General features: G+C 68.2%; 46 protein-coding genes and 1 tRNA gene (1 of these 47 running past the window's edge). 29 read left to right on the plus strand and 18 right to left on the minus strand.

The annotated features are described in order from the left end of the window. Nucleotides 1–1,080, minus strand: a 1,080-nt coding sequence (locus tag ACI3KS_RS10500; RefSeq protein WP_404917975.1) for a M24 family metallopeptidase, incomplete at its 3' end; no start/stop codon positions are given. 141 nt (nucleotides 1,081–1,221) lie between these two features. Next, complete coding sequence (locus tag ACI3KS_RS10505; protein WP_404917977.1) at nucleotides 1,222–2,250, minus strand: endonuclease/exonuclease/phosphatase family protein; 1,029 nt, start codon at nucleotides 2,248–2,250, stop codon at nucleotides 1,222–1,224. Between the two features lie 81 nt (nucleotides 2,251–2,331). Between ACI3KS_RS10505 and ACI3KS_RS10510 the strand changes: the two genes are divergently transcribed. Both ACI3KS_RS10510 and ACI3KS_RS10515 read left to right on the plus strand, forming a co-directional pair. Further along, entirely contained in the window at nucleotides 2,332–3,195 is an 864-nt protein-coding gene (locus ACI3KS_RS10510; RefSeq protein ID WP_404917979.1) for a PHP domain-containing protein, read from the plus strand. A gap of 41 nt (nucleotides 3,196–3,236) precedes the next feature. Next, complete coding sequence (locus ACI3KS_RS10515; RefSeq protein WP_404917981.1) at nucleotides 3,237–4,238, plus strand: DUF817 domain-containing protein; 1,002 nt, start codon at nucleotides 3,237–3,239, stop codon at nucleotides 4,236–4,238. On the opposite strand, the gene ACI3KS_RS10520 is transcribed toward ACI3KS_RS10515, so the two are convergent. After that, on the minus strand, nucleotides 4,142–5,662 hold the full coding sequence (locus tag ACI3KS_RS10520) for a DEAD/DEAH box helicase (RefSeq protein ID WP_404917983.1): 1,521 nt from the start codon (nucleotides 5,660–5,662) through the stop codon (nucleotides 4,142–4,144). The two genes, ACI3KS_RS10515 and ACI3KS_RS10520, sit on opposite strands and share 97 nt — an antisense overlap. Before the next feature lie 167 nt (nucleotides 5,663–5,829). Between ACI3KS_RS10520 and ACI3KS_RS10525 the strand changes: the two genes are divergently transcribed. Next, nucleotides 5,830–6,546, plus strand: coding sequence for a ferritin-like fold-containing protein (locus tag ACI3KS_RS10525; protein WP_404917985.1), 717 nt, complete (start codon nucleotides 5,830–5,832; stop codon nucleotides 6,544–6,546). A gap of 234 nt (nucleotides 6,547–6,780) precedes the next feature. On the opposite strand, the gene ACI3KS_RS10530 is transcribed toward ACI3KS_RS10525, so the two are convergent. Then, on the minus strand, nucleotides 6,781–7,068 hold the full coding sequence (locus ACI3KS_RS10530; RefSeq protein ID WP_404917987.1) for a hypothetical protein: 288 nt from the start codon (nucleotides 7,066–7,068) through the stop codon (nucleotides 6,781–6,783). A gap of 7 nt (nucleotides 7,069–7,075) precedes the next feature. Continuing rightward, entirely contained in the window at nucleotides 7,076–7,300 is a 225-nt protein-coding gene (locus ACI3KS_RS10535; RefSeq protein WP_404917989.1) for a DUF3107 domain-containing protein, read from the minus strand. 182 nt (nucleotides 7,301–7,482) lie between these two features. On the opposite strand from ACI3KS_RS10535, the gene ACI3KS_RS10540 reads away from it, so the two are divergent. Both ACI3KS_RS10540 and ACI3KS_RS10545 read left to right on the plus strand, forming a co-directional pair. Then, complete coding sequence (locus ACI3KS_RS10540) at nucleotides 7,483–10,707, plus strand: ATP-dependent helicase (protein WP_404917991.1); 3,225 nt, start codon at nucleotides 7,483–7,485, stop codon at nucleotides 10,705–10,707. After that, complete coding sequence (locus ACI3KS_RS10545) at nucleotides 10,704–14,222, plus strand: UvrD-helicase domain-containing protein (RefSeq protein ID WP_404917993.1); 3,519 nt, start codon at nucleotides 10,704–10,706, stop codon at nucleotides 14,220–14,222. The genes ACI3KS_RS10540 and ACI3KS_RS10545 overlap by 4 nt, the downstream gene beginning before the upstream one ends. Here ACI3KS_RS10545 and ACI3KS_RS10550 read toward each other — a convergent pair. Further along, complete coding sequence (locus ACI3KS_RS10550) at nucleotides 14,168–15,517, minus strand: phosphotransferase (RefSeq protein WP_404917995.1); 1,350 nt, start codon at nucleotides 15,515–15,517, stop codon at nucleotides 14,168–14,170. The two genes, ACI3KS_RS10545 and ACI3KS_RS10550, sit on opposite strands and share 55 nt — an antisense overlap. A gap of 65 nt (nucleotides 15,518–15,582) precedes the next feature. Between ACI3KS_RS10550 and nudC the strand changes: the two genes are divergently transcribed. Both nudC and ACI3KS_RS10560 read left to right on the plus strand, forming a co-directional pair. Next, on the plus strand, nucleotides 15,583–16,464 hold the full coding sequence (nudC, locus tag ACI3KS_RS10555; protein ID WP_404917997.1) for an NAD(+) diphosphatase: 882 nt from the start codon (nucleotides 15,583–15,585) through the stop codon (nucleotides 16,462–16,464). After that, nucleotides 16,461–18,182 carry an ATP-dependent helicase gene (locus ACI3KS_RS10560; protein ID WP_404917999.1) on the plus strand — a complete coding sequence of 574 codons (1,722 nt, stop codon included), beginning with the start codon at nucleotides 16,461–16,463 and terminating at the stop codon, nucleotides 18,180–18,182. Before nudC ends, ACI3KS_RS10560 begins: the two co-directional genes overlap by 4 nt. Before the next feature lie 812 nt (nucleotides 18,183–18,994). Here ACI3KS_RS10560 and ACI3KS_RS10565 read toward each other — a convergent pair. After that, nucleotides 18,995–20,419, minus strand: a complete 1,425-nt coding sequence (locus ACI3KS_RS10565) for a zinc-dependent metalloprotease (protein WP_404918001.1) — start codon at nucleotides 20,417–20,419, stop codon at nucleotides 18,995–18,997. A 109-nt stretch (nucleotides 20,420–20,528) separates the two neighbouring features. Between ACI3KS_RS10565 and ACI3KS_RS10570 the strand changes: the two genes are divergently transcribed. The 5 genes from ACI3KS_RS10570 (at nucleotide 20,529) to ACI3KS_RS10590 (ending at nucleotide 26,587) form a co-directional block, all read left to right on the plus strand. Then, nucleotides 20,529–21,614, plus strand: a complete 1,086-nt coding sequence (locus tag ACI3KS_RS10570) for a PDZ domain-containing protein (RefSeq protein WP_404918003.1) — start codon at nucleotides 20,529–20,531, stop codon at nucleotides 21,612–21,614. A 174-nt stretch (nucleotides 21,615–21,788) separates the two neighbouring features. Then, nucleotides 21,789–22,025, plus strand: a complete 237-nt coding sequence (locus ACI3KS_RS10575; protein WP_404918005.1) for a hypothetical protein — start codon at nucleotides 21,789–21,791, stop codon at nucleotides 22,023–22,025. Between the two features lie 62 nt (nucleotides 22,026–22,087). Beyond that, nucleotides 22,088–24,982 (plus strand): UPF0182 family protein, encoded by a 2,895-nt coding sequence (locus tag ACI3KS_RS10580; protein WP_404918007.1) that lies wholly within the window; start codon nucleotides 22,088–22,090, stop codon nucleotides 24,980–24,982. Nucleotides 24,983–25,143: 161 nt separating this feature from the next. Next, nucleotides 25,144–25,217 (plus strand) — tRNA-Met (locus tag ACI3KS_RS10585). A gap of 326 nt (nucleotides 25,218–25,543) precedes the next feature. Then, nucleotides 25,544–26,587 (plus strand): endonuclease/exonuclease/phosphatase family protein, encoded by a 1,044-nt coding sequence (locus tag ACI3KS_RS10590; protein WP_404918009.1) that lies wholly within the window; start codon nucleotides 25,544–25,546, stop codon nucleotides 26,585–26,587. A gap of 12 nt (nucleotides 26,588–26,599) precedes the next feature. On the opposite strand, the gene ACI3KS_RS10595 is transcribed toward ACI3KS_RS10590, so the two are convergent. Continuing rightward, complete coding sequence (locus ACI3KS_RS10595; RefSeq protein WP_404918011.1) at nucleotides 26,600–27,049, minus strand: MarR family winged helix-turn-helix transcriptional regulator; 450 nt, start codon at nucleotides 27,047–27,049, stop codon at nucleotides 26,600–26,602. 61 nt (nucleotides 27,050–27,110) lie between these two features. On the opposite strand from ACI3KS_RS10595, the gene ACI3KS_RS10600 reads away from it, so the two are divergent. Beyond that, nucleotides 27,111–27,479, plus strand: coding sequence for a VOC family protein (locus tag ACI3KS_RS10600; protein ID WP_404918013.1), 369 nt, complete (start codon nucleotides 27,111–27,113; stop codon nucleotides 27,477–27,479). 43 nt (nucleotides 27,480–27,522) lie between these two features. Next, on the plus strand, nucleotides 27,523–28,332 hold the full coding sequence (locus ACI3KS_RS10605) for a carbon-nitrogen hydrolase family protein (protein ID WP_404918015.1): 810 nt from the start codon (nucleotides 27,523–27,525) through the stop codon (nucleotides 28,330–28,332). Between the two features lie 22 nt (nucleotides 28,333–28,354). On the opposite strand, the gene ACI3KS_RS10610 is transcribed toward ACI3KS_RS10605, so the two are convergent. Continuing rightward, nucleotides 28,355–29,557, minus strand: a complete 1,203-nt coding sequence (locus ACI3KS_RS10610; protein WP_404918017.1) for an aminotransferase class I/II-fold pyridoxal phosphate-dependent enzyme — start codon at nucleotides 29,555–29,557, stop codon at nucleotides 28,355–28,357. A gap of 98 nt (nucleotides 29,558–29,655) precedes the next feature. Between ACI3KS_RS10610 and ACI3KS_RS10615 the strand changes: the two genes are divergently transcribed. The 3 genes from ACI3KS_RS10615 to ACI3KS_RS10625 are packed head-to-tail and all read left to right on the plus strand — an operon-like array spanning nucleotide 29,656 to nucleotide 33,962. Further along, on the plus strand, nucleotides 29,656–31,227 hold the full coding sequence (locus tag ACI3KS_RS10615) for a trypsin-like peptidase domain-containing protein (RefSeq protein WP_404918019.1): 1,572 nt from the start codon (nucleotides 29,656–29,658) through the stop codon (nucleotides 31,225–31,227). A 48-nt stretch (nucleotides 31,228–31,275) separates the two neighbouring features. Next, on the plus strand, nucleotides 31,276–32,529 hold the full coding sequence (locus ACI3KS_RS10620) for a CDP-glycerol glycerophosphotransferase family protein (RefSeq protein ID WP_404918021.1): 1,254 nt from the start codon (nucleotides 31,276–31,278) through the stop codon (nucleotides 32,527–32,529). Then, nucleotides 32,526–33,962: a CDP-glycerol glycerophosphotransferase family protein gene (locus tag ACI3KS_RS10625; protein WP_404918023.1), complete on the plus strand. Its 1,437-nt coding sequence runs from the start codon at nucleotides 32,526–32,528 to the stop codon at nucleotides 33,960–33,962. The genes ACI3KS_RS10620 and ACI3KS_RS10625 overlap by 4 nt, the downstream gene beginning before the upstream one ends. Before the next feature lie 6 nt (nucleotides 33,963–33,968). Here the strand turns inward: ACI3KS_RS10625 and ACI3KS_RS10630 are convergent, their stop codons facing one another. Next, nucleotides 33,969–35,039 (minus strand): glycosyltransferase family 2 protein, encoded by a 1,071-nt coding sequence (locus tag ACI3KS_RS10630; RefSeq protein ID WP_404918025.1) that lies wholly within the window; start codon nucleotides 35,037–35,039, stop codon nucleotides 33,969–33,971. A gap of 147 nt (nucleotides 35,040–35,186) precedes the next feature. Here ACI3KS_RS10630 and ACI3KS_RS10635 point away from each other — a divergent pair, with 147 nt between their 5' ends. The 6 genes from ACI3KS_RS10635 to ACI3KS_RS10660 all read left to right on the plus strand — a co-directional run bounded on the left by ACI3KS_RS10635 (nucleotide 35,187) and on the right by ACI3KS_RS10660 (nucleotide 41,084). Then, nucleotides 35,187–36,467, plus strand: coding sequence for a CDP-glycerol glycerophosphotransferase family protein (locus tag ACI3KS_RS10635; protein WP_404918027.1), 1,281 nt, complete (start codon nucleotides 35,187–35,189; stop codon nucleotides 36,465–36,467). Between the two features lies 1 nt (nucleotide 36,468). Next, nucleotides 36,469–37,224 (plus strand): biotin--[acetyl-CoA-carboxylase] ligase, encoded by a 756-nt coding sequence (locus ACI3KS_RS10640; protein ID WP_404918029.1) that lies wholly within the window; start codon nucleotides 36,469–36,471, stop codon nucleotides 37,222–37,224. Nucleotides 37,225–37,281: 57 nt separating this feature from the next. Then, complete coding sequence (locus tag ACI3KS_RS10645) at nucleotides 37,282–37,836, plus strand: PH domain-containing protein (protein WP_404918031.1); 555 nt, start codon at nucleotides 37,282–37,284, stop codon at nucleotides 37,834–37,836. 72 nt (nucleotides 37,837–37,908) lie between these two features. Next, nucleotides 37,909–39,033, plus strand: a complete 1,125-nt coding sequence (locus ACI3KS_RS10650) for a 5-(carboxyamino)imidazole ribonucleotide synthase (RefSeq protein ID WP_404918033.1) — start codon at nucleotides 37,909–37,911, stop codon at nucleotides 39,031–39,033. Between the two features lie 114 nt (nucleotides 39,034–39,147). Beyond that, complete coding sequence (gene purE / locus ACI3KS_RS10655) at nucleotides 39,148–39,615, plus strand: 5-(carboxyamino)imidazole ribonucleotide mutase (protein WP_404918093.1); 468 nt, start codon at nucleotides 39,148–39,150, stop codon at nucleotides 39,613–39,615. Nucleotides 39,616–39,665: 50 nt separating this feature from the next. Then, complete coding sequence (locus ACI3KS_RS10660) at nucleotides 39,666–41,084, plus strand: LCP family protein (RefSeq protein WP_404918035.1); 1,419 nt, start codon at nucleotides 39,666–39,668, stop codon at nucleotides 41,082–41,084. 163 nt (nucleotides 41,085–41,247) lie between these two features. On the opposite strand, the gene ACI3KS_RS10665 is transcribed toward ACI3KS_RS10660, so the two are convergent. Both ACI3KS_RS10665 and ACI3KS_RS10670 read right to left on the minus strand, forming a co-directional pair. After that, nucleotides 41,248–41,859: a hypothetical protein gene (locus ACI3KS_RS10665; protein ID WP_404918037.1), complete on the minus strand. Its 612-nt coding sequence runs from the start codon at nucleotides 41,857–41,859 to the stop codon at nucleotides 41,248–41,250. Nucleotides 41,860–42,003: 144 nt separating this feature from the next. Next, entirely contained in the window at nucleotides 42,004–43,767 is a 1,764-nt protein-coding gene (locus ACI3KS_RS10670) for a DUF4012 domain-containing protein (RefSeq protein WP_404918039.1), read from the minus strand. Between the two features lie 96 nt (nucleotides 43,768–43,863). On the opposite strand from ACI3KS_RS10670, the gene ACI3KS_RS10675 reads away from it, so the two are divergent. Beyond that, a complete protein-coding gene (locus ACI3KS_RS10675) occupies nucleotides 43,864–44,937 on the plus strand; it encodes a glycosyltransferase (protein WP_404918041.1) in 1,074 nt (357 codons plus the stop codon). Between the two features lie 27 nt (nucleotides 44,938–44,964). Here the strand turns inward: ACI3KS_RS10675 and ACI3KS_RS10680 are convergent, their stop codons facing one another. Both ACI3KS_RS10680 and ACI3KS_RS10685 read right to left on the minus strand, forming a co-directional pair. Then, complete coding sequence (locus ACI3KS_RS10680; RefSeq protein ID WP_404918043.1) at nucleotides 44,965–45,705, minus strand: ABC transporter ATP-binding protein; 741 nt, start codon at nucleotides 45,703–45,705, stop codon at nucleotides 44,965–44,967. Further along, entirely contained in the window at nucleotides 45,689–46,558 is an 870-nt protein-coding gene (locus ACI3KS_RS10685; protein WP_404918045.1) for an ABC transporter permease, read from the minus strand. Before ACI3KS_RS10685 ends, ACI3KS_RS10680 begins: the two co-directional genes overlap by 17 nt. A gap of 181 nt (nucleotides 46,559–46,739) precedes the next feature. Between ACI3KS_RS10685 and ACI3KS_RS10690 the strand changes: the two genes are divergently transcribed. The 4 genes from ACI3KS_RS10690 to ACI3KS_RS10705 all read left to right on the plus strand — a co-directional run bounded on the left by ACI3KS_RS10690 (nucleotide 46,740) and on the right by ACI3KS_RS10705 (nucleotide 52,902). After that, nucleotides 46,740–48,671 carry a DUF6541 family protein gene (locus ACI3KS_RS10690; RefSeq protein ID WP_404918047.1) on the plus strand — a complete coding sequence of 644 codons (1,932 nt, stop codon included), beginning with the start codon at nucleotides 46,740–46,742 and terminating at the stop codon, nucleotides 48,669–48,671. Nucleotides 48,672–48,702: 31 nt separating this feature from the next. Beyond that, nucleotides 48,703–49,593: a glycosyltransferase family 2 protein gene (locus tag ACI3KS_RS10695; RefSeq protein ID WP_404918049.1), complete on the plus strand. Its 891-nt coding sequence runs from the start codon at nucleotides 48,703–48,705 to the stop codon at nucleotides 49,591–49,593. 52 nt (nucleotides 49,594–49,645) lie between these two features. Then, on the plus strand, nucleotides 49,646–50,782 hold the full coding sequence (locus ACI3KS_RS10700) for an NAD-dependent epimerase/dehydratase family protein (RefSeq protein WP_404918051.1): 1,137 nt from the start codon (nucleotides 49,646–49,648) through the stop codon (nucleotides 50,780–50,782). Nucleotides 50,783–50,853: 71 nt separating this feature from the next. Continuing rightward, the gene (locus ACI3KS_RS10705; protein WP_404918053.1) at nucleotides 50,854–52,902 is read left to right on the plus strand and encodes an acyltransferase family protein; all 2,049 of its coding nucleotides are present in this window, start codon (nucleotides 50,854–50,856) and stop codon (nucleotides 52,900–52,902) included. An 89-nt stretch (nucleotides 52,903–52,991) separates the two neighbouring features. Here ACI3KS_RS10705 and ACI3KS_RS10710 read toward each other — a convergent pair whose 3' ends face one another. From ACI3KS_RS10710 to ACI3KS_RS10720, 3 genes are read right to left on the minus strand one after another with little or no spacing between them, the layout of a single operon-like run. Beyond that, a complete protein-coding gene (locus ACI3KS_RS10710; RefSeq protein ID WP_404918055.1) occupies nucleotides 52,992–53,774 on the minus strand; it encodes a glycosyltransferase in 783 nt (260 codons plus the stop codon). Nucleotides 53,775–53,819: 45 nt separating this feature from the next. Continuing rightward, nucleotides 53,820–54,920, minus strand: a complete 1,101-nt coding sequence (locus tag ACI3KS_RS10715) for a glycosyltransferase family 4 protein (protein WP_404918057.1) — start codon at nucleotides 54,918–54,920, stop codon at nucleotides 53,820–53,822. After that, nucleotides 54,917–56,191, minus strand: a complete 1,275-nt coding sequence (locus ACI3KS_RS10720; protein WP_404918059.1) for a lipopolysaccharide biosynthesis protein — start codon at nucleotides 56,189–56,191, stop codon at nucleotides 54,917–54,919. Before ACI3KS_RS10720 ends, ACI3KS_RS10715 begins: the two co-directional genes overlap by 4 nt. A gap of 186 nt (nucleotides 56,192–56,377) precedes the next feature. Here ACI3KS_RS10720 and ACI3KS_RS10725 point away from each other — a divergent pair, with 186 nt between their 5' ends. Next, nucleotides 56,378–57,400 (plus strand): glycosyltransferase, encoded by a 1,023-nt coding sequence (locus ACI3KS_RS10725; RefSeq protein ID WP_404918095.1) that lies wholly within the window; start codon nucleotides 56,378–56,380, stop codon nucleotides 57,398–57,400. On the opposite strand, the gene ACI3KS_RS10730 is transcribed toward ACI3KS_RS10725, so the two are convergent. Then, nucleotides 57,375–57,671, minus strand: partial view of a glycosyltransferase gene (locus ACI3KS_RS10730; RefSeq protein ID WP_404918061.1) — the 3' portion only. 612 nt of this gene lie beyond the right edge of the window; the window shows 297 of its 909 coding nt (coding positions 613–909); the start codon falls outside the window, past its right edge; the stop codon is at nucleotides 57,375–57,377. The two genes, ACI3KS_RS10725 and ACI3KS_RS10730, sit on opposite strands and share 26 nt — an antisense overlap.

A 57,671-nucleotide genomic window follows, 5' to 3' on the forward strand; every position in this document is an offset into this window, starting at 1 on the left:
CACACGCGTGGCGATCACCTGCATCGCGGCGCCGTGCACCTCGCGGAACGGCACGCCGACCTGCGCTGCGGCGAACGCGGCGTCCGCGGCCTCGCGCACGGTCTCGTACACGCGGCGCTGCACCTCGGAGAAGGTGCCGGAGACGGGCAGGGTGCGGGTGATGTCGGCGGTGTAGAGGCTGTCGGCCTCGACGCCCGCATCGACGAGGATCAGGTCGCCGGGGACGACCGTGCCGTCGTTGCGGGTCCAGTGCAGGTAGCAGGCGTGCGGGCCGGACGCCGCGATCGTGTCGTAGCCCTCGCCGTTGCCGTCCTCACGTGCACGCCGGTGGAAGACGCCCTCGACGACGCGCTCGCCGCGGGAGTGCTCGATCGCCTGGGGGAGTGCGCGGATGATGTCGTCGAACCCGTTCGCGGTGATCTCGACGGCGCGGCGCATCTCGGCGATCTCGTACTCGTCCTTGACCAGACGCAGCTCGGAGACGAACCGGGCGAGTTCAGCGTCGTCGAGTGTCAGGTCGGCGTCACCAGTGGCGAAGGCGGCGAGGTGATCGGTGGCGATCCCGAGGTCGGCGGCGACGCCGGCCAGGGCCGGACGCGGCCCGATCCAGAACTCGCCGACCGTGGCATCGGCGTAGAACTCGGTCGTGGTGCGGTCGGCGCGCTCGCGGAAGTAGAGAGTGATGTCGTGGCCGTCGTCGGTGGGGTCGAACACGAGCACCGAGTCGGGTTCGGCATCCGATGCCCAGCCGGTGAGATGCGCGAACGCCGAGTGCGCGCGGAAGACGTAGTCGGTGTCATTGCTGCGCTGCTTGAGAGAACCGGCGGCGATCACGAGGCGGCGGCCGGGGAAAGCCGCAGAGACGGCCGCGCGCCTGGCCGCAGCGTAGGGCGCCTGGTCACGTGGGGCCGGCACCGACTCCGGGCGCTCGGCCCAGCCCGTCGAGATGGTGTCGAGGAAGCCGTTCGGGAAGGGCTGCTTGCGGTTGGTCGTGCTGTTCTCGATGACGGTCTCGGCAGTCGGCTCAGCGGTGCTCTCGGCAGTGGGCTCGGCGATCGTGTCGCGTTCTCCGGTGTTCATAGGACAAGTCTGTCACCGGATCATCGGTTTCGCCGTGTCGGAAACGAGCGCACTGCGTCGGAGCGGCCCGGCGATGCAGGAATGTCTCACTGATCGGGCGGTGCGATGGCCGGGAGCGACGTTTCGTCTCGCTCCCGCTCCTCAACCGGCTGACGACGGCTCGAGCTGCACGACGATGCCACGGTGGTCGCTGCCTCCGGCGTCGTCGATGAGCGCCGAACCCGTGGGCGTCCAGTCGGCCGAGGCCATCACGTGATCGATCGGTGCGCTGAGGAGCGGCGGGAGCGAGCTCGGCCACGTACCGCTGAGTCCGTTCCCGGTGCGGGCGGCCGCGTCGCGGCAGTAGCCCATGTCGCCGCCGTCGACACCGAGGGGTGTCATGTGATCGATCGTGGCGTTGAAGTCGCCGGCGAGGATCACGTTGCCCGCGGGGCACTGGTCGGCGATCCACTGCAGGTCGCTGCTCCACTGCCCCATCTCCTCGACGCGCGGAGCCACGGCATGCACGGCCACGATCGTCGGACCCTCGCCGTCCACGGGCATGAGCACGACGCTCGGCACCGAACCGGTGTTGCTGGTGCCGTCGATCGCCGACTCGATCACCGAGTACTCGCCGAGCTCGGGGGAGACCAGCACCGTCGTCTGCCAGGAGCTGGGACCGTCGACCACGTCGGGGTTGTACTGCACGGTGTGCACCCACATCGGATGCCCCTGCTCGCGCAGCATGATGGCGATCTCCTCGCCCACGTTCTCGGTCGTCTCCGGCAGAGCGACGATGTCCGCGCCCTGTTCGAGGATCTCCCGCGCGATCACATCGGCCGATACCGCCTCGCCGGCGGTGTTCCAGCTGAGGATGCGCAGGCTGGTGTCGGTCGCCGCGGGCAGCGTGCCGCCGCCGAACCCGCGGGTGAGTCCGATCACTCCCGTCGCACCGGCGCCCAGCAGAGCGATGATCAGGACGGACGCGGCGAATCCGCGCAGCGGCTTCGCGAACAGCAGCAGCATCGACAGCACCGCCACGACCAGGAAGGCGGCGAGGACCACGCCGCGGGCCGCGACGATCTGCGTGAACGGGAACGTCTGCTCGAGGCGGAAGAACTGCGGCCACACCACGATCGCCGCGGTGATCGCGATCAGCACGGTCAGGAGGATCCCCAGGAGTCGAAACATCCCTTCCAGCCTAGGAGCGGTGGCTGAGAACTCCCTGCCGTGCGGCACCTCGGGCGTGCCACGGCTCGGTACGCTCGGAGGATGCCTCACCTCTTCGCGGGCCCCGCGGATCTGCACCTGCATTCGAACCACTCCGACGGCACCGAACCGCCGGCCGAAGTCGTGCGGCAGGCGCATGCGCACGGCGTGCGGACTCTCGCGCTCACAGATCACGACCGCACGACGGGCTGGGCCGAGGCCGGCGACGCCGCGGTCGCTCTCGGCATGACGTTCCTCCCCGGCATGGAGCTCTCCGCGAAGCACGAGTGGCGCAGTGTGCACGTGCTGGGCTATCTCTTCGACCCCGACGACGCCGCTCTGCGCGCGGAGACCGACCGGATCCGCAGCGACCGCATCGGGCGAGCGGAGCGGATCGTTCGCAACATCGGTCGCGACTACGACCTGGTCTGGGACGACGTGCTCGAGCAGACCGCCTCCGATGCGACGGTGGGGCGCCCGCACATCGCGGATGCTCTGGTGGCGCGCGGAATCGTCCGCGACCGCTCCGAGGCGTTCGACGGCATCCTTCATCCTCGCGAGGGTTACTACGAGCCGCACTACGCGCCCGATCCGCTCACTGCGGTGCGCCTGATCACGGACGCCGGAGGCGTGGCGATCATCGCGCACCCGGTGACCTCCGGACGCGACCGCATGATGCCGGAACCGTTCATCGAGCGCCTCATCGCCGCGGGGCTCGGCGGATTCGAGATCGACCACCGGGAGAACACTCTCCAGGGAAAGCGGATCCTTCACGGGATCGCCGCCGCGCACGACCTCATCGTGACCGGGTCGAGCGACTATCACGGCTCCGGCAAACCGAACCTTCCGGGGGAGAACACGACCTCCGAGGAGATGGTCGCGCGGCTCATCGGCCGGGCCACGGGTACCACACCGCGCTTTCCCTGAACCTGGATGCGCTGTCGGGCACCCGGCCTACGGTTCGATCCATGCAGCGTGCAACGGTACTCGAGAGACGCATCGACGCGGTCGCGCACCGCCTCCTGCGAACGGCGCCCGCACACGGCATCCGCTCGTTCGGCGTCGAGTTGCTCGTCTTCGTCGTCAAGCAGGCGTGGGCGTGCGTGTTCGGCACCGCGCTGCTGGTCGCGATCGTCGCAGCACGGCTGTGGTACCCCGAAGACGCGGTCCTGGCGCGCAACGACGCCCTGACGATCACCGCCGTGCTCATCCAGATCGCGATGCTCGTGTTCCGGCTCGAGAGCGGACGGGAGCTGTGGGTGATCGTGCTGTTCCATCTCACCGGCACCGTGATGGAGCTGTTCAAGACCGACGTCGGCTCTTGGGCGTATGCCGCCGACGGCGTGCTGCGGCTCGGCGGGGTCCCGTTGTTCAGCGGCTTCATGTACGCCGCGGTCGGGTCGTACATGGTGCGGGTGTACCGGCTCTTCGATCTGGGCTTCACGCGGTATCCGCGGCGCTGGCTCACGACCGTGCTCGCGGCGGCGATCTATGTCAACTTCTTCACGCATCACTGGTGGTGGGATCTGCGCTGGGTGCTCCTCGCCGCCGTCGTGGTGCTCTGGCTGCCGACGATCATGCACGCGCGCGTCTGGCAGCGCACGATCCGGTTGCCGCTCCTGGCGGTGTTCGCCGGCGTCGCCCTGTTCATCTACCTCGCCGAGAACATCGGAACGTGGGCGGGGGCCTGGGTCTACCCGGATCAGGCGGTCGTCTGGCAGCCGGTCTCGCTCAGCAAACTGAGCTCGTGGTTCCTGCTCATGATCATCTCGGTCGTCATGGTCACCTGGGTGTACCCGCCGCGCGCCCCGGTCTCAGGCGTCGGGAACGACGAAGGGACGGATGCCGCAGCATCCGTCCCTTCGGATCGATCTCAGGCGCCGGTGACGGGAGCGGCCCCTGCGCCTGCTCCACCGGAGCCGCCGCGACGGCGACGACGACGGCGAGCCGGAGCCGGCTTGCCGTCGTGATGCTCCTTGCCGGCGCCGTCGTGGGTGCCGGCGCCTTCGGCTCCGCGGTCGGCGGGAGCAGAGGATCCAGCGTCCGATGACGTGTCGGCGGCGCCCTCGACGAACGTCGAGCCCACGGTCTCCGAGCCGCGACGGCGACGACGACGGCGACGGGTGCCGCCCTCCTCGGTGCCCTCGGCAGCGACATCGGCCGCGCGCTCGGTGCGTGGGGCGCGGGCGGGCTTCTCGGCCTTGGGGGCCGACACCAGGCGGCCCTTCGTGCCCTCGGGGATGTTCAGATCGGTGTAGAGATGCGGGCTCGACGAGTACGTCTCGATCGGCTCGGGCTGACCGAACTCGAGAGCGCGGTTGATGAGGGCCCACTTGTGCAGGTCCTCCCAGTCCACGAACGTCACGGCGATACCGGTCTTGCCCGCGCGACCCGTGCGGCCGGCACGGTGCAGGTACGTCTTGTCCTCGTCGGGGATCGTGTGGTTGATCACATGCGTCACGTCGTCGACGTCGATGCCGCGCGCGGCGACGTCGGTCGCGACGAGCACGTCCTTCTTGCCGGCCTTGAACGCCGCCATCGAACGCTCGCGCTGGTCCTGACCCATGTCGCCGTGCACGCCGCCGACGTTGAAGCCGCGGTCGCCGAGCTCATCGACCAGACGCTGCGCCGCACGCTTGGTGCGGGTGAAGATCACGGTCTTGCCGCGGCCCTCGGCCTGCAGGATGCGGGCGATGACCTCGTCCTTGTCGAGCGAGTGTGCGCGGTAGACGAGGTGCTTGATGTTCGCCTGCGTGAGGCCCTCGTCCGGGTCGGTCGCCCGGATGTGGATGGGGTTGACCATGAACCGGCGCGCCAGCGCGACGATCGGTCCGGGCATGGTCGCCGAGAACAGCTGGGTGTGGCGCACCGCCGGCACCTTCGAGAAGATCTTCTCGATGTCGGCGAGGAAGCCGAGGTCGAGCATCTTGTCGGCCTCGTCGAGCACGACCTCGGTCGCGTTCGACAGGTCGAGCAGGCGCTGGTTGGCGAGGTCGATGAGGCGACCGGGCGTGCCGACGACGATCTGCGCGCCGGCCTTGAGCTGGTCGATCTGTCCCTCGTAGGCCTTGCCGCCGTAGATCGCGACGACGCTCGTCGAGCGGTTGCTGGTGAGCAGGTCGATGTCCTCGTAGACCTGCACCGCGAGCTCGCGGGTGGGGACCACGATGAGGGCCTTGACACCGTGCTCCGGGTCCTGGCCGAGGCGCTGGACGACCGGGATGCCGAAGCCGAAGGTCTTACCGGTGCCGGTCTTGGCCTGCCCGATGATGTCCTGGCCGGGAAGGCCCAGGGGAATGGTCTGCTCCTGGATGGGGAATGCGTCGACGATGCCCTTCGCGGCGAGTGCGTCGACGATGTCCTGATCGATACCGAGATCAGTGAATGTTGTCACGTTGTTCTGTTGCCTGTCCGGCGACCTGCGAGATCGCCACGTTCACGGATCCACGCCGTCTCATGTGCCACAGGCGCGGGCCCCGCTCCGACGGCGGGGACGGCACCAGCCTACCCGAGGGGTGATCGAGCCCCTCGGAAGCGCCGCGGCGCGGGTAGGGTGAACCCGTGGTCAACTGGTTCTGGAATCGACGACGAACTCCTCGCCGCACCCTCACGCTGCGCAGCCGCGGGGATCAGAGCGGTGCCACCAGGGTCGACTTCGCGGAGCTCGCGCCCGAGTTGAACCGGTTCCTCGGCCAGGCGGCATATCTGCAGCTGGGCTACTTCGAGACGCTCACCCGGCTCATCCGCGCCACCCCGGAGCTGTCCGAGAAGGAGTCGCTGTCGCGGGCCGCGGGTGCGACGCTCACCAAGCACCGTGAGATCGTCGAACTGATCGCCGCACGCGGCGATGACCCCACCCAGCTCATGCTGCCGTTCCGCGAGAACCTCGACGCGTTCCGGCGCAAGACGATCGGCGCGAGACCGCGCGAGACGATGCTGGCCGTGTACATCACGGCGGGCATGCTGGACGACTTCTACCTGGCGCTGGCGTCGAGTTACGGCGAGGTGGGGGAGCGGGTGCGGACGATCCTCGGCCAGGACGACGCCCGCCACGAGATCGTCGCGATCATCCAGGAGACGATCGAGAGCGACGAGGAGTGGCGTTCTCTGCTGTCGATGTGGGCGCGCAGACTCGTCGGGGACACGATCCTCGTGTGCCGTTCGGCGCTGCGGCCCGAGCGTCTCGAAGCCGCCGACGACGAGCGCATCGAGCCGGTCTACACCGAGCTCATGGGTGCGCACGCGCGGCGCATGGATGCCATGGGGCTCGCCTCGTAGGACGGGCGCGGCTTCTTCCTCTGCAGGCTTCTTTCCACCGCGGGCTTCTTGGCGAGCTCTTTCGGCGGAGTTCGGCGGGCGGAAGTGCGTGCCGCGAGCGGTGCGAAACGTCGGAGTCTCGGGGCGACACGCCGCGGGAAGCGGTCCTAGGGCGGCGTGTCGGACGGTTTCTCCGACTTCTCGCACCCGCCGACGGGCGCTGCCGTCACCGGCGGATGCCGTGGCCCGTGTGGCTCAGATCCCGAGGGCGGCCTTGGCTGCGGCATCCGATCGGCGACGTGCGGCGACGACGAGGACCGTCGCCAGCGACGCCACGACGACCGAACCGACGACGCTGGCCAGCCACAGCCAGGCGTTGTCTTCTCCGACGCCCGCCCACTGCGAGACCGCGTAGACGACCGCGGCGACCGCGGTCGCAAGCGCGGGCGTGAGCGCCGTGCCGCGGAGCTCACGCCCACCGATGAGGAAGTGGGCTCCGATGCCGAGCACGCACGCGCCGATCAGCGCGAGAAGGATGTACACGGTCGGCTCAGGCGACGAAGCCGACGCGTCGGGACTCTTCGGTGCCGAGTTCGATGAAGGCGAGGTTCGCGGTGGGAACCAGGTAGGAGTTGCCCTTGACGTCGGCGAAGTCGAGGTGGCTGGCACCCTGCTCGAGGGCGGCGGTCACCGTCGCGCGCACCTCGTCGGCGCTCGCGGAGGTCTCGAAGTTCAGTTCGCGGCCGGTGTTGACGATGCCGATACGGATTTCCACGAGTACTCCCTGTGTTTGAGACTGCTGAGGGGTCAGACTGCTGACTCCCGCCAACTCTATCGCGGGGGTGTGCGCTCGGATCGGCACGGGGCCCGGTTTCGCCCTGAGCGCACGCAGACCCGAGCGATGCCGCCCTTACGCCCCGGCGGGCGATGTCCGAAGCCGCCGGTAGCGTGGATCCCATGACAGCAGACCCCGCTCAGGACACGGTCGTCGGCGCACCGCCCGCGGCGTCGGGGGTCGTCATCGGCGCACCAGGAACGGGAAAGACCCATGCGCTGATCGAGCGTGTGGTCCGGCTGCTCGACGTCGATGGGCTGCGTCCTGAACAACTGCTCGTGCTCACCCCCAGCCGCCAGGCCGCCACCGCGCTGCGAGACCGCATCGGGGTGCGGATCGGACAGGCCACTCCTGGGCCTCTGGCCCGTTCGCTCGGCTCCTTCGCCTTCCAGGTGGTCCGCGGGGCGACGGTGCGCGCCGGGCTGGAGCCGCCGGCCCTGCTCACGGGAGCCGACCAGGACAGACTGATCAGCGAACTGCTCGCGGGCGACGCGGAGGACGGGCGCATCGACTGGCCGGACTCGCTCAGCCCATCTGTGCGCGCCTCGAAGGGGTTCCGCTCCGAGCTGCGGGCCTTCCTCGCCGACTGCACCGAGATCGGAGTCTCCGCCGGCGATCTCCGCGCATCGGGCGACTCCGCGTGGTCGGCCGTCGCAGACTTCCTCGTCGACTACCGGTCTGTGCTCGACCAGGCGCGATCGGCGCATCGCGACGCCGCCGACCTGCTCGCCGAGGCCCGCTCCGTTCTGCGGACGGCGGATGCTGCGACGCTCGGGCCCCTCGCCGCGCTCCGGGTCGTCCTCATCGACGATGCGCAGGAACTGACCCGCGGCGGCGTCGCCATGATCGAGGCTCTGCACGACCGAGGGGTGGCGGTGCAGGCCTTCGGAGATCCGGACATCTCGTCCGGAGCGTTCCGGGGCGCCAGCCCTGAGCTCTTCGCGCAGCTCGCCACCGCGCTGGGCGACGTGCATGTGCTCGATGCGCCGCACCGGCAGAGTCCTCGGCTCACCTCGCTGACCCGCGTCGTGACCCAGGCGATCGGCGCCTCCGGGCGCGTCGAGCACCGTCGTGCACCCGTGCCGGGCGACCCGGAACGGGTACTCGCCGCGGACACCGCGGTGACGGCCTTCCTCGCCCCTTCTCCCTACGAGGAGCTCGACCGCATCGCCGGGGTCATGCGCGACTGGCATCTGTCATCGGGGATCCCGTGGGACCGGATGGCCGTCATCGCGCATGACACCCGCCAGGTCACCACGCTCGAGTCGGAGCTCGCAGCGCGCGAGATCCCCACCAGGGCCGCAGGCGTGCAGCGGCCGCTCGGCTCCGAGAACGTCGTCCGCGACATCGTGGGCGTCGTGCGACTCGCCCTCACGCCGATCGACGACCGCACGCCGCACGACCTCGAAGAGGCGCTGCGCACCCCGTTCGGCGGGATGGATGCGATCGGCCTGCGCCGCCTCAGAGCGCGGCTGCGGCACATCGAGCTCGAGCACGGCGGGTCGACGCCGGCTCGCGAGCTCCTGCGCCAGGCGTTCCTCGCCCCGGCGCACTTCGACCTGATCGATGCGGCCGAATCCCGCGCCGCCGCGCGGTTCGCGAAGACCCTGGCGGAGGTCACCGCCGCGGCGGGCGATGGCGAGACGATCCACGACCTGCTCTGGCGCGTGTGGGACGCATCCCGAGCCGTCGACGGCAGGCGCCTGCAGGTGGCATGGCGGGAGACGGCGCTCCAGGCCGCCGGAGCCGAGACCGCCCGGGCTCTCGACGCGCTCGTGTCCCTGTTCGATGCGGCGAAGCGGTTCGTGGAGCGCACCCCCAACGAGAAGCCCGAGGTGTTCGTCCGCGACATCCTCGACAGCGAGGTGCCGGAGGATTCGCTCTCGAGCCCCGACCGCCCCGCACGGGTCACCCTGCTGACACCTGCCACGGCTCTCGGCACCGAGTTCGACGCCGTCGTCGTCGCCGGTGTGCAGGACGGGATCTGGCCGAACGTGCGCCTGCGCGGGGGCCTGCTGCGCTCCTGGCGCTTGGCCGACGAGATCGCAGCGATGAGACGGGGAGAGACGGCCGAGCCTGTTGGCGCCCTGGATCGACGCCGCGCCGCCCTGCACGACGAGCTCAGGCTCTTCGTCCGCGCGCTCTCGCGTGCTCGATTCCGACTGCTGATCACGGCGGTCGATGACGACGACTCCACACCGAGTCCGTTCTTCTCCTTCCTCCCGCAGCCCGAACCGCCCGAGATCCACGCGTCCGCCGAGCATCCGCTCACCCTTCGAGGGCTCGTCGCACGACACCGCCGGGCGCTGACGACGTCGACGTCGCCGACTGTGCGCGAGGCGGCCGCGGAACAGCTCGCTGTGCTCGCGCGAGAGGGCGTGCCGGGCGCGGATCCGGCGGAGTGGTACGGCATCACCCCGCCGTCGACCGACGCGCCGCTGCGCGATCTCGCCACCGAGGGTGCACGGGTGTCGCCCTCGCGGATGGAGTCCTTCGAGGAGTGCGGTGTCAACTGGGTCGTCTCGGCGCTGGGCGGCGACACCGTGATGCCGCCCACTGCCGGCATCGGGACCATCGTCCACGAGGCGATGGAGAAGGTGCCCGACGGCGACCTCGAGAGCCTGCGCGCCGTGCTCGCCGAGCACTGGCCGGAACTCGACTTCGAGACCGAGTGGATCGGGCGCAAGGAACGCCGGAGAGCGGATGCCTTCATCGATCGGCTGCACTCCTATCTGGGCGATGTCCGCGCTGCCGGAGGACGAGTGCTCGCCAGCGAGGTCGAGTTCCGATTCGCAGTCGACGTCGCCGAGGGAGCCACGCCCGACGTGCGTGCCGTCACGGACGACCGCGCGAACGCGGCGGTCATCCATGGATTCATCGACCGTGTCGAGGCGTACCCGCGAGGGGCGGGTGACCACTCGCACGCCCGCGCGCGGGGGGCGGAGCCGATCACGGCCGCAGACGAGGGAGACCGTGTGGTCATCGTCGACCTGAAGACGGGCAAGAACGATCCCGAGTCGGACACGGCTGTCATCGATCATGCGCAGCTCGCGGCGTATCAGGTCGCGGTGCAGCAGGGACTCGTCGAGGGTGCGGCACCTGGTGCTCTTGCGGGCGCGCGGCTCGTCATCGTCTCGAAGACCCTCGCCAAGAGCGACTACCGCATCGCGCATCAGCACGCTCTCGACGACGATGCCCGTGATGCGTTCCTGCGGCGGGTCGCCGAGGCCGCGCGCGGCATGTCCGCGTCGAGCTTCACCGCCCAGGTCGAGGCGCACTGCGCCGATACCCAGGGCAATCGGGTGAAGCCCTGCCGCATCCACAGCGTGCCGGCGGTGAGCGCATGAGCGCTCTGGCGACGGCGGTGACGAGCTGGCCCGGCGTGCTCGACCTCTCGGCGACCGACGTGGCGGCGGCGCTCGGTCAGCCGTCGCCCACACCGGCGCAGCAGCGCGTGATCGAGGCGCCGCCGAGTCCGGCGCTCGTGGTGGCGGGAGCGGGCAGCGGCAAGACCGAGACGATGTCGGGACGAGTCGTGTGGCTCGTCGCCAACGGGCACGTCCGGCGCGATGAGATCCTCGGCCTCACGTTCACCCGCAAGGCCGCCGGCGAGCTCGCCGAACGCATCGGTGCCCGGCTCGCGGTCATCGACGAGTACGGCCGCCGCGGCCTGCTCCCGCATCTGGGAGAGATCGTCTCCTCGGGCGCGCTGCGCCGGGTGGAGGATGCGGCGGCGGGACGTCAGCGCGAGCTCGTGCGGCGTCATGTGCTCGACGAGCTGGCCGAACGATATGCGACCGGCTGGGATCCCGCGACACCGCGGGCCGCCGAGGAGCTCATGATCCGCCCGAGGGTCTCGACGTACAACGCCTTCGCCGACGGCATCGTCCGCGAGCACGCGGCGCGCATCGGGCGGGACTCCGATGTCGCGATGCTCAGCCAGGCGGCGTCGTGGATGCTGGCCCGCGAAGTGGTGCTCCGCAGCGATCTGCCCGAGCTCGAGGAGATCGACTACGCGCTGGGGACGGTCATCGACGCGGTGCAGCGACTGGCCGGCGACGCCCTCGACCATCGTGTCGATCTCGATGAGGCGGTGCGCATCGCGACGACCCAGGCCAGGGCGTTCGAGCCGTATCGTCGTAACGCCAACGGGGGCACGACCGACGCCGACAAGGCGGTGCTCAATCTGCTCAGCCTTCCGACGCTCGCTCATCTCGTGCGCGACTACATCGACGAGAAGGCGCGGCGCGGCGTGCTCGACTTCGCCGATCAGGTGAGCGGCGCGTACGACATCATCGAAACCTCGCCGGACGTGCGCGCCGAACTGCGGGAGCAGCATCGTGTCGTGCTGCTGGACGAGTATCAGGACACGTCGGTGATCCAGACGAAGTTCCTCGCCGAACTGTTCCGCGACTCCGCGGTGATGGCGGTCGGCGATCCGCATCAGTCGATCTACGGCTGGCGCGGTGCCAGTGCCGACAACCTCTACGCGTTCTCCGGAGCGTTCGCCGCTGACGGCCGAGCGGGCACGTACAACCTGATGACCAGCTGGCGCAACGACCGGCGCATCCTCGACATCGCGAACGAGGTGCTGGAGCCGCTGCAGCGACCGGGGCTCGACGTGCCTCCGCTCGAGGCCCGTCCAGGCGCCGGTGACGGACGTGCCGAGGTGCGCTTCGCCTTCACCGTCGATGACGAGGCCGACCAGGCCGCGCAGTGGTTCGAGGAGCGCCGCGCCGAGCACGATGCGGTCGCGGCAGGGCGCCCGCATACGGGAGCACTCCTGTTCCGTTCCAAGAAGCACATGCAGACGTTCGCGGCCGCGCTGGCCGCACGAGGTATCCCGCACCGCATCCTCGGTCTCGGCGGTCTGCTGGCGACACCGGAGGTCGTCGACGTCGTCTCCGTGCTGCGTGTCGTCCACGACCCCACTGCCGGCTCGGCGCTCATCCGATTGCTCACGGGGCCGCGATTCGCGGTCGGCGTCGCTGACATGGCGGCGCTCTACGATCTCGGACGACGTCTCGCCGAGACGGACACCGACATGGGCCCGCTGCCGGAAGAGGTGCGCGTTCGACTGCGCTCTTCGCGCGGAGCCGACGAGGCGGTGTCGATCGTCGATGCCGTCGACGTCGTCCGCGCGGTGCGCGACGACTATCGGATGCTGCAGCAGATCACCCCCGAGGGGCGGGCTCGCATCCGAGCGGCAGGGGAGATGCTCGAGCGGCTGCGACGTGCGACTTCGCAGCCGATCCCCGAACTGATCCGGCTCATCGAGCTCGAGCTGAGACTCGACGTCGAGCTGGCGGCGAACGAGACCCGGGGCCCCGCACGGGTCGCCTCGACGCAACTGCGTGCGTTCGCCGACGAGGTGCGTGCGTTCCTCTCCGCCGACGACCGCGGCACGATCGGAAGTCTGCTCGCATGGCTCGCCAAGGCCGAGAGCACCGATGAGCTGATGCCGCGTCCCGAGCCGCCCGAGCCCGGCGTGGTGCAGCTGCTCACGATCCATGGCTCCAAAGGCCTGGAATGGGACGCGGTCGCCGTCGTGCGCATGGTGGCTGACGAGTTGCCGAGCCGACCGACCGACACGTCGGGGTGGTTCGGCTTCGGGGTCGTTCCGTTCGAGCTGCGCGGCGACCGCGATGCGCTTCCGCGTTTCGTCTGGGATCCCGAGGCGGCCGTCGCCGGGGAGGACGATCCGGTCAAGCGGCTCAAGGCGGGAATCGCGTCGCTCACCAGCGCGAGCAAGACGGCACCCGGGGCGTTGACCGTGTTCAAGTCCGCCTATCGGGAGTACCAGCAGCAGGAGGAGCGGCGCCTGGCGTACGTCGCTGTGACGAGAGCACGAACCGACCTGCTGCTCACGGGATCGCACTGGGCTGGTCAGAAGAGGCCTCGGGATCCCAGTCCCTACCTGCTCGAAGCGATGCGAGTGCTCGATCTTCCGGAGATCGGGGACGTCGACCCCGATCACAACCCCTATGAGGGCCCCGGTGCGACCCTGTCCTGGCCTCTCGATCCGCTCGGGGCGCGTCGGAGCGCCGTGGAGTCCGCGGCTCGAGCGGTACGTGACGTCGCCGAGCGCGGGAGCGCCGAAGCGTCGCCCGAACTCGAGCGCCTTCTCGCCGAGCGGGCGGCCCGGCTTCGGGGAACGGATGCCACGCCGCCGACCCGCGTGCCGGCATCGAGGTTCAAGGATTACGTGACCGACTTCGGGGGCACTCTGTCATCGATCGTGCGTCCCATGCCCGAGAGGCCGTACCGGCAGACCCGGCTCGGAACGCTCTTCCACGCGTGGGTCGAGCGCCGCAGCGAACTCGTCGGCGCGGGAACACGGGTCGACGAGGCGCTCTGGGAACTCGACGAGGACGATCCGGCGGCGTCGTCGGCCGACGTCTCCGTTGCCGATGCCGCCGATCTCGACAGCCTGCAGCAGATCTTCGAACGCAGCGAATGGGGCCAGCGCAAGCCCATCGCCGTCGAGATCGAGATCGACTTCGCCCTCGGAGCGGGGCCGAGCGGCTCTGCATCCGACTCCGGGAACGACGCACGTGACGCGGAACCGCACATCGTGATCTGCAAGCTGGACGCGGTCTACCGCCGCGAGGACCGCGACGGGCGCATCGAGATCGTGGATTGGAAGACCGGCAAGGCTCCGCGCACGGCGCAGGAGCGTGAGGAGCGGATGCTGCAGCTCGCGCTGTACCGCCTGGCCTACCACCGTCGGTTCGGAGTTCCGTTGGAGGAGATCGACGTCGCGCTGTACTACGTGGCGGACGACCTGGTGATCCGTGGAGACCGGGTCTATTCGGAGTCCGAGCTCTTCCACCGCTGGAGCGCAGCGCGCGCCGCGCGCTGAGCCTCATCCTCGGGAGAGCCCTCCTCGTCCGATGGCGGGGCCGCCGACGTCGGCTTCGCGCCCCGAGCCGACGACGAAGGCCACGAATCTGCGGCATCCGTCTCCGCATCGCGGTTCGAGGACGCGGATCCGTCGACCCGCGGATCGTCACGCACTCCCGACAGGTCTTCGGTCTCGAGTCCACCCGCCGCGATGCGAGGGGAGACGTCGTCGAGGTCGAGTCCTTCGGTGTCGTCCTGCCACAGGTCGTCAGGGTTGTATGCGTCGGTCTGCATGGACGTGTCGATCGCGGGGGAGGACTGGACCGGAACCCGATCGAGCGCAGCGAGCGCGGAGTCGACGCCGTCGCTGCGTGGAGAGTCTGCAGAGAGCACGTCGTCGTGCAGCCCTGCGGCGAGCGACTCGAGGAGCGCGGCGGCGTCGTCGACGATGTCGCTGCGGCGAAGGGCGTCGCCGTGGACCAGCCATCGGGCGAACTCGAGTTCGGCCAGCAGTCGCGCACGAGCCTCGATCGCGGCATCCGGTGTGCGTTCCGATGCTCGCGCGTACGCCGCCTGCACATCTGCGGCAGCGTCCGGCGCAGCCGAGAGCCAGGCGAGATCGACGGCGGGATCGCCCACCGAGAGCGCGTGCCAGCCCAGGAGCCCCGTGACCTGCGGGCCGAGCTCGCTGTCGTCGTCGAACACGAACGAGGTCGACTGCACGCCCCCGAGCACGACCGTCGACTCGAAGCGCCACAGGTCGTCGTCGGCGACGGCCTCGCGCCACCGCACCGTCAGCCGTGCGGGAACGCGGCCCGTCGCGGCGGCCTCGTCCACGAGCCGGGAGATGTCGTCACGGACCTCGGCGGCTGATCGCGCAGGCAGACCCGCGCCCCGCACGACCGACACGGGCAGGGCGTGCACGGCCGCGATGGCGGCGCCCATCGACTCCGCGGCACCCCGACCGCCGGGGACGAGCGCCGCGTCGATCTGGAAGCCGGGAAGCAATTCCGTGACCAGCGCGCGGGCGTCTCCGACGCGCGTCTCGCCGATGTAGGTCGGGGCATCGAAGGGGAGCATCGATCGCGCTCCCGGAGTGAGCGCTCGCAGCGCGAGCGCTTCCGCCGAGAGCTCCGTGGCGGCCTCGTCATCGTCGGCGACTCGGATCGCCAGCTCCCGACCGTCTCGCAGGGACGCGACGGCGGAGTCGAATCGACCGTCGCCGTCCGCGGTCAGCACACGGGCGCCCGTCACCTCCGCTCCGGGCAGTGCGGCGGTCACGGCCGCGGCTAGAGTGAAAGGAGAGCGTCCCATACCCCCCAGGTTAGGTCGGCTCGGAGGCGGTCCCGCCTTCGCCACGCCCGTGAGAGAGGGAGTCGATGACCATCCAGCGAACGTGGATCGATCGTGCCGGCGAACTCCGGGACGAGCCCGGCCTCATCGATCGACTGCGCAGCGACGACTCGACGAGGGTGATCGCGGTCAGGGACGGGCGCGTGCGCATCGTCGACGACGAACTGCTCCTCGTCGGCGCGGATGACGTCTCCGATGCGACCTTGGCGCTCCTGGGCCGCACGGCCGATGGCACGCATCTGCTGCTCGCCGCTCTCGCTCCCGAGGCCGGTGCGGTCGACACGGCCCCGGATGAGACCTGGTTGGGGCTTCGCGACCTCGGAGGGCGGTTGAGTCCGGTTGACACCGAACTCCTCATCGAGGCGCTCGCGCTGGCCGGCTGGCTGCGCGATGCGCCGTTCTGCCCGACCTGCGGTGGGGGAACCGAGCTCCGTCAGGGCGGGTGGTCGCGTCGCTGCCTCGCGTGCGGACGCGAGCACTTCCCCCGAACCGACCCTGCCGTGATCGTCGCCGTCGAGAGCTCCGACGGCGAGAGGCTGCTGCTCGGGGCGAACGCCAACTGGAACGGACGCATGTACTCCTGTTTCGCGGGTTTCACCGAGGCCGGCGAATCGCTGGAGTCGACCGTGCACCGTGAGCTCGAGGAAGAGGCTGGTGTGACTCTGGCCGAGCTGCGATACATCTCCTCGCAGCCGTGGCCGTTCCCCCGGTCGCTGATGCTCGGGTTCCGCGCGGTCGTCGTCGACGAGGACGCTGCCCGGCCCGATGGCGAGGAGATCATCGACGTGCGGTGGTTCACACGCGACGAGGTCGCCTCGGCGCTCGCCGGAGACGGCCCCGTCGGTCTTCCGGGGCCGGCATCCATCGCCCGGGCACTGATCCTCGACTGGTTCGAGGGTCGCGGGTGAGCGCGCTCGACGCGCTCGACGAACGACAGCGGCAGGCGGCATCCGTCCTGCGCGGACCGGTCGCGGTCCTCGCCGGTGCGGGAACGGGCAAGACGCGAGTCATCACGCACCGGATCGCCCACGGGGTCGACACCGGCGCGTACTCGCCCTCGCGAGTGATGGCGGTGACCTTCACCGCGAAGGCTGCGGGCGAGCTGCGCGGTCGTCTGCGGGCGCTCGGAGTGATCGGCGTCGCCGCTCGTACGTTCCACGCCGCCGCCCTCGCGCAGCTCAACTTCTTCTGGCCCACGCTCGCAGGATCCCCTGCGCCGTCGATCATCGACAACAAGGTGCGGATGCTCGGCCAGGCGGCGGATGCGATGCGGCTCAGGCCGAGCACGGCGACCCTGCGCGACATCGCCTCGGAGATCGAATGGCGCAAGGTGTCGATGCTGTCGATCGACCAGCACGCGGCGCTCGGACGCTCGGTGAGTGGGATCGATCAGAACCAGCTCGCCGAGTTGCAGCGGGCCTACGAGGCGCTCAAGGACGACCGTCATCAGCTCGACTTCGAGGACGTGCTCCTGGCGTGCGCCGGCATGCTCGAGGCGGAGCCGAGGGTGGCCGCGTCGGTGCACGAGCACTACCGCCACTTCACGGTCGACGAGTTCCAAGACGTCTCGCCGCTGCAGAACCGACTGCTCGAACTCTGGCTCGGTGAAAGGCGAGACATCTGTGTCGTCGGCGATGCGAGTCAGACCATCTACTCGTTCGCGGGGGCCGAGCAGCGTTTCCTGCTCGAGTTCGAGCGACGGCATCCGGACGCGACCGTCGTCAAGCTCGAGACCAACTACCGCTCTCAGGCGCCGATCCTCGCGGCCGCGAACGCCCTCATGCACGGACGCCCCGGAGCGCTCGAGCTGGTGCCGGCACGCGAGTCCTTCACCGCCGACGCCCCGACCCTCACGGCGTACGACACGGAGGGTGACGAGGCAGCGGGCATCGCGAGGGCGATCGCTGCGCGCATCGAGGGAGGCGCCTCCCCGGCCGACATCGCGATCCTCTACCGCGCCCACGCGCAGTCCGCTGTCCTGCAGCAGGCGCTCGCCGCCGAGGGGATCGCGACGAGCGTCCTCGGCGGGACCCGGTTCTTCTCGATGCCCGAAGTGCGGCAGGCGATTCTCGCACTCCGGGCAGCCGCCGTCGCACCCAGCGAGCACGACTTCGTGTCGGCGGTGCAGAGGGTGCTGCGCGAACTCGGCCTCAGCGAGGAGCCGCCGCCGGCCGGTGGTGCGCAGCGCGACGGGTGGGAAGCACGCAGGGCGATCCTCCGGCTCGCCGAGGAGGCGGAGCAGGGGACGACGCTGCGCAGCTTCAGCGACGACCTCATGGCGCGCGCGAAGGATCAGCACGAGCCCACGATGCGCACCGTGACGCTGTCGACGCTGCACGCGGCGAAGGGTCTGGAATGGCCGCACGTGCACCTCGCCGGTTGGGCCGAGGGGTCGCTGCCGATCTCCTACGCGACCGGGTTCGAGGCGATCGACGAGGAGCGTCGTCTGGCCTACGTCGGCGTCACGCGGGCCGCGCGTACGCTCGCGGTGTCGTGGGCGCGGACAGCGGGGCGGGGGGAGCGAGCTCCGTCGCGGTTCCTCGCGGAGATCGGGACGACAGGTCGCGGCACCGGCATTCTTCGTGAAACGTCACCGAACGCCACACGCGCCCGCGGCTCTCACTGACCTCGACGAATTCGCCCGGGGCGGCGGCTGAAGAGAGCAGGCGGGCGACCATGGCTGCAGCCTCGGCGACGTGCGCCGTGCTCACGGTGCCCGCGCTGCGCCCGATCAGCTGAGCATGCAGGCGGGGCCAGGCGGCGTCGCGATCCCGCTCGTGCGCATCTCGGCACGCCAGGCACGGTGTAGCCCCGGGGACGATCAACGGCCCCACGGTGAAGCGGCTGCGTTCGAAGGACACAGGGATGTGCACGGTGTCATCGCGGAGGTAGCGCGCGAACTGGAGGGCGGCGGCCGCACCTTCGACGAGGATCACACCCACGTCGTGACGGGACGATCGACTTCCCTGCGCGACGCCCTCGTCGATCAGTGCTTCGCGCATGCGGTACTCGCTGCGCCCGTCGAAGATGTCGATGCTCTCGACCCAGGCGGCTCCGCCGACGTCGACATCTTCGACGAGCAGCGGGCGCAGCCGGCCGAGCAGCGCGCGGGCTTCCTGCCGCGGAGCACCGACGCCGTGCGCGATGACGTCGAACGCCGCGAGGCGGAATCCGCCGGCCATACGGGCGAGGAGCGGCTCGATCCACGGCGCATCGACGGTGAGTCGGACGTCGCCGTCCACGCCGAGCTGAAGAGTGTCCCCATCGCGCCACAGGAGCGGGACCGCCGGGTCGAGGCGGGTGATCGTCGTCGAGCTCAGAGGGGACATGCTCCGATTCTGAGCACTGTCGGCGCCCCGTGGGGCGCCGACAGCGGATCCGTGGAGAACGTCCGGTGCTGCGCTGTGCTGTGGACGACGGGTCGGGGAGGAGCCAGGTTCAGACCGGGCGCTGGTCGCCGTCCGAGTCGTCGCCGTCCGGGCCCTCGCCGTTCGGGCCCTGGCTGTCCGGACCCTCGCCGTCTACCGCGTCACCGCGAAAGTCGTCGCCGTCAAGAAGACGGGCGAGCGCCTCATCGAACTCGTCCGCGACCGGCTCCTCGCCGCGGGCCTGCGCCTGCAGGCGCGAGATCAGCGCCGACGGGTCGTCGATGTCGGATGCCTGCGGCATGAGGTCGGGGTAGTCCCACAGCGAGTCGCGAGCGGCCGTCCCCACGGCATCCGTGATCGCCAACCACATCGCCGAGGCCTCGCGAAGGCGACGCGGCCGGAGCTTGAGGCCGACCAGCGCGCCGAGCGCGTCCTCCGCCGGGCCACCGGCGGCACGGCGCCGACGGGCGGCCTCGGCGATACGTGCGCCGTCGGGCAGGCGTGACGTGGCCTGTGCGGTGACGACGTCGACCCAGCCGTCGATCGTGGCGACGAGGTTCTCGAGCCGCGCGAGCGCCTCGCGCTGCGCCTCGGTCTGCACGGGAAGGAGCGCGCCGCCCTCGATCGCGGCCCGCAACTCCTCGGGGTTCGAGGGGTCGAGACGGCTCGCGACGTCTTCGAGCGCGTCGACGTCGACGGTCACCCCGCGGGCGAAGTCGGTGATCTGCGCCATGACGTGCAGGTGCAGCCACTTCGCGTGGCGGTACAGACGTGCGTAGGCGAGTTCGCGGGTCGCCAGGTAGAGCGCGATCTGGTCTTCCGGGATCTCGAGTCCCTCGCCGAAGGCGGTGAGGTTCTGCGGGATCACGGCCGCGGTACCGGCGGGCAGCACGGGGATGCCGACGTCGCCGCCCGAGACGACCTCGAGCGAGAGGTTGCCGAGCACCTGTCCGAACTGCGCGGCGAAGACCGAGCCACCGAGGCCGCGCATGAGCTTGCCTGCGCCCTGCACGATCTCGCGCATGTCGTCGGGAACCTGCGTGTCGAGAGCGGTGGTGAGCGCATCGGCGATGCTCGTCGACACGGGGCCGGCGATCTCCTTCCACACCGGCAGCGTCGCCTCGACCCATTCGCCGCGCGTCATCGCCTTCGGGCTCTCCGCGAGCTCGGAGATCGTCGTCGCCTCTCCCAGCCACAGGTTCGCGAGGCCGAACGCATCGACGAGCGAGGTGCGCGAGCCGTCGCTGATGCCCTGCCCGTCGCGGTTGGCGATGTGCAGAGCCTGGCGCAGCGCGTTGTCCCAGGGATCGCCGCCGAAGGCGCCCTGCAGCTGCGACATGATCGTCTGCATCATGGCCGGGTCGAGCGAGAAGCCCTCCATGCTCCCCAATGCGTCACGCAGCTCCTGCGGGTCGATGTCGCCGGCACCCTGGCCGGACATCATGCGCCGCAGGAACTCCTGGAAGTCCTCGGGGGTGGGTTCGTTGTCTGCCATGTCGCTCGCCCTCTCAGCACGCCTATAGCCGTGGGATCTACGCTAGTCACAGAGACAGGTGCGCGACCCGCTTCGCTGTACGCCGCTCGCGAACGACGGAGGAACAACTGTGGATCGAACCCGGTCTGGGAGAGTCGGACTGGGCGTCTGGGCGCTGCTCATCGCATTGATCGCGCTCGTGGTGCTGACGTTCCTGCCCACCCCCTACGTCATCCAGCGACCGGGTCCGGTGTACAACACGCTCGGCACTGCGGCGGATGCCGATGGCGAGCAGGTGCCCCTCATCAGCGTCGACGGTGCGGACACCTACGAGACCGGGGGAGCACTCGACCTCACCACGGTGCAGGTCGTCGGCAACCGCGAGCGCACGCCGAGCTGGTTCGAGCTCGCGCTCGCCTGGACGGATTCGTCCCGTGCCGTGGTGCCGCTCGACTCGGTCTTCCCCGAGGGCGTGACCACCGAGCAGCGCGACGAGCAGAACGCGACGCTCATGGTGGACTCGCAGCACGAGGCGACCGCGGCGGCGCTCGGAGAGCTCGGATACGACACGGGCGCCCAGGTCGCGGTCGTCGGCACGATCGAGGGCTCGCCCGCCGACGGAGTGGTGCAGGCGGATGACGTGATCACGGCGATCGACGGGGTGGACGTCACATCGGCGAAGCAGCTGCGCCAGGCGATCCAGGACGCGGAGGGAGCGGACGTCGCCCTCACGATCGAGCGTGCGGGAGCCTCGCAGCAGGTCGTGCTCACCCCCGAGAAGAGCGTCGACAACGGGACGACCACCTGGCTCGTCGGCGTCACCCTGCGCACCGATTACGACTTCCCGATCGACGTGTCGATCCAGCTCGACAACGTCGGCGGGCCGAGCGCCGGCATGATGTTTGCGCTCGGGATCATCGACACGCTCACCCCCGGCGAGCTCAACGGCGGTGAGAACGTCGCCGGCACCGGGACGATCGAGGCCGACGGCACGGTCGGTCCGATCGGCGGCATCCGTCAGAAGCTGTATGGCGCGAGGGATGCCGGTGCGGACTTCTTCCTCGCCCCCTCGGCGAACTGCGACGAGGTGGTCGGGCACGTCCCCGACGGGCTCACCGTGATCAGCACGTCGACGCTCGAGGAGTCCGTCGGCGCGCTCGAGGTGATCGCCGGCGGCGGAGACGTCAGCACGCTGCCGGCCTGCAGCCTGTCCTGAAGGACGTCGGTGCGCGGGCGATGATGCGTCCACCGTGTCAGGAACAACGGTGGGGCAGGGACCTGGGTGATCGAGGCGATCGCCGGCTCACGGTGAGTTCCGCGACGCCGCGAACTCGTGCGGACCAGCGTTGTGCCTGGAGGCAGGCGCATCTGGGGTCCGGTGGGGATCACGGTGGCGCCGCTGATCACAAAGCCCGCATGGGCGCGGTCGCCGGATGGCGACGGTCCGGCGTGGCTGTCGGCCGTCCGCGACAGGGTCGCTCGTCACACCGACGTCCTCTCGTCGCTCACGATCGGCGACGATCGGATCGTCCTCTTCTCTCTCGACGATCCGCGGCCGGAGACGACGGTCGAACGGTCCCGCCTCGTGGCGGATGTCGCGGACATCATCAGCGGACGCATGGGATGACGTGACCTCCCCGTGACCTGGCTCGGAGCCGCCTGGCAGAATGCCGTGCCTAGGATGGGAGCGTGACCTCGACCTCAGCCCCGAACCCGGCCACGCCCCGAACATCCCGTCGCATCTTCAGCATCTCGCTGGTGATCATCGCGGCACTGATCGCGGCATTCTTCGTCTTCGCCTCGCTCTTCACCGAATTCCTCTGGTTCGACCAGCTGGGCTTCTCCTCGGTGCTCACGACGCAGTGGTTCGCCACCGCGATCATGTTCGTGGTGGGCTTCCTCGGAATGGCGGTGCCGCTGTTCGTCACGATCCAGCTCGCCTACCGGCTGCGCCCGGTGTACGTGAGGCTGAGCTCGCAGCTCGACCGCTATCAGGAGGTCATCGAGCCCCTGCGTCGCCTCGCGATGTGGGGCATGCCGATCTTCTTCGGGCTCTTCGCCGGCTTCTCCGCCGCCAGCCAGTGGAAGACCGTGCTCATGTGGATGAACGGCGTCGCCACCGACACCGTCGACCCGCAGTTCGGCATCGACACCGGCTTCTACATGTTCGCGATGCCGTTCTACTCGATCCTGCTCGCGTTCGTCTCGGCCGTGCTGCTGCTGAGCCTGCTCGTCACCGCGCTCGTGTCGTACCTCTACGGCTCCGTGCGCATCGGCCAGGGCGAGCTGCGCATCTCCAAGCCCGCCCGCATCCAGCTCGCGGTCACCGCCGGTCTCTACATCCTCGTGCAGGCGGTCAGCCTCTGGCTCGACCGCTACAAGACACTCGTCGCCCCCGACGACCGCATCACGGGTGCCGCGTACACCGGGGTCAACGCGACCATCCCCGGTCTCGGCATCCTCGCCATCGTCGCCGCGCTCGTCGCCGTGCTCTTCTTCGTCACGGCCGTCATCGGCCGGTGGCGCTTCCCGCTCGCGGCGACCGCGCTGCTGCTCGTCGCCTCGCTCGTCGTCGGCGTCGGCTACCCGTGGGTGGTCACCACCTTCCAGGTGCGTCCGAACCAGAACGCCTACCAGGCAGAGTTCTACCAGCGGAACATCGACGGCACGAAGGAGGCGTACGGGGTCGCCGATCTCGAGACCACGGCCTTCGAGGCGGCGACGGACGCCGAAGCCGGTCAGCTCCGCGAGGACGCCGAGACCACGGCATCCATCCGCATCGTCGACCCGGCCGTCATCAGCCCGACGGTCCGCCAGCTCGAGCAGTACCGCGGCTACTACCAGTTCCAGGAGAACCTCGACGTCGATCGCTATGAGATCGACGGCACCATGCAGGACACGGTGGTGTCGGTGCGCGACCTCGACATGGACGGGGTCGACGTCACCAACTGGAACAACCGCGTCGCGGTGTACACGCACGGCTACGGCCTCGTCGCCGCAGCCGGCAACCAGCGCACGGCCGACGGCGAGCCCGTGTTCCTCGAGCGCGGCATCCCGTCCTCGGGCTTCCTCACCGACTCCGAGAACTTCGAGCCCCGCGTGTACTTCGGCGAGTCCTCGCCCGAGTACTCCATCGTCGGCGGCCCTGAGGGCTCCGACCCGGTCGAGATCGACTACCCGCGCGGCAAGGACGGCTCGAGCGAGACGAAGACGACGTTCGACGGCGATGGCGGTCCCGCGATCGGCAACACCTTCACCAAGCTGCTCTACGCGCTGAAGTTCCAGTCCGAGCAGATCCTCTTCTCGAATCTCGTCAACGAGGACTCGCAGATCCTCTACGACCGCGACCCCAAGACGCGCGTGCAGAAGGTCGCCCCGTACCTCGAGCTCGACAGCGACCCGTACCCCAGCGTGGTCGACGGTCGCATCGTCTGGATCATCGACGGTTACACGACCAGCTCGACGTACCCGTATTCGACGAGTGTGAGCCTGGGCGACGCGATCGCCGACTCGAACGTCGCGTCGCCGACCCTGGCGATCGATGAGATCAACTACATCCGCAACTCGGTCAAGGCGACCGTGGACGCGTATGACGGTTCGGTCACGCTGTACGCCTGGGACGACGAGGACCCGGTCCTGAAGACCTGGCAGAACATCTACCCGTCGACGCTCAAGCCGATCAGTGAGATGTCGGGCGACCTGATGAGCCACGTCCGGTACCCGACCGACTTGTTCAAGGTGCAGCGCGACGTCCTCGGCACGTACCACATCGACACGGCGGCGTCCTTCGCTCAGCAGGACAACCGCTGGCAGACGCCGAACGACCCGCGCAGCGACGCCGTTCTGCAGCCGCCGTACTACCTGACGATGCAGATGCCGGGTCAGGAGTCGCCGCGATTCTCGATGTTCTCGACCTTCATCCCGTCGTCGCAGGGCGGCAGCAACCGTGATGTGCTGATGGGGTATCTGGCGGTGGATTCGGATGCCGGGTCTGAAGCGGGCGTGAAGGCCGAAGGCTACGGGCAACTCCGGATGCTGGAGATCGACACGGACACCACGGTGCCCGGTCCCGGCCAGGTGCAGAACACCTACAACTCCGACACCGCAGTCGTGCCGCAGCTGAACCTGCTGCAGCAGGGCGAGTCGCAGGTGATCTACGGCAACCTGCTGACGCTCCCTGTCGGTGGCGGTCTGCTGTACGTGCAGCCCGTGTACGTCCAGTCGTCCGAGGGCACCAAGCTCCCGCGCCTGCAGAAGGTGCTCGTGGCCTTCGGCGACAAGGTGGCCTTCGAGGACACCCTCACCGAGGCCCTCGACTCGCTGTTCGGCGGCGACGCCGGTGCCACCGGCGGCGACGACGGCGTGGAGCCGACAGAACCCGACCCCGACACGGGGGAGGTGTCGCCCGAGCCGACCACGCCGACGGATGCTCAGGCCGAGGCCCTCGCGGCTGCGTCCCAGGCTCTCGCCGATCGCGAAGCCGCACTGAAGGAGGGCGACTTGACCGCCTTCGCCGAAGCGGACGAGCGGCTCACCGACGCGGTGAACACTCTGCTCGAGCTCGATGCGGCTGAGGGCGAGTGATCGTTCCTCTCTGACCTGGAAGGGCGTCCCGCAAGGGGCGCCCTTCCAGGCTTCCTGGGGCGTGGTCCCGGCCGGGCGGCGCGCGCGACACGCCCGGGTTCACCTGTGGTTCACCCTCGATTCGCCCGCTCCGCAATCGCGTGTTAGGCTATTCAACGTGCCGCGGGGTGGAGCAGTTCGGTAGCTCGCCGGGCTCATAACCCGGAGGTCGCAGGTTCAAATCCTGTCCCCGCAACAAATGAAAGGCCCTTTCCAGCGTGTCGCTGGAAAGGGCCTTTCGCATTCCCGCTGTGCATCAGCGCGGTGAGACCGACGATCCTGCGTGAGACCGGCACCGCGCGCGATGAGTCCGAGCAATCTGCGCGAGACCGATGCGCAGACGGTCGGGTTCGTGCCGATTCGTCGGTCTCACACGAGCCTGTCGGTCTCGCCCGAGCCTGTCGGTCTCACAGCAGCTCGTTGGTCTCACGTCAGCTCGTTGGTCTCACGTCAGCTCGCTGGCCTCGCGCCGACTCGTCGCGGGTGCCAGGAACGCCCAGGGGGTGCCCGTACGCTCCGACTATGGCCATCGAGCACGGAACCGAACCGCGAACGGATGCCTCGCCGAGACGACCGGCGCGCGTCGCGGGGATGATCATCGCGCTCGTCGCAGCTGCCGTGGTCGTCCTCCTGCTGTCGTGGCCGCAGTCCCTCGGTGCGCAGCGCCTGCCGGGTGTCGCCCAGTTGATCTCGTTCCGTGGCGTGCTGGCGGCCGGGTTCGGGGCTGTGGCGGTGATCGTCGGCATCGTCGCTTTGATCCGACGCCGGCGGCGACCGGTCATCGCCCTGACACTGGCTGTCACGCTGGCCGGCGGTGCTGCGGTCAACGGGGGAGTGCTCGCGGCTCGCGGCCCGGGAAGCGACGCGCTGCCGGGCGGTGACCTCGTCGTCATGGTCTGGAACACCCAGGGCGGCGCAACGACTCCCGAGGAGATCGCCAGGGTCGCGGCGGAGGTGCATGCCGACGTGGTCAGCCTTCCCGAGACCGATGAGGACGCGGTCGCCGAGGTCGCGCGTCTCCTCGCCGAGGACGGCATCGACATGACCCCGCACACGGTGGGCGATCGATGGGAGATCCCGACGTCCCTGCTGGTCGCCGAACGGCTCGGTGACTACCGCCTCGATCGCGGGGCCGGTTCCACTCCCGGACTCCCTAGCGGCGTCTGGCGGAAGACGGCTGGCGACGGCCCAGCCACCATCGTCGCGGCGCATCCGCTGCCGCCGCTTCCCACGATGATGGGCGAGTGGAAGGACGGACTCGAGTGGATCGCCGGGATCTGCGATTCTCCGGATGCCGTCGTCGCCGGCGACCTCAATGCCACGCTCGATCACCTCACCGGCCTGGGAACCGACGGTCACCTGATCGGCGGATGTGATGACGCCGCGTCGAGTGCGGGGGGAGGCGCCGCTGGCACCTGGCCGTCGACCGTCCCGGAGTGGGTCGCCGCACCGATCGATCACGTGCTGCACGGTGCGGCCTGGCGCAGCGCGGGGGTGCAGACTCCCGACACCCGCTCAGGCGGCAGCGATCACCGGCCGATCGTCGTGGTCCTGGATCGGCGCTGAAGCCGCTCTCGGTCAGGCGCCCTCGTTCAGGCAGGCGACCATCGTGCGCAGCATCCTCCGCGCGGCATCCTGCTCCTCGGAGGAGAGCCCCGACAGCATCCGCAGTTCCACCGTGCGCACGGCCGCCGTCGCCTCGGCGAGCAACTGCTCTCCGCTTGGCGTCAGCCGCGTCGGAATCGCCTTTCCGGATGTCGGAGTGGAGGCGCGCGAGACCTGACCGTCGCGCTCGAGGCTCTGCAACAGGACGTTCATCGACTGCCTCGTCACGAACGCCCCACGGGCGAGGTCCGAGTTCGAGAGGCCGGGGCGCTGCGCGAGGAGCTCGAGACAGGAGTAGTGGGTGATGGTCATCCCGAGCGGCTTCAGTGCCCGTTCCATGGCAGCCCTCAGGGCTGCGGACGCCTCTTTCAGCAGGTATCCGAGCGAAGTGTCGAGATCGATGCGTGCGGCCTCTTGACTCATGTCAGTAGTCTGACATACTCTTCATGTCAGATAACTGACACATTGAACGAAAGGCACGCTCATGCCCGTCACCGGACCCGACTTCCTCTCCCTTCAGGTGGGCGACCTCGCCGCCTCCCAGGCCTTCTACGAGAACTACCTCGGCCTGGTGCGCTCACCGGCCGGACCGCCGCACGCCGTGGTGTTCGACACGCATCCGATCGCGTTCGCGCTCCGCGACATCGTTCCCGGCACCGACCTCGCCTCGGCTGATCACCCCGGCATCGGCGCGGCGATTTGGCTGCATGCCACCGATGTCCAGGAGATCCACGATGCGCTGGTCGCCGACGCGCACACGATCGTGTCGGAGCCGATCGATGGCCCCTTCGGGCGGACGTTCACCTTCGCCGATCCGGACGGCTACCGGATCACGCTGCACGACCGGGCCTGACCGGAACGCACCCGCGACGCCGGCGATAGGGGAGGATGGTCGCATGCCTGAGAACGCCTCCATCGCTGTCGCCGTGTGCCAGTTCGCTCCGACCGCGTCGCGCGAGGGCAACCTCGAGCGCATCGCCGGTCTGGTGGCCGAGGCGGCCGCCCGAGGCGCACGACTCGTCGTGCTTCCCGAGTACTCCAGTTACTTCGTCACCCCGATGGACGAGACCCTCGCGGCGAACGCGGAACCGCTCGACGGCCCCTTCGTCTCGACCCTCACGGCTCTCGCGGCCGACCATGCGGTGGTGATCGTGGCCGGCCTCGTGGAGAGCGCATCGGATGCCGACCGGGTGCGCAACGCCGTCGTCGCGGTCCGCGGCGACGGCGTGCTCGCGGTGTACCGCAAGCAGCACCTGTACGACGCCTTCGGGCAGACGGAGTCCGACTGGATCGAACCCGGTGACGTGGGGGGCGCTGCGGTCTTCGAGGTGTCCGGCATCCGCTTCGGACTGATGACCTGCTACGACCTGCGCTTCCCCGAGGTCGCCCGCACCCTCGTCGACGCGGGAGCGGACGCGCTCGTCGTCCCCGCGGAGTGGGTGCGCGGACCGCTCAAGGAGCATCACTGGACGACGCTGCTCGCCGCTCGAGCCATCGAGAACACCGCGTTCGTCGTGGCGGCGGATCACCCGGCCCCGATCGGTGTGGGGCACTCGCAGGTCATCGATCCGCAGGGTGTCGTGCTGGCCGGCGTCGCGGCGGACGAGGGGATCGCGGTCGGTGTCGTGGACCGGGCGACGCTCGAGCGCGTCAGGGCGGTGAATCCCTCACTGCGGGTGCGCCGCTACGCGGTCGTTCCGCGCTGAGCGCATCAGTCGCAGTCCGCGGTCACACCGCCAGCGTGGCCAGTCGGCCCGCGGCCTCTTCGAGGACCTCGACCCGCTTGCATGCCGCGAAACGTACGAGCCCCGAGTACTCGTCGACCCTTTCCGCGGAGAGGAACGCGGTGATCGGGATCGCCACGACGCCGGCCCGGTGGGGGAGCGCACGGCAGAACGCGGCGGCATCCGCCCCTCCGAGCGCCGTCGCATCGGCGATCGTGAAGTAGCCGCCCTGAGGTGCGTGCACCGTGAATCCGGCGGCGCGCAGGCCTGCGCCGAGGATCTCGTGCTTGCGGGCGAGGGTCGCCGCGGCGTCGGCGAAGAACGCATCCGGAAGCCGCAGCCCGACGGCCACAGCGGGCTGGAACGCCGAGCCGTTGACGTAGGTCAGATACTGCTTGATCGTGAGCACGGCGGTGATCAGGTCGGCGGGTCCGTGGATCCATCCGATCTTCCACCCGGTGGCGGAGAACGTCTTGCCCGCGGACGAGATCGTGAGCGTCCGCTCGGCCGCGCCCGGCAGAGTGGCGATCGGCACGTGCGGCGCGGCGAACGCGAGGTGCTCGTAGACCTCGTCGGTCACGATCACCGCATCGTGCAGGTGGGCGAGGCGGACGATCTCTTCGAGCACCTCGCGACCGAACAGCACACCGGTCGGGTTGTGCGGGTCGTTCACGAGGATGAGACGGGTGCGGTCCGTCACGGCATCCGACAGTCGGTCGAGATCGGGCTGGAACCCGGGCGCGCGCAGCGGCACGGTCACGAGCGTGCCGCCGGCGAGTGCGACCGCCGCGGCATAGGAGTCGTAGTACGGCTCGAAGACGACGACCTCGTCGTCCGGTCCGTCGATGAGGGCGAGCAGCGTCGAGGTGAGGGCCTCGGTGGCTCCGGCGGTGACGATGATCTCGGTGTCGGGGTCGACATCGAGACCGTAGAAGCGCTGCTGGTGCTCGCTGATCGCCGCCAGCAGATCGGGGAACCCGCGCCCCGGCGGGTACTGGTTGACCCCTGCGGAGATCGCCTCTCGCGCGGCCTCGAGAACCTCGGCCGGTCCGTCCTGATCGGGGAAGCCCTGCCCCAGGTTGATCGCCCCGGTACTCGCCGCCAGGCCCGACATCTCTGCGAAGATGGTCGGGGCGACACCGCCATCGGCGGAGAGAAGACCTGCACCGGCTGCCGTGCGCGTCCACGCACCGGGAATGACACTCATGAAGAACAGGCTAAGGCCATAGGCGAAACTCACCTTCGCCATAAGAAACGCACAGACACGGGAGTCATTCTGAAGGGGCGTTGCTGAAGGAGCAGACCATGAACGAAGACAACACCCAGGACAACACGGCATCCGCGTCGACCGACGCCACGCCGTCCACCGATGCCGCACAGTTCGTCGACCGTTCGACGACGGACGCCGCCGCCCAGACCTCCGGCCCCGTCGCGCCCGCGCCCATCGCGGATGCTCCGGTGCTCACGACCGGCCACGAACTGCCGCCGACCTTCGCCTCGGCGCCGACCGCCCCGGTCGCACCGCAGCCGAGCTGGGGGCAGCCGACGGCCGCACCGACCGCGACCTCGACGGGTGCCGCGTTCGGTCTGCACACCGGTGCCCCGCAGGCACAGCCGTTCGCCACACCGCAGGGCTTCGACGCCGCAGGCGTGGACGCCGGCACCGCGAAGGTCAAGGGTGAGCGTCCCAAGGGCGTCAAGCTCGCGGCTATTGTCGTCGCCGCGGCCCTCGTCGGCGGCGTCGCCGGCTTCGGCGGTGGAGCCATCTTCAACGGCCTCGGCGGCACGCCCTCGACGGGCGTCGCACAGGGACCCGAGACGGTGACCGTGAACAACCCCGGTTCCGTCAACGAGACGACGGCCGTCGCCACCGCGGCTCTGCCGTCGGTCGTGACGATCGAGGTCTCGGGCTCCACCGAGGCCGGCAGCGGATCCGGCGTGATCATCAGCGACGACGGCTACGTGCTCACGAACACGCACGTCGTCACCCTCGGCGGTGAGGTCGCCGATCCGACGATCAGGGTCACTGCATCCGACGGCAAGATCTACGACGCCACGGTCGTCGGCACCGACCCGATGTACGACCTCGCGGTGATCAAGCTCACCGATGCATCGGGGCTCACGCCGATCACGTTCGCGGACTCGTCGAAGCTCAACGTCGGCGACACCACGGTGGCGCTGGGCGCACCTCTCGGACTGTCGAACTCCGTCACCACGGGTATCGTCAGTGCGCTGAACCGCAGCATCCAGATCGCCTCGTCCGCGCTCCCCGAGTCGTCCTCCGAGGACGCACCGCAGGAAGAGCAGAGCCCCGAGGACGGCCAGTCGAGCCCGTTCCAGTTCGACCTCCCGGGCAACACCACCCAGTCCACGGCCGACACGATCTCGATCGCGGTGATCCAGACCGACGCGGCCATCAACCACGGCAACTCGGGTGGCGCACTGGTCAACAGTAAGGGCGAGCTGATCGGCATCAACGTCGCGATCGCCAGCTCCGGGAGCTCCGAGGAGTCCGGCTCGATCGGCATCGGCTTCGCCATCCCCTCGAACATCGCCGAGCGCGTCTCGCAGGAGATCATCGCCGACGGTTCGGCGACCCATGGCCTGCTTGGCGCTTCCGTGCAGGATGCGGCTTCCGTCGAGGGCTCCGATCAGGCGGGTGCGTACATCGCCGCGGTGACCGACGGCGGCGCGGCGGCCGGGGCCGGGCTCAAGGCCGACGACATCGTCACCGAGTTCAACGGCGTGCCGATCACCAACGCCAGCGACCTCACCGCCCAGGTGCGCGCCGCTGCCGCCGGCAGCACCGCGACGCTCACGTATGTTCGCGGCGGCAAGCAGTACGAGATCGAGGTCGACCTGGGGTCGCTCTCCTGACACACGCCACGCGCGTCGACGGACGCCACCCCGCGATAGGCTCGCGGGGTGGCGTCCTTCTCTTTCGGCTCCGGCAATGCGGCCAAGCTGCTCCGGATCCCGCTGTATGCCGCCGGTCGCCTCGGTACCGCGATCGTCCCGCGGGGGACCCGCTGGGTGTTCGGGTGCGGAGCGGGGGTCGGAGACGGCGCGCTCGCGCTGCAGCGGCTCGCCGCAGCGGAGGGTCATGACACGATCTGGCTCACATCGACCGACCGGGAACGGCGCGATGCCGCCGCGCTCGGCATCCGCACCGTCCCCAAGCACGGTCTCCGCGGCTGGTGGCAGACGGCGCGCGCGGGGGTCCTCGTGGTGACGCACGGCCTCGGCGACGTGAACCGCTACGCGAACGGTGGCGCGTTCCTCGTGCAGCTGTGGCACGGCATCCCGCTCAAGCGCATCGGACTGGACTCGCCCGCGACCACCCAGGTGCCCGACGTGCCGGGCTCCGGCGTGCTGCGTCGGATCGTCGCGATCCTCTATCGCGGTGCGGCGCAGCGCATCCGCGTGCTCCCCGCCGCATCGCACCGCTCCCGAGGACGCCTCGAGTCGGCGTTCGGTCTGGGCAGCGACCGCGTCGTCGTCACGGGTGAGCCCCGCGTCGACGTGCTCTCGGCCGGGCGGCCCGAGGAGCGGCGGGCGACGGCATCCGCCCTGCTCGCCGACGTCATCGACGGGATCCCGTCCGGGGCGCGGACGATCCTCTACGCGCCGACCTGGCGCGATGGCGCCGCAGACCCTGCGGTGCCGTCGGCCGCCCAGTGGGTCGAGATCATCCGGGCGTTGGAAGCGACGGACTCGGTGCTGCTCGTGCGCTCCCATCCGCTCGGTGCGGGCGCGTACACTCCGCCGCTGCCGAGCAGGCGCGTGCGGATGCTCGGCTCCGATGTGCTCCCGGACGTCACACCGGTGCTCCCTGCGGTCGAGGTGCTCGTCACCGACTATTCGTCGCTCGCCTACGACGTCGGACTCCTCGGGATGCCCGTGCTGTATCTCGCCCCCGATGTCGAGGAGTACGCCCGCACGCGGGGGTTCTACGGAGGGTACGGGGAGGTCGCGGGCGCCGATGCCGCCCGGAGCTGGGACGACCTGATCGCTCAGCTGCGCGGGATCCTCGACGACGAGCGCGCCTACGCCGAGCGGGCCGCCCGCTCCGCCAGGCTGAGTGAGACGATGCACGCGTTCCGTGACGGGGGCAACACCCGTCGCGTGTACGACGTGATGCGAGCGCGGGGCGTCCCCGCGCCGGAGGGAGCAGCATGACCACCGCCCGGATCGATGAGGCCGCGCAGCGGCTGGTCATCTCGGGTGCGGGAGCCACGCCCGCCTCGGCCGTCCTGGACGGACCCCGTGCACGGGTGGAGGCTCGTCTCACCGGGCGAGGGAAGACCTGGAAGGCGACGTTCGCCCTCGAAGCGTCGCGCTGGGGCGGACCGCTTCTGCCGCTGCCCGCGGGTGAGTACGAACTGCGCATCGCCGATGTCGACCTCTCTGCCGTCGAGATCCCGGCCACGCTGCTTCCGGGCCTGCGCATCGCGGCCTCGGGAGCCGGCGTGACGATCTCCGCCCCGGTCGACCCCGTGTATGAGACGGTCGAGGGACAGGCGACGCTCGAGGGCCGCTATGTCGCCCAGGCCGGTGGCACGGAGAACGCGGTGTTCTTCGAGAGCTTCTACGGCCGCACCGTCGGCTGCAATCCGCAGGCGATCGATCGGGTGCTCGCGACCGAGGCGCCGTCCGTCAGGCGCTATTGGAGCGTCGCCGATCTCTCGGTCGCCGTGCCCGAGGGCGCGATCGCCGTGGTCGAGGGCAGCCCCGAGTGGTGGCGTGCGCGGGCCGCCGCCCGGCTGCTCGTCGTGAACGACTGGCTGCGTCGTCGATTCGCGCGCAAGGCCGGTCAGAAGGTCCTGCAGACGTGGCACGGCACACCTCTGAAGCGTCTCGCGCTGCATCGCCCCGGCTTCGACCCGCGGCGCATGGCGGCGGTGGTCAAGGAGTCGCGCCGCTGGGACGTCCTGCTCGCCCAGAACACCTACTCCGAGCGCATCCTCCGCAAGGCGTACGCGTTCTTCGGCCGGCCGATCTGGGTCGAAGGATATCCGCGCAACGACGCTCTGCTCACCGGCGACGCCGGAGCCGTGCGGGCGGCACTCGGCATCGGCGACGACGAGCGCGTCCTGCTCTACGCTCCGACCTGGCGCGACGATCGCGCCGAGATGGTGGACTTCGTCGATCCGGAGGAGCTCGCGCGTCGGGCGGACGCCGTCGTGCTCGTGCGCGGTCACTCGCGAACGATCGACACCGGGCGCGATCGGGCGGGGGCCCGTGTGATCGACGTCACGGGGTATCCCGAGACGGCTCGCTTGCTGCTCATCGCCGACGCTCTCATCACCGACTACTCCTCGGTGATGTTCGACTTCAGCGTCACCGGTCGACCGATGTACTTCCTCGTCCCCGATCTCGACCACTATCGCGGGCAGCTGCGCGGGTTCTACTTCGACCTCGCGGCCAGGGCTCCCGGCCCGCTCGTGCGTTCGCAGGACGAACTCGCCACCGCGCTCGCCGACGACGCGCACGAGGAGCGGTACGCCGAGCGCTATGCGGCGTGGCGCGCGCAGTTCAACGCGCGCGACGACGGGCACGCCGCTGAGCGTGTCGTCGCGCGCATCCTCGACCAGGGATATCTCACCCGCTGACCGGGCTTAGGGGAGCGGTGTGTTGCGGGTGCCCAGTCGCGACGCGTCGACCGTGTCACGTGCACCGCTCAGCACCCCGCGGAGGAAGCCGATGCCCCAGGCGAGGTGCATGGTCGGCATCGCGACGGCGGTCCACAGCCGTCGGCGCAGTCCGCCACCGGCGCGGGCCGACACGACGAGCACCAGCAGAACGTACAGAGCGAGCGGCCCGTAGAGCACGACCGAGACGATCGCCGACAACAGCCCCGAGATCACTCCGGTCAGCTGCAGCACCGCGGCCACGAGCGCGAGGGCGACGAGCACGAGCAGGGCCGGTGGTGCGAAGAAGCGGATGCCGTTGCTGCGGCCGAACCGACGAACGAGCTCACCGCGCCATGCGCCGGTGGCGCGGAACTGCCGTGCGAGCTTCAGCCAGCTCTCGCGCGGCCAGTACGTGACGGCCAGCTCCGGGTCGAACCACACGAGGTGACCGGCCTGTCGGATGCGGAGGTTGAGTTCCCAGTCCTCGCCGCGTCGGATCGATTCGTCGAACAGGCCGACCTCGTCGAGGACCTCGCGTCGCATCACTCCGAGGTATGCGGACTCGGCTTCGCCCTCCGGTGCACCGCCGTGATAGGCCCCGCCGCCGAGGCCGACGGGGGAGTTGTACAGACGGGCGACCGCCGTCTGGAACGGAGTGCGGCCCTCGGCCCGCATGACGCCACCGACGTTCGCCGCGCCGGTGCGCTCCAGGGTCTGCAGAGCCCGAGCCGCATAGCCGGGGGAGAGCTCGGAGTGCGCATCGACGCGGATGATGGTCGCGTACCGGCTCGCTCGGATGGCGGCGTTGAGTCCCACCGGGATGTGCGCGGCGGGGTTGTCCACCAGCCGGATGCGCTCATCGGCTGCGGCGAGGCGCTGGGCGAGCTCGGTGGTGCCGTCGGTCGACGGACCGAGTGCGAGAACGAGTTCGGAAGGGACGTCGAGCCGTTGCGCGAGCACCGACCCCACGGCGTGCTCGAGATAGGCGCGCTCGTTGAGCACCGGCATCACGAACGACACTCCGGTCGGAAGCGCGGGGGTCTGTCGGTCGGGCACACGTCGATCATGTCATGGCGCGTAGCGCCGAGGCTGAGCCTCCGCGCACGGGAGGGGTCCGAACCCCGCGTAACGGTCGTGTCTCGTTCGGCCCGGAGACGGACACCGAGCCCGGGAGGGCGGGCATCCGCTGGGTACCCTGGAGGGATGGGTGCAGTGTCCGATGCGAAGAAGGCCTACCGTCTGCTGAAACGTGCGCTCGCCTCGCGTCGCGCGGTGCAGCGTGTGCGCAGACGACTCGCCCAGGTCGAGCCGCACCCGCAGGGACACTTCAAGATCGCGGTGTACTACGCCGACGGTGCCGTGAACATGTACCAGATGCGGCAGTGGTACCGTCCTCTCGCCGAGCTGTCGAAGCTCTGGCCCGTCGTCGTGATCTCGCGTTCCGCGACCGGCGCCGACAAGCTGCTCGACGAGGACGCTCCGCCCGTGGCCTTCGTGCCGACCGTGCGCGATCTCGAGAGGTTCCTCGCCACGCAGGATATCCGCGTCGTGCTCTATGTGAACCAGAACACCCGCAACTTCCAGATGTTCCGCTACGGACGCCGGTGGCACGTGTTCATCAATCACGGCGAGTCCGACAAGATGTACATGACCACCAACCAGTACAAGGCGTACGACTATGCCTTCATCGCAGGCCAGGCGGCGCGCGATCGACTCACGCGGACGCTGTGGAACTATGACGTCGACCGCCGCACGTTCGACATCGGGCGCCCTCAGGCCGACCACTACTCGGGTGAGCTGCCGTTCACTCCGGATGAGCGCACCGTCGTGCTGTACGCGCCCACCTGGGAGGGCGACCGCCCCAGCGCGCACTACGGATCGATCGCGACGCACGGGGAGGCGCTCGTCGCGGCGCTCCTCGCCACCGGACGTCACCGCGTCCTCTACCGGCCGCACCCCCGCAGTGGCGTGGTCGACGATGCGTACGGAGCGGCGCACCGACGCATCGTCGCGGCGATCGAGGCGGCCAACGCCGCAGACGGCACGGCGCAGCATGTCTATGACAACGGACCGGAGCTCGGCTGGCAGCTCGCCGCCGCCGACGTGGCCATCGTCGACATCTCGGCCATGGTGTACGACCGGCTGGCCGTCGGAAAGCCGCTCATGATCACGCGCCCGGTCGATGACCGGGCATCCGTCGACACCAGCGGCTACCTGTCGGACTGCGAATGGCTCGCCGCCGACCGTGCCGGTGAGATCGTCGCCGAGGTCGAGCGCGTGCGCGGCGACGAGGCGGCGATCGCGCGACTGCAGATGTGGGTGCAGCATTACTTCGGGGACACGACCCAGGGCGTCGCCACGGAGAAGTTCCACGGAGCGGTGGAGCAGCTCATGCAGAAGTGGGATCGCTGGCACGTCCACGAGATGGGGGCGATCCGTCCTGACGAGAACGATGACGCTGAGGAAGCCGACGAGGACGACTGACATGGAACTGCCGCTCACCCGGACCGTGTCTCCCCATGTCGACGTGCGCGAGCGCACCGGATCGACGAATGCGGATCTGCGAGCGCTCGCGGGGGACCTCCCGCACCTCGCGATCGTGCTCACCGACGACCAGACGGCCGGGCGTGGACGCCTCGATCGAGCCTGGATCGCACCCGCAGGCGCGTCGCTGGCGATCTCGGTGCTGCTGCGCGATCTGCCGGTCCCCGTCGACGCCCGAGGGTGGATCCCCCTCGCCGCCGGGGTGGCGATGGCCGATGCCGTGGCAGAGCAGCTTCCCGATCGCACTGTGGCCGTGAAGTGGCCGAACGACGTGCTGGCGGACGGGCGCAAGATCTGCGGGATCCTCGCGGAGGCGACGGAGGATGCCGTCGTGGTCGGCTCCGGGGTCAACACCGCGATGACCGCCGATCAGCTGCCGGTTCCGACGGCGACGTCGTTCGCGGTGCTCGGCGTCGAGGTCGATTCGGATCGGCTGATCGCGGGCTACGTCGGCCGCTTGGCGGAACTGATCACGGCGCTGGCCGCAGCCGGCGATGCGACCGCGAGTGGCCTGCATGCGCAGGCGACCGCTCGATGCGGCACGCTCGGGCTGGACGTCACGGTGTCGCTCCCCGGGGAGCGCGAACTCGCGGGCACGGCGATCGCGCTCGATGCCGAGGGGCGACTCATCGTCGTCTCGGACGGCGTCGAACACGCGATCTCCGCCGGCGACGTCGTGCACGTTCGGCCCGTCTGAGACTGACACGCCCGACCCGCAGCCGTCGTTGTCGGCGGTGCCGTGCACAATGGAGGGGTGACCCAGCCCGTGACTCTCGGCGGCCGGCCGACGATGCCTCCGCCCGGTGTGCCGGCGGAGGAGCTGTTGATCGCGAAGTTCCGTGGTCATGCGCGTCGGCTGTTCTGGTCGGCCGTCGTGCTGATCGGTGTCTTCGGCGCCACGGCCTACTTCTACAGGAATCTTCCCGCCCCGTTCGAGGACTGGCAGCTGCTGGGCGCGGCAGGAGCAGCCGTTCTCCTGCTCGTCATCATCCCGTACGTCGTCTGGTACTCGCGCACGGTCACCGTCACGACGCGACGGGTGATCGTGCGGCATGGGATCGGTGCACGCAACCGGCGTGAGATGTCGCACGCCCGCGGGTACACGATCGCCGTGCGTCGCGGCATCCTGCAGCGGATCTGGGGCGTGGGATCCATCACCCTCAGCAACGGCATCGATGAGCCGCTGCGGCTCGCGAACGTGCCGAATGTGACGCTGGTGCACGAGGCGCTCGCCGATCAGATCGAGGTGAGCCAGATCCTCGCGCATCGTGATGCCCAGTCATCGGGTGACCGCACCGGAGAGCTCTGAGCGTTCGCGTCATCCGTGTCGTCCACGTCTCCGCGTATGCGGAAGAATGGTCGTGACGAATGGAGGCGGCACATGGCGCTGCGCGTGGGCGTGATCGGTGGAGGTCAGCTGGCGAGGATGATGATCGCTCCGGCGGTCGAGCTCGGGCTCGATCTGCGAGTGCTCGCCGAGAGCGAGGGCATGTCCGCTCAGCTCGCCGCGACGGCCGTGGGAGACTACCGCGACCTCGAGACCGTGCGTGCGTTCGTCAAGGACGTCGATGTGGTGACCTTCGACCACGAGCACGTCCCACAGCACATCTTGCGCGCGCTGGTCGCCGACGGCGTCGCCGTGCACCCGGGACCCGATGCTCTGCAGTTCGCACAGGACAAGCTCGTCATGCGGGCTCGTCTCGCAGAGCTCGGCGTCCCCCAGCCCGATTGGGCCGCAGTGCACGACGTCGCGGAGCTGCAGGCCTTCCTCGATGAGCACGACGGCAAGGGGGTCGTGAAGACACCTCGCGGAGGCTACGACGGAAAGGGCGTGCGCGTCGTCCGTTCGGCCGATGAGGCGCAGGACTGGTTCGACGCGCTCGAGCCTGGTGATGCGCTCCTCGTCGAAGAGCTGGTCGCGTTCGTCCGTGAGCTCGCGCAGCAGGTGGCGCGCCGTCCCGGAGGCGACCTCGTCGCCTACCCCGTCGTCGAGACCGTGCAGCGCGACGGCGTCTGCGCCGAGGTCATCGCTCCCGCGCCGGCCGCATCGGAACGCCTGGTCGAGGTGGCCGAGAGCATCGGCCGCACGATCGCCGAGGGCGTGGGCGTCACGGGAATGCTCGCCGTCGAGCTCTTCGAGACCGACGACGAGCGCATCCTCGTGAACGAGTTGGCGATGCGTCCGCACAACAGCGGGCACTGGAGCCAGGACGGCGCGGTCACCGGACAGTTCGAGCAGCACCTGCGTGCCGTCGCGGATCTGCCCCTCGGCGCGACCACGCCGCGCGCGCCGTGGTCGGTCATGATCAACATCCTCGGCGGCCCCTCGGAGGGAACGCTGGGCGAACGGTTCCCCGCGGCGATGGCCGAGCACCCCACGGCGAAGATCCACACCTACGGCAAGTCGCCGCGGCCCGGCCGCAAGGTCGGTCACGTGAACGCCTCGGGCGACGAGCTCGACGACGTGGTGTATGTGGCGCGAGCCGCCGCCGCGTACTTCGAGTGAACGGCGGCGGGCCTTCGAGGTGTGCCGCTCGGGCGATCTCACAGTGCGAGACCGTAGCCTGTTCTGGTGACTGAGCCTCTGCATTCCTCCACTGCTCCTCTCGTCGGCGTCGTGATGGGTTCCGATTCCGACTGGCGCGTGATGGGCGACGCCTCCCAGGCGCTGACCGACTTCGGCATCCCGCACGAGGTCGAGGTCGTCTCGGCGCATCGCACTCCCGACAAGCTCATGTCCTATGCACGCGAGGCGCGTGCGCGCGGCATCCGCGTGATCATCGCGGGCGCCGGGGGAGCCGCACACCTCCCTGGGATGCTGGCGTCGATGACGGCGTTGCCTGTCGTCGGTGTTCCGGTGCCTCTGGCCTATCTCGACGGCATGGATTCGCTGCTGTCGATCGTGCAGATGCCGGCCGGCATCCCGGTCGCGACCGTCTCGATCGGCGGCGCGAAGAACGCCGGAATCCTTGCGGCGCGCATCCTCGGCGTCGCCGACGATGCGATCGCCGATCGCGTCGAGGCGTACGCCCGCGAGCTCGAGTCCCAGGTCGAGGCGAAGAACGAACGGCTGAAGGAGTCGCTGTGACCCTTGCGGCGCCCCGCTCCGCGGGGCGGCCGCTCGTCGAGACTCGGCCGATGAGGCATCCCGACGTCTCCGATCCGGGTGCGATGACGAAACGCGGCTGGTGGCTGGTCGTGCTGAACCTGCTTCTGCCCGGCTCCGCTCAGATCGTGGCTGGCAACCGCCGGCTCGGGCGCTTCGGACTGCGTGCGACCCTGCTCGCCTGGTTCCTCGTGATCGTCGGCATCGGACTCGCGCTGTTCGCGCGCCCGACACTGCTCTGGCTCACGGTCGGTGCCGGCTGGCTCTCGGGCGTCGTGCTCACGATCGTGCAGGTGCTCCTCGTCGGCTATGTGATCCTCTGGATCGTGCTCACGATCGACACCCTGAGACTGGTACGGCTGGTGCGAATTCCCGGCCTGTCGAAGTTCGCGGTGCCCCTGGTCGCGCTGCTCCTGTTGGGGCTCGTCGGCACGGGAACCGCCTATGCCGCGTCGTACGTGGGCAGCGCGCGCAGCGCGATCTCGTCCATCTTCGGCAACAGCGGGCCCAGCCTGCCGGCGGACGACGGCTACTACAACATCCTGCTCCTCGGTGCCGACAGCGGCGAGGGGCGCGATTCCATGCGCTTCGACAGCATCTCGGTGGTGTCGGTCAACGCCGAGACGGGTGCGGTGACCATCACCGGCATTCCGCGCGACATGCCGAACTTCCCGTTCGCCGAGGACAGCCCGATGCGGGACCCCGATGTCGTCGGATACGACTATCGCAACTACTTCGAGGGGCACAGCGATTCGACCTGCGGGTGGGGCGCGGGCATCAACCAGCTGACGAATGCCGTGCAGGTCTGCCGCAGCGATGAGGGCGCAGGCATCTATCCGGATGCTGTCGCTCAAGGCTCCAATCCCGAGGTCGAGGCCACGAAGGACGCCGCCGAGGGGATCCTCGGCATCAAGATCCGCTATTACGTGTTCATCGACATGAAGGGCTTCGCCGATGTGGTCGATGCTCTCGGCGGAGTGAAGATCACCGTGACCGAGCGACTGCCCAAGGGCGGACCGCCGCCGGGATCAGGTGCGCACGACGTCGATTCCTGGGCGATCGGGTGGATCGAGCCCGGTGAGCAGATCATGGACGGCGACACCGCGCAGTGGTACGCGCGCTCCCGGTACACGACGAGCGATTTCGATCGGATGCTGCGGCAGCGTCAATTGCAGGAGGCGATCCTCGCGCAGTTCACTCCGCAGGTCGTGCTGACCCGGTTCAACGAGGTGGCGGCGGCCGGGACCGCGCTGGTGAGTACGGATCTGCCGCAGGACAAGCTGCCGGAGTTCTTCGAGCTGCTCACCAAGGCGAAGGATCAGCCGGTGAAGACGATCGAGCTCACGCCCGACAACGGGGTGGCCGAGACGGATCCGGATTACGAGTACGTGCACCAGCTGATCCAGGATGCGCTCTATCCGCCGGAGCCGACGGCGACGCCGACACCGTGAGGTCGTTGCACCGATGACATGCCAAGGGCCCACGATCACCACCCGATCAATGAGGTGATGATCGTGGGCCTCCGGTGTTGGCACCGGATTGCCCAGACGGCGGTGACCGGAGGGGGAGGGATCACCGTCGTCCAGCCGATCCCCGCTCTCGCGAGGACCTGGTTCAGGAGGCCTTGCGCCGTGCGATGCCGACAGCCGTCAGCGATGCGCCGGCGATGAGAGCCGCAGCACCGCCACCGATCAGCCAGGGCGAGACGCTCCCACCCGTCGTGGCGAGTCCGGCGGCAGACGCGCCGGTCGCCTTCTCACCCGTGACCGTCGCCTCCGGGGCGGCTGTTCCCGTCTCGTGTCGCTCGGTCGACGGCTGCGCCGCGGGCGTTCCGGTCGTGACGGTTCCGCCCTCGCAGGAATCGGCGGACACCGTGACGGTCGCCGTGTACGAGCGCGAACCCGTGACCGCGATCGCGTACGTGCCCTCGCCATCCGATGACGGACTGAAGGTGACGGCCAGGCTCCCGTCATCCGCGGCGGTGTCGCCGGACACGGTCGCAGAATCGGCGTCCGTGCCCGAGACCGTCACGCCGACGGTCTCGGACGGCTGGAAGTAGCCGGCGTCGAATGCGACGGTCGACTCTCCACAGGTGTCGATGATCGGATCATCGACACTGGCGCCCGGCGGTTTCGCATACGGATCGGACGCGGCGTTCGCGGCGACGGGTGCAGAAAGCACCAGAGCGCCGACGGCAAGGCTGAGCACAGCCATCTTCTTCAGCATGTTTCTCCCCAGAAAGACATGCGGAATCGCTCCCGGTCACACCCCTGCGTCCGTGAGCGTGGGTCCCTCTCGTCCCCACGACGAGATATCACGAACCCAGTTATTCCCCAGTGCCAGCGACACTACATCATGCCTCGGCGATTGTCACGGGGTGCAGCGGATGTCCTGCCGATCGATGGCGACCTCCCGTACCAGGGGGGTGTGGCTGACCCGCGTGAGGCGATCACCGGCCCCCTCGCCCTGGAACTCCACCGTGATGGTCGTCGACTCGCCGGGGGCGAGGATCACCTCGTGCTGCACCGCGGTGCGGGTGCCGAGCAGTGCTGTCTGCACGCTCTCCTCCGCGCCGTCGCGGTCGATGCGAGAGGCCGTGGCACCCTCGGGCCCGTAGATCGCGATGAGGGTGCGGGTGGAACCCGCCGGCACGCCGTAGGCGCCGTCGGCCGTGACGTACGCGGGCAGCGCGGTGGCGGCATCCGGCGGCGCGTCGTTCGTCCAGGTGACGCGCACCTGTGTGGTCGGCTCACCTCGACAGACGCCCGTGGCCGTGGTGATCTCGGCATCCGCGTAGTAGTCCATCTTCCCGCCGGTCGTATCGTTGATGAGGACGCCGACGTGCGAGCCGGCGTCGCCGTCGCTGGGAAGTATCCCGCCGAGCGTCGTGCTCGCCAGGAACACCTGCTCGTCCTCATGTGCGCTCCAGATGCGGATGCGGTCGTCTCCGGCCGCGTCGGCGAGGGCGCCGAGCAGCTTCTGAGGGTCCGCCGTCGAGAATGCGGCTCCGAGCATCCCGGCCGCCGCCTGCGCGAAGATCTCGTCCTGTGCCGCCGGATCCGGCACGGCCGCGTAGATCTCCGAGAGCAGCAACGAGACGACGTTGTCGCCGTCTGCGGTGAAGGGGCCGACGGCGACCGGGCCCGTGGCGTCGAGCAGATGCGAGGCCAATACTGCGTCGACGGCGATCACGCCATCGACCGCCGTGCCGAAGCGCTCCTGCCATCGAGTGGCGATCAGCGGAGCTGCTTCGGCGAAGTCGGGGATGCTCGTGATGTTCTGCAGATGGCGGCCAGGACCGTCTTCGAAGAGCGCAGTGGTGGATTCGCTCACCGGGAGCGGCGTCTCGAGCGCGGGGAAGTCTCTGGTGGATGCCTGCTGGGCGAGCGTGATCCGCCCACCTTCCGCGTGGATCAGAGCGATCGCGCCGATGATGCCGCCATCCGACCGGGACTCGGCGTTGTTCTGCATCGCGATGACGTAGTTCCGTGGGGCCTCTGCGCCGAGCATGGGCGGCAGCAGACTGGCCGCACCGTGCAGCGAGCCGACGACCGTGGCGGCTTGCGTCACGGCGGTGCGCAGTTCATCGACGGCCTCGGCGAGCGCAGGGAGCGTGGCCTCGGCGTCGATGCGCTGGGCACGTGTCTCTGCGGAGCTGAGAGTGGTCGCGGCATCCGAGAGCGGAGCCTCTGCTGCGGCGAACGGAGTGAGATCGATCGCGCCCGCGGAGAGCCCGAGGCTGGACAGATCGAGGCCGGTCGCGGTCTCGAGCACCGGGGCGAGCGCATCGGAGGCGACATCGTCGGCGATCGCCGAGATCTCGGAGACCGCCCGGAAGTTCGGGCCGATCCAGGGCAGCACCCCGAACGCCTGCCACACCGGGTCGGACGTCAGCGAGTGAGCGGATGCCGCGTGATGCTCGATCTTCTGAGACACGGTCTCCGCCTTCTCGAGGTCGCGGGAGGCGATCGCGGTCTTGAGCTGCGATGCCGAGGTCGCGACCTGCTGGAGGTCGGTGACGGCTCCGATGCCGCGGATCGCGACCCAGCCGACAGCGAGGATCAGCACGGTGATCAGCGTGCCGATGGTCCATCCGAGCCACCGGCGACGTGGGGGAAGGCGCCCGTCGCTCATGCGAGCATTCAAGCACGGGTGAGGCATATCGGCGAGGTGCGCGCGTGCTCGGGGCGGCGTCCGGGTGAGGTGTGCCGTGCCGACTACTCTGTGTGCATGGGAGCTCGTCTGCGTGTCGTACTGGATCAGCAGGTGAATGTCGTCGATCCGGATGTGGCTCTCGCGACGGTCGATCTGACCCGAGGGCTCATCGACACCGCGCCGTCAGGGTGCGCCGTCGAGGCGATCCTCCCTGCGGGCGCATCCGCCGATCTTCCGGGTCTCGCCGAGGAGCGCGTGCTCGGACTCGCGCGGCGTGAGCTCGCCGCATCCTGGCAGCTGGGCATCGCGCCGGGGGTCGGCGGAGGTCTGATCCATTCCGCCTCGCTGATGGCACCCCTGGTGCGCCATGATCGGGTGCACGACAACGACCAGACGACCGCGACGGTGTGGGATCTGCGCGCGTGGGAGTCGCCCGATCTGCTGCCCAAGTCGGTCGTCGCGTGGCAGCGCGCGATGCTGAAGCGAGCCGTGAAGCATGCGGATGCCGTCGTCGTCCCGACGCATGCCGTGGCGGCCAGGCTGGCGGACTCGACCAAGCTGGGGGATCGGATCCGGGTGATCCCCGGGGCGGCACCGCAGGGGTTCGTCGTTCCGCTCGATGCCGTGTCGCGCCGCGCGGCGCTCGCGCCGGCGGGTCGCTACGTCGTGCTCACCGGATCGGAGCGGTCGCTCGTCGAAGGGTTCCGCGCCGCGGCCGCCGCGGATGCGGACGCGCTCGTGCTCGATGCCCCTGAGGGTGCGGAGCCCCGCCTTCTCGATGTGGCAGCTGCCGCCGGACTGCCGGAGTCGCGCGCGCACGTGCGAGGCGCGCTGCCGGTCGAGGATCGTGCGGCCCTGTTCGCCGGTGCATCCGCCCTCATCGCGACGGGTGCGGAGACGGCCTGGCCCTGGCGGGTCATCGAGGCGATGACGCTCGGGGTTCCGGTGGTAGCCGTCGAGAGCGGTGTCCATCGCGATGTGATCGTGGACGGGGGAGCGGTGGTCGGCGTCGACGAGATCGCGGATGCCGTCGTCGACGCGGTGGGAGCAGGGGCACGGCGCCTCAGCGTTCTCGCCGCCGACCGCTCACGGGCGTTCTCGTGGATGAGTTCCGCCGAGCGGGTGTGGGGACTGCACGCGGACCTGTGAGAGGCGCTGCGCCGCCGGGAGCCTTGGTCAGGCGCGCATCAGCGCGACAGCATCCTTGCTGGGGCCATCGAAGCGGAGCTTGCCGTCCTGCAGAAGGACTCCTCGCTCGCAGAGGTCGGACACCATGTCGAGGTCGTGGCTGACGACGACCAGGGTCTTGCCCTGCTGGTGCAGCTCGCGGACTCGCGCGAGACACTTCTGCTGGAAAGGCTCGTCGCCGACCGAGAGGATCTCGTCGATGAGCAGCACGTCGAGCTGGGTGTGGATCGCGACGGAGAACGCGAGACGCAGGAACATCCCCGAGGAGTAGTGCTTGACCTCGGTGTCGATGAACTTCTCGATCTCGCTGAACTCGACGATGGAGTCGAACTGATCCTGTGTCTCCTGCTTCGACATCCCGAGGATGGCCGCGTTGAGGTAGACGTTCTCTCGCCCGGAGAGATCGGGGTGGAATCCCGCTCCGACCTCGATGAGCCCCGCCACGCGCCCTCGGGTCATGACCTTGCCCTCGTCGGGGCGGAGCACGCCGGAGATCATCTTCAGCATCGTCGACTTGCCAGAGCCGTTGAAGCCCAGCAGGGCGACGGATTCGCCCTCGCCGATCTCGAAGGACACGCCGTCGAGCGCTTGGAACTCGGAGGAGAGCGGCTTGCGCCGCATGGCGGCGACGAAGGTCTCCTTGATCGAGTGCGTGTGGCGCAGCTTGAAGTGCTTGTGGACGTCGTCGACGACGATGCGCGGCGTCGACGATTCAGAGGTCCTGGGCAAAACGACCCTCCAGGCGGCGGAAGACGGCCTCGCCGATGACGAGGATGAGGACGGACACAGCGAGCGCGATCAGGGCGTGGACCCATATCGAGGGGAGGGTCTCGCCGTTCGCGGGGTTCAGCGCGTGCCAGATCCCGTAGTGGAACAGCTCGACCGCGACGGTGATCGGGTTCAGCGCATAGAGCTGGAACAGCCAGTCCGGCACCTTGGTCGCGACCATCTGCCACTGGTACATCACGGGCGAAGCCCAGACCGAGATCATCACGATGATCTCGACGAAGCTCTGCGCATCGCGGAACGTCACGTTGATCGCTCCGAAGAGCATTCCGAGCCCGGTGGCCAGCAGCGCGATGATCACGAGGCCCAGTAGGAGGGCTGCCACTCCGACGAGAGTGGGCGTCCATCCGAAGAACAGCGCGATCACGACGACGACGACGATCTGCGGGACGGTGTTGATCGCTGCGACGAACGTGCTGGCGACGGGGAACATCTGCCGGGGGAAGTAGATCTTCTTGATCAACGCCGCGTTGTCGACCAGCGATCGGGTGGCGTTCTGGAAGGACTCGTTGAAGAACGTGACCGCCGTGATCCCCGACAGGAGGTAGATCGGATAGAAGTCGATGCTCTCATTCAGGCGAAGGAAGACGCCGAGAGCGAAGTAGAAGACGAGGAACTGGATCAGCGGCTTGACGTACGACCAGAGCCAGCCGAGCACGGAGCCCCGGTAGCGGATGCCGACCTCTTTGCGGACGATCAGGCTGAGCAGGTAACGACGTCGGAACACGTCGAAGAGACCGTTGGTTCCGCCGGGCTGCGCGAGCCTCTGGTCGGACGGCACCGATGTCTGGGACACGGCGGCTCCTCACCTCTTCCCGGCGCTCTCGGGCGAACGCCTCACCAATCATAGGTTGTCGCCGCTGATGGACCTGTGAAGGTGCGTGAGCAGGTGTGTCGGGGGCCGTTCAGACGCCCACCGGTAGGATCGACGCCGGTGCGCCTCTTCTCGGCCGCCGGACAGAAAGGCGATCGAGAACATGGCGTGGACCGAACTCGGCCTGGCGGTGCTCGGCGTGGCGGGTCTTGTTCTCGTACCCGGATTCGCGATCGCACTGGCTCTCGGCGCCCGTGGACTCACGGCGACCGCGCTCGCGATTCCCGCCGGTGTCACGGCGATCGTGCTGGCGTCACTGGGCGCACCCATGGTGGGCCTGGCATGGGGAGTGGTCCCGGTCGCGATCGTGGCCGCCGTGATCGCGGCAGTCGCGGTGGTCATCCGCCTCATGCCCTGGTACGCGCGAGATGCACTCGTCGCTGTGCCTCGCCTTGGACGGGCGGAGTTCCTCGCGCTGCTGGCTGCGGTCGTCATCGTCACGATTCAACTGCTGACGGTGATCGGGAACCCGGAGAACATCTCTCAGACCTTCGACAACATCTTCCATCTCAATGCGATCCGCTATGTTCTCGACACCGGCTCTGCATCGCCGCTGACGATCGGTGCGATGACGAGTGCGCCCACGGGAGGTCTGCCCTTCTACCCGTCCGGCTGGCACGCGGTGGCGTCTCTCGCCGTTCAGGTGACCAGCGTGTCCATACCCATCGCCTCCAATGCGGTGATGATCTTCTTCGCGGCGTTCGCATGGCCCGTGGTGGGACTCCTTCTCGTCAGGTCGCTTCTCGGAGCGGGCACGATCGTCACCGTGACCGCTCTCGCGGTGGGTGTCGCGATCCCTGCATTCCCCCTGCTCCTCCTCGAGTACGGGGTTCTGTTCCCGTACATGATGTCGCTGACCATGATCGGAGTGCCTCTGGCCATGCTCATCGCGGCGGGGACGAGATCGGGTTGGAAGGATCGCTGGCCTCTGATCGTCGCTGCGCTCGGGTCCATTCCCGCAGTGGCGATCTCCCACCCGGGCGGCTTCGTGGCGTTGCTCGTCTTCTCCACTGTCGTGCTGACCGTCTATTCGGTCCGCTTCCTGTTGTCCGAGCGCAGTGCTCGAGCGAAGGTGGCGGTATCCGCGTCGGGTCTTGTCTACCTCCTGGTGGCGCTGGGGTCGTGGTATTTCCTCCGGCCTGCGGCCGCCGCTCGCACGTGGCTGCAGACGGAGACGGTGGGTCAGGCCGTCGGCGAGGTGCTCACCGCGTCGGTCTGGTTCGCGCCTGTCAATGTCGTGGTGTCGATCCTGTCTCTCGTCGGACTGGTCATAGCGATCCGCAGGCGAACGATCGCTGACTGGGTCGCGATCGGCTTCTTCGTCGCTGCGGCAGGGCTGTATGTCGTCGTATCAGGTCTTCCCTACCTCGAGCTCCGCGACATTCTCACGGGAGCGTGGTACAACAACGCTCCTCGACTTGCGGCTCTTCTCGTCTTCGCGTGGGTGCCGCTCAGCGCCATCGGAGGCTCGCATGCGTGGACTGCTCTCATCGGCATCCTGAACAGGATCGATTCGCGTCTCGCTCGACGAGTGATCGCGGCGGTCGCCGCAGCGGCCGTCCTCGTCGTCGTTCCGCAGTTCGGAACCATGCGGCAGGCCATCGCGAGCGCGAAAGGCTCATATGCCACGACGGACAACTCTCCGCTGCTGACCTCGGATGAAGCGGCTCTCATCGATCGTCTCGATGATGAGGTTCCTGCGGATGCCGTGATCCTCGGAAGTCCGTGGACGGGGACGGCGCTCGCTTATGCCATCGCCGATCGTGATGTCGTCATGCCCCACACTCTGATGGACATCACGCCGGAGATGAGCGTTCTGCTCGATCACCTCGATTCGGCCACGCACGGATCGGCTGAAGTATGCGCGGCGCTTGACGCTCTCGGCGTCGACTACGTCCTGGATTTCGGTACGCAAGAGATCAACGGGGGCGAGCACATCTATCGAGGACTCGACCGACTGGAGTCGTCGGATTCCGTCGAGGAGATCGACGCCGAGGGCGACGCCGTGCTCTACAAGGTCGTGCTGTGCGACTGACCCGCTGTGACCGCCTGAAGGAGGGCGCCGAATGACACTGGAGATCTTCGTTCCTTTCTGGGGGGATCCAGCCCTCCTGTATGAGACGGTGGATTCGGTTCGGGCGCAAGAGGACGAGGACTGGCGCCTCATCGTCATCGACGACTGCTATCCGGACGAGTCCGTGCCGCTCTACTTCGAGTCCCTCGAGGATGAGCGCATCCAGTACGTCCGGAACGAGCGGAATCTCGGCATAACCGAGAACTATCGCGAGGCGATCCGCCGAGCCACGACCTCGCACATCACGATCCTGGGCTGTGATGATCTGCTCCACCCGAACTACGTCGCTGTGGTCAAGCGGGTGATTGCGCGATTCCCCGATGTGGACGTGATCCAGCCCGGTGTGCAGGTCATCGATGAGCATGGGGCCGTTGTTCGCCCGCTCGTCGATCGGGTAAAGCAGGGAATCCTCGCGCCGCGAGGCGGATCCGGAATCGCGCTTCTCGCCGGTGAGACGATGGCGACCAGTCTGATCCGAGGCGATTGGTTGTACTGGCCCTCGCTGACTTTTCGCACCGAGACCCTGCAGCGGATCGATTTCCGCGACGGGCTTCCGATCATTCAGGACCTCGCGCTTCTGATGGACATCGCATTCGATGGCGGCTCACTCGCATACATCCCGGAGCTGTCGTTCTCGTACCGGCGTCATGGCTCCAGCGCTTCGCAGAAGACGCTCCTCGATGGCCGCCGGTTCCGCGATGAGCGGGCATACTTCGCTATCGCACGCGAATTGGCTTCCTCGAAGCAGTGGCGACGCACCCGCCGCGCTGCGCGTGCTCGCGTGATGTCCCGATTGCATGCGATCACTGAGATCCCTGGCGTGCTCAGGCACGGAAATCGCGCTGGGCTAGAATCGACGCTGGCACACATCTTCGCCATCTGAGCTCTATGCGCACCGAGGATGGTGTCGCCGACCACTCGTAGGAGGCTTCTTCATGTCCGAGCACGTGCTCATCACCGGCGGCGCCGGCTTCATCGGAACGCGACTGGCAGCCCGGTTCGCAGCCGACGGACACCGCGTGACAGTGCTCGATTCGCTGATCCCTCAGGTGCATGGTGCAGAGCCCGAGCGCACTTCGCCGCTATTGAAGTCCCTGGACGGCGTCGCCGAGGTCATCGTCGGCACCGTGACGTCGAAGAATGATCTTCGTCGGGCCCTTGCTGGGGCTTCCATCGTGGTGCACCTCGCTGCGGAGACCGGGACCGGGCAATCGATGTACGAGATCGATCGATACGTCGATGCCAACGTCGGGGGCACGGCCAAGCTGCTCGACCTGCTCGCTAATGAAGATCACGGCGTGCGTCGCGTGCTCATCGCTTCCTCCCGGTCGATCTACGGTGAAGGGGCCTATGAGACCGAGGACGGCAGGCGCGTCTATCCGGGACATCGGGCGGACGCGGACATGGCGGCTGGAGACTTCGACGTCCACCAGGCCGGCGAAGGTGTGCTCCGCCTGATCCCGACTGACGAGACTGCGTTGCTTCATCCCTCGTCGGTCTATGGGATCACGAAGCAGATGCAGGAGTCGCTCATCATGACGGTGGCGCCGACGATCGGCGTCGAGGCGACGTCTGTCCGTTACCAGAACGTCTACGGCCCCGGCCAGTCGCTGAAGAACCCGTACACGGGGATTCTCTCGATCTTCTCCACGCTGATCCGTCAGGGCAAGGAGATCAACATCTTCGAAGACGGTGAAGAGAGCCGCGACTTCGTCTACATCGACGATGTCGTCGAAGCCACGTATCGCGCTGCGACCGACCCGCGCGCGGCGGGAGAGACCTTCAACGTCGGATCAGGCGTTGCGACGACGGTCAACGAAGTGGTTTCCGAGCTCTTCACCGCCTTCGGGCGCGAGGTGCCGACGCGAATCTCCGGGAACTATCGCCTCGGGGACATCCGGCACAATGTCGCCGACACGAGCCGTCTCGCGAAGGTGCTCGATTTCACACCGAGCGTCACGTTCCGTGAGGGCGTCACCGCCTTCGTGGACTGGGTGCTCGCAGAGCCGGTCGAAGAGGACAGCTACCAGCGCTCACTCGACGAGATGAGTCAGCGGAACCTCTTGAAGTGAGCTCATCGTCTGTAGTCGGCGAGACGACTGCGCTCGCACCATCTCGTCGGCGCACGGAGAGCGCGAAGCGCTTGGACATCCAGGGGCTGCGAGCGCTCGCCGTGTGCCTGGTGGTCGTGTTTCATCTTGTGCCGTCGAAGCTCCCTGGCGGTTACATTGGCGTGGACGTGTTCTTCGTCATCAGCGGCTTCCTCATCACTGGTCACATCGTCAAGGAGCTGGAACGAACGGGCAGACTGAACGTCCCCGAGTTCTGGGCGCGTCGGGTGCGCCGTCTTCTGCCGGCCTCTCTTCTTGTGCTTGCGGCATGTCTACTGCTGACGCTCACCGTCATGCCCGGAATCACACAGGCTCAGAATCTGCAGGAGATCGCCTTCGCTTCTGTCTACGTTCTCAACTGGAACCTGGCTTCCGGCGCCGTTGACTATCTCAACGCGACCAATCCGACATCCCTGGTTCAGCACTATTGGTCTCTTTCTGTTGAAGAGCAGTTCTACTTCTTCTGGCCCTTGCTGCTCGCAGCGGCCACCTTCATCGCACTTCGACTGAGGTCGATGAGGTCGAACTCGGTGCCGGGGCCTCGGGCTGTCCCGCTTTCCGCACGTCGAGCGGTCTTCATTGTTCTTGCGATCGTCTTCCTGGGGTCTCTGCTGTTCTCCATCACAGAGACAGCGCGCTCTCAACCTTCCGCGTATTTCATAACGACGACTCGCGCGTGGGAGTTTGCGCTTGGCGGCTTGGTCGCGATGCTGCCCCTGCGTCAGATCTCGGCCCGCTGGCATATGGTCATCAGCTGGATGGCACTGGCATCGATCGTTGTGTGCGCGTTCGCCTTCGGTCCCGCGACCAGCTTTCCTGGGGCGATCGCGCTCATTCCGGTTGCTTCGACCGCGGTGCTGCTCTGGCTCGGCGACTCCCGATCGTGGCTCGCGCCGCAGATAATCAGTCACTCAAGAGTCGTGCAGTTGGTCGGCGATCTCTCGTATTCGATCTACCTCTGGCACTGGCCGCTTGTGATCGTGGCATTCACGATCTTCCCGGAGGCGCCGTTGTGGCTTCAGGCCGCGGGTGTCATCGTCTCCACCGCGATCTTGGCATCCCTGACGGAACGCTGGGTGGAGCGCCCTTTCCGTCGACCCCGCGGTCTGCTTCAACGAAAGGGACCAACGTTCGCAGCGATGCTCGTGGGAATCGGACTGATCCTCGCGGCTGCGTTGCCTACTTCTCTGAGCATTCAGCAAGGAGTCACGCAACAGCAGAGCGAGTTGCAGGAACTCATCCAGGGGGAAGCGGATGGTTGCGTCGGCGCTCAAGCTGTGTATAACAGCTGTCCGGATCCGTATGCATATACAGATTCAGTCGATCCCGTCTTCGCCCAGGGGGACGGTCCCTGGGCATGGTTCGACACGGAGCCGGCGGCTTCCGCATGCGACAGCGTCACCGTGGGGTCATGGGTAGAGCGGTCGTGTGACTTCGCCGGTCCTGAAGAAAGGGTCCTGCTCGTCGGCGACTCGCATGCAGATCACCTCGTGTCCCCCCTACAAGCCGTGAGCGCCGCGAACGGCTGGAATCTGCGAGTGGAGACACGTCAAGCGTGCAACCCGTTCCGACAGGATGCCGATCCTTCCGATGAGAACGCAGTCAGGTGTGTCGAGTGGGGACATGAGGTTCTGGCTAGAGCCTCTGCCGATGCTGACCTCGATACGCTGATAATCAGCTCTCGCGCAGATTCCGGAGACTGGAGCGATCGTGCAGCGCAAGTCTTCTCCTCGATGCGCGACGCAGGAATCTCCGTCATCGTGGTCAACGACATTCCGAACGTCGACGGAAGAAGTGTTGCGTCCGGAGATCTGATCACCGGACCAGCGTGCGTTCTCGCGGCAGGTGAAGTGTATGACGCGTGCTCGTGGCAGGACTCCCTGACCGACCAGTGGATGATCGAATCTGCTGATCAGGCGGAATTGCATGTTGTCGACCTGCGTTCAGTGCTTTGCCCGGAGAGCGTTTGCCATGCGGTGGTTGGAGGCCTCATCGCGTACGCCGACGAGAATCACCTCAGTGGTAGCTATGCGCTCAGCCTGACGGCTTGGCTCAGCCGCGAGTTGTCTCCCCTCGTCTAGCCACTCGCGGGGCATTCAGCGCAGTCGCGATGACAGACGATTTCCCACGGGCCGGCATTCATCGAGCGCACCGTGGTCGATCAGCCGTGTCAGTGAGAGGCGATACGGCGCCGGGCCTCACCGAGAAGACGGACCAGGAGGAATCGCGATCTGAGAGCGGCCATGAGCCCTCTCGGACGTGCACTCGAGGCGTTGTCGTCGTGAACTCGCCTCATCACGGTCGCCCGGTCGAGATGGGCGAGCTGACCGGCAGCGTTGCCGACGGTTGCGATCCAGAGATCATGTGATTCGTCGAGGTATGGAGGGAAGGGGAGCACGAGCTCGAGCGCATCTCTGCGCAATGCCATCGCGCAGCCGAAATAGGGGGCGTCGCCTGCAAGGATGCGTAGCTCATTGCGCCATTTGCGGCCGTCGTCCTCGGTGGAGAGACGCCATGGCCGACCGGTGATCGGCGAGCGCAGGGGCTTCCCGGAGTCGAGGAGCAGCAGATTGCTCGCGACGATCGAGCTTCTTCGAAGAGCGGAGACCATCGCGTCGACCCGTCCGTACGCCCAGATGTCATCCTGATCGCTCAGCATGATCACATCTCGTGCAGCCAGTCTGATGGCCCTCTCGAACGTACGGACGTAGCCGAGATTGGTCTCGTTCCGATGAATGTGGATGCGTGGGTCAGCGAGGGCGGAGAGGAGTTCGTACGTGTCGTCGGAACTCTCGTCGTCGACGACGACGATCTCGTCGTCGACGCGCAACTGACTGAGGATGGACTCGACCTGAGGAATGATGTACTTCGCACCGTTGTACGTCGCCATGCAGACCGAGATCGGTTCGCGAGATCTGACGGGGATCCACTCCGGCTCGGTCTCTGCACTCATCGACAACAGTCTAGCGTCAGCGTTCGCCGGCCCTTGCTGTCGGTATCAGACACCGAGAATGCTCTTCAATGTCGACGCGTTCTTCAGATACGTCGTTTCGAGCAGTCTCGCGCGAGCTCGATCGATCCTCCGCTGCGCGGCTTCGGGTGTGTCCAGAACCTCCAGCGCGTGAGCTGCGAGTGCTTCGGAATCGCCGCGGGGTGAGTACAGGGCGTCTTCGGCCATCGAAGCGCGAACCCCTCCGATGTCCGTTGAGACCACCGCCGCTCCGGACAGAGTGGCTTCAGCAGGGGGAAGATGCCATCCCTCTTCGTCGCTGCCGCACAGATAGACGCGACTGGTCTGATACATCTCTCGCAGTGCCTCTGGTGAGGGGTCCGGCACGTAGTGGATTCTCGGGTCCATCTCCGGCCTGTCCTGCACTGGCCCGAAAGCCCAGACGTCGGTGTTCGGGCGCTTCGCGAGTATGCGCTCGAGAGCGCCGATGACGACGTCAGGCCGCTTGTAGCCGTGCGGAGAGAGCAGCGACAGCACTTTCATTGGCCGATCGACGACCGGGGGGCCAACGGGGAAGGAGTCTGCGACCAGCGCGTTGGGGAGCAGATGAGAATCGAGGCCGAACTCTGCACACTTCTCCGCGAGCCAAGGGGCGATGACGATTCGTTCGTCCACAGCCGACCATGCCTCTGCGATCGCCTCGGGCGAGGCAGCCCATGTCTCGTAATGTTGGATGAGCGCAGCAGAGCGCGCGTGACGCCGGCTAGCCAATCGGCCGGCGAAAGTCATGGTCTGAACGGCAGTGGCGATCACCGCGTCGCCGTTCGACAGTCGGATTCTCGGGAACCAGCCGGTGCTCCGCACGGTGATGTGCGGGTCGAGGTCGAACCACGTGACACCGTTGCGAAGCCATTCGGTCCTTTGACCGCGAAGCCACCAGGCGAGCAGGCTCTTCGCCGCGCGCCGGAAGTGCCGCCGGTGGCCGTCGATGCCGGAGAAGGATTCGGAGTGCCAGACGGTGACGGGGATGCCCAGCTGCACAAGCGCATTGGCGTATTCGTAGGCGACCTTGTAGCCGCCGATCGGTGTCTTGGACGGCGCGAGAAGAAGGATATGCACTGCAGGAATGCCGAGTCGTTCAGAATTCATTGTTCCTCCGACGAACCCGTCGACGTTTCGTGATGCGCAAGTCCCGTGCGCAGGGTGAGATAGACGCAGGCGAGCAGCGTCGCGACCTCACTGATCGCGAAGCCCGCTGCGACGCCGACTATGCCGAAACTCGCGCCGAGCAGCGCCATTGCGAGAACGCCGGCCAATGCGGCGATCAGAGTGAAGACGAAGACCTGTCTCTCTTTGCGCGCCGGGATCAGGATATTCCGGATGAGCGGTGTGGACATCGTGACACCGATGAACGCGATCGCGAAGTAGTGGAAGGCGAGAGGGTCGCCTTGCTTGTCCGCGCCGAACATCCAGCCGCTGAGCGTCGGCCCGAAAACGGCGAGCACCAGCCATCCGATGATCGCGATGACCGCCATGAGCAGAAGAGCGACGACGTTGCGCCTCCGACGGTGATGATCCCGGGCTTCGAGCACCCATCCTTGGAGAGCGTTGCCGGCAGCGCCCACACCCAGGATGCCGTACCTGTAGATCTTGTCATTCGAAGCGAACACCGCTGCTGCGGCCGGCGCCGCCACAATGCCCGCAAGCGGCACAGGAGCGTTCGCATAGAGACTTCCGACCGACTCCGTGCCCCACGCGTGCCTCATGTCCGTGACATCGTCGCGCAGTACCCGAAGACCCGGCCATCCAGGAAGGAGCCTTCCATGAAGCGTCACGTGGAACGCGGCCGTGCCGATGAGGACCGAGAGGCAGAGCAGGAGCCCGTAGTAGACGACGTCACCTGTCAGAAGGACGATTCCCAGCGCTCCCGCGGTCGCTATCGTCCGCGGGAGCACCTCGTACAGCAGGACGAGTCGAGGTGCGGCCACGCCCACGGCATACCAACTGAGGCTGATCCCATTGAGCGCGCTTGCCGTTGCGAATGACGAAGCGACCGCCCATGTCCCCGACGGAGAGATCGCGATCGCCACCACGGCGCTCACGGCGCTCGCGATCACGACGACGACGATCCGGATGTAGAACGAGCGCGCATAGAGGCGTCGTCGCTCGATGTCGCTCTGCGCCATCGCCACGAGCGGGGTGCCGAGAATGTTCCATCCCACGAGGCCGATTGCTGATGCGAACGCCCCCACGCTGAGTCCGACGTTCATCGCGGCCCAATCATCGGTGCTGGCAGCCCTCGCCACGACGGGGAGTGCGATGAGCGGCAGGGCGGATGCAAGGAAGGGAAGGGTGGAGAAACCCAGCAGACGACGCGCGAGGGCGGCCGCAGGTGAGCCCTCGCTGCGGATACGGCCCATCAAGCGAACGCCACGCTGTTGTCTGAGCCGAGCGCGACCGGAAGGTCGAGCTGCGGGCAGGGAGGGCAGGGCATGTGTTCGATCCTATGCGGTCGAGCTGTGCGAATCCCTGCCGGTCGGCACGGCGCAGCGGTGCGGCCGACCTAGACTAGAGAAGGCGGAGTCACGGACGTGGAGCGAGGAATGATGGTCAGCAACCCGGGGCGCGGGACCATCGTGCTCGCAGCCTATGAGCCCAATCCCGAACTTTTCGCTCGGCAGATCTCGTCACTGAGGGCACAGACCGTGAAGGATTGGGAGTGCGTGATCTCCGTGGACGGAGACGATTCGAGTGTCCGCCGTGTCGTCGCTGAGGCGGCAGGCGATGACCCGCGTTTTCGAGTGATCGCCGACGGCACTCGCCTTGGCTTCTATCTCAACTTCGAGCGAGGTCTCGCCGCGGTGGATCCCGCGACGTCGTGGGTGGCTCTCTGCGATCAGGACGACCACTGGTACCCGGACAAGCTGGAGAAGCTGGTTCCTCATCTCGATGACGTCGCGCTCGTCTCCGGTCAAGCAAGGCTGGTCACTCATCCGGGAGAGGTGACGACGGGATTCACCGAGCGCCGCGATCTCGGTGGGATCATGACTGCCCTGAACAACCAGTTCACGGGATCGCTCTGCGTGTTGCGCGGAGATCTCGCGAGGCGGAGCCTCCCGTTCCCGAGGATGTCCACCCGCGCCGCGGCCCACGACCACTGGCTGGCCGTACTCGCGGCCGCTCAGGGCGGTACCCGCATCATCGACGATGTCGTGCAGGACTACGTGCAGCACGATTCGAACGTCTTCGGGGACCCGAGCAGACTCGGTGCAACAGGCGGACTGCGTGCCATCACGGGTGCCATCGAGAACGCCAAGGCCTTCACTCGGAGGTACGAACCCACCGGTTCGCTGCTGTCCATGATGCGAATGTACTTCAAGGTCTACGTCGGATGGCGTCAGCTGATGGCGATGACCCTCGCCTCTCGGGTTCCTGACGCCGATGCGCGGATCGTCTCGGCATTCGGAACCGAGCGTCGGTTCTGGTCGACCTGGCGTCTGCTCCGAGATGCCCGTCGCGCAGGCTACGTGCCCACGCGATTCGTGATCGAGTACCTCGGAAGCTGGATGATGGGTGTGGTGATCGGCGGGCGCCGTTGGCCCGTCACTCAGCCGCCGTCGACCAGGTGAGTCCTGTCGCCTTCGCGTATGTCTCGTCCGGGATCCGCCCGGTCCTTCCACGGAAAGCATCCCGGAAACCTGCCCAGAGGATCGCGCACATTGCTCGCCGTGGCCGTGCGGCGGCGACCATCAGGCCGAAGTAGGCGAGATCCGTGAACAGGTCCCCGAGGATGCGGACAGGGGCGTCGCCGAAGTACTTGCGGGTGAGCAGCATTCGATTTCGCGCACGATAGTAGTAGCGGAACGGCGTGCTCGCCATGGTCGTGATCGTGATCGGGAG

It is taken from the genome of Microbacterium sp. ZW T5_45, assembly GCF_044987415.1.
GTDB lineage: Bacteria > Actinomycetota > Actinomycetes > Actinomycetales > Microbacteriaceae > Microbacterium.

Bases quoted from the DNA above. Each gene is read 5' to 3' on its own strand.
- ACI3KS_RS10510 (WP_404917979.1), top strand. From the start codon at position 2,332: ATGCCTCACCTCTTCGCGGGCCCCGCGGATCTGCACCTGCATTCGAAC.
- ACI3KS_RS10635 (WP_404918027.1), top strand. From the start codon at position 35,187: ATGGGTGCAGTGTCCGATGCGAAGAAGGCCTACCGTCTGCTGAAACGT.
- ACI3KS_RS10690 (WP_404918047.1), top strand. From the start codon at position 46,740: ATGGCGTGGACCGAACTCGGCCTGGCGGTGCTCGGCGTGGCGGGTCTT.
- ACI3KS_RS10665 (WP_404918037.1), bottom strand. From the start codon at position 41,859: ATGCTGAAGAAGATGGCTGTGCTCAGCCTTGCCGTCGGCGCTCTGGTG.
- ACI3KS_RS10700 (WP_404918051.1), top strand. From the start codon at position 49,646: ATGTCCGAGCACGTGCTCATCACCGGCGGCGCCGGCTTCATCGGAACG.
- purE (WP_404918093.1), top strand. From the start codon at position 39,148: ATGGGTTCCGATTCCGACTGGCGCGTGATGGGCGACGCCTCCCAGGCG.
- ACI3KS_RS10595 (WP_404918011.1), bottom strand. From the start codon at position 27,049: ATGAGTCAAGAGGCCGCACGCATCGATCTCGACACTTCGCTCGGATAC.
- ACI3KS_RS10515 (WP_404917981.1), top strand. From the start codon at position 3,237: ATGCAGCGTGCAACGGTACTCGAGAGACGCATCGACGCGGTCGCGCAC.
- ACI3KS_RS10605 (WP_404918015.1), top strand. From the start codon at position 27,523: ATGCCTGAGAACGCCTCCATCGCTGTCGCCGTGTGCCAGTTCGCTCCG.
- nudC (WP_404917997.1), top strand. From the start codon at position 15,583: ATGACCATCCAGCGAACGTGGATCGATCGTGCCGGCGAACTCCGGGAC.
- ACI3KS_RS10695 (WP_404918049.1), top strand. From the start codon at position 48,703: ATGACACTGGAGATCTTCGTTCCTTTCTGGGGGGATCCAGCCCTCCTG.
- ACI3KS_RS10715 (WP_404918057.1), bottom strand. From the start codon at position 54,920: ATGAATTCTGAACGACTCGGCATTCCTGCAGTGCATATCCTTCTTCTC.
- ACI3KS_RS10725 (WP_404918095.1), top strand. From the start codon at position 56,378: ATGGTCAGCAACCCGGGGCGCGGGACCATCGTGCTCGCAGCCTATGAG.
- ACI3KS_RS10600 (WP_404918013.1), top strand. From the start codon at position 27,111: ATGCCCGTCACCGGACCCGACTTCCTCTCCCTTCAGGTGGGCGACCTC.
- ACI3KS_RS10615 (WP_404918019.1), top strand. From the start codon at position 29,656: ATGAACGAAGACAACACCCAGGACAACACGGCATCCGCGTCGACCGAC.
- ACI3KS_RS10590 (WP_404918009.1), top strand. From the start codon at position 25,544: ATGGCCATCGAGCACGGAACCGAACCGCGAACGGATGCCTCGCCGAGA.
- ACI3KS_RS10610 (WP_404918017.1), bottom strand. From the start codon at position 29,557: ATGAGTGTCATTCCCGGTGCGTGGACGCGCACGGCAGCCGGTGCAGGT.
- ACI3KS_RS10625 (WP_404918023.1), top strand. From the start codon at position 32,526: ATGACCACCGCCCGGATCGATGAGGCCGCGCAGCGGCTGGTCATCTCG.
- ACI3KS_RS10545 (WP_404917993.1), top strand. From the start codon at position 10,704: ATGAGCGCTCTGGCGACGGCGGTGACGAGCTGGCCCGGCGTGCTCGAC.
- ACI3KS_RS10640 (WP_404918029.1), top strand. From the start codon at position 36,469: ATGGAACTGCCGCTCACCCGGACCGTGTCTCCCCATGTCGACGTGCGC.
- ACI3KS_RS10710 (WP_404918055.1), bottom strand. From the start codon at position 53,774: ATGAGTGCAGAGACCGAGCCGGAGTGGATCCCCGTCAGATCTCGCGAA.
- ACI3KS_RS10670 (WP_404918039.1), bottom strand. From the start codon at position 43,767: ATGAGCGACGGGCGCCTTCCCCCACGTCGCCGGTGGCTCGGATGGACC.
- ACI3KS_RS10540 (WP_404917991.1), top strand. From the start codon at position 7,483: ATGACAGCAGACCCCGCTCAGGACACGGTCGTCGGCGCACCGCCCGCG.
- ACI3KS_RS10505 (WP_404917977.1), bottom strand. From the start codon at position 2,250: ATGTTTCGACTCCTGGGGATCCTCCTGACCGTGCTGATCGCGATCACC.
- ACI3KS_RS10660 (WP_404918035.1), top strand. From the start codon at position 39,666: ATGAGGCATCCCGACGTCTCCGATCCGGGTGCGATGACGAAACGCGGC.
- ACI3KS_RS10550 (WP_404917995.1), bottom strand. From the start codon at position 15,517: ATGGGACGCTCTCCTTTCACTCTAGCCGCGGCCGTGACCGCCGCACTG.
- ACI3KS_RS10565 (WP_404918001.1), bottom strand. From the start codon at position 20,419: ATGGCAGACAACGAACCCACCCCCGAGGACTTCCAGGAGTTCCTGCGG.
- ACI3KS_RS10675 (WP_404918041.1), top strand. From the start codon at position 43,864: ATGGGAGCTCGTCTGCGTGTCGTACTGGATCAGCAGGTGAATGTCGTC.
- ACI3KS_RS10650 (WP_404918033.1), top strand. From the start codon at position 37,909: ATGGCGCTGCGCGTGGGCGTGATCGGTGGAGGTCAGCTGGCGAGGATG.
- ACI3KS_RS10720 (WP_404918059.1), bottom strand. From the start codon at position 56,191: ATGGGCCGTATCCGCAGCGAGGGCTCACCTGCGGCCGCCCTCGCGCGT.